This is a genomic window from Pseudoalteromonas sp. NS-SX12 (assembly GCF_057367955.1).
Map to the genome: position 1 here is coordinate 115,343 of NZ_CM170635.1, position 57,671 is coordinate 173,013.

The 57,671-nt window shown below is 39.3% G+C and carries 58 protein-coding genes (2 of these 58 running past the window's edge); 47 read left to right on the forward strand and 11 right to left on the reverse strand.

The features are described from left to right. Together AC2IOM_RS14715 and AC2IOM_RS14720 are read right to left on the reverse strand one after the other, a co-directional pair. Positions 1 to 358 carry the 5' end (the start) of an efflux RND transporter permease subunit gene (locus AC2IOM_RS14715; RefSeq protein ID WP_486360214.1) on the reverse strand. The gene continues 2,720 nt to the left of window position 1, outside the view, so the window shows 358 of its 3,078 coding nt (coding positions 1-358); the start codon lies at positions 356 to 358; its stop codon lies beyond the left edge, outside the window. 1 nt (position 359) lies between these two features. Continuing rightward, a complete protein-coding gene (locus tag AC2IOM_RS14720) occupies positions 360 to 1,418 on the reverse strand; it encodes an efflux RND transporter periplasmic adaptor subunit (RefSeq protein WP_100915157.1) in 1,059 nt (352 codons plus the stop codon). 103 nt (positions 1,419 to 1,521) lie between these two features. On the opposite strand from AC2IOM_RS14720, the gene AC2IOM_RS14725 reads away from it, so the two are divergent. The 5 genes from AC2IOM_RS14725 to tsaB all read left to right on the forward strand — a co-directional run bounded on the left by AC2IOM_RS14725 (position 1,522) and on the right by tsaB (position 6,611). Beyond that, positions 1,522 to 2,406, forward strand: a complete 885-nt coding sequence (locus AC2IOM_RS14725) for a LysR family transcriptional regulator (RefSeq protein WP_100915158.1) — start codon at positions 1,522 to 1,524, stop codon at positions 2,404 to 2,406. 14 nt (positions 2,407 to 2,420) lie between these two features. Beyond that, positions 2,421 to 2,732, forward strand: coding sequence for an MGMT family protein (locus tag AC2IOM_RS14730; protein ID WP_486360215.1), 312 nt, complete (start codon positions 2,421 to 2,423; stop codon positions 2,730 to 2,732). A gap of 89 nt (positions 2,733 to 2,821) precedes the next feature. Further along, the gene (locus tag AC2IOM_RS14735; RefSeq protein WP_486360216.1) at positions 2,822 to 3,910 is read left to right on the forward strand and encodes an HDOD domain-containing protein; all 1,089 of its coding nucleotides are present in this window, start codon (positions 2,822 to 2,824) and stop codon (positions 3,908 to 3,910) included. A gap of 103 nt (positions 3,911 to 4,013) precedes the next feature. Next, on the forward strand, positions 4,014 to 5,927 hold the full coding sequence (gene yoaA / locus AC2IOM_RS14740; RefSeq protein ID WP_475154479.1) for a DNA repair helicase YoaA: 1,914 nt from the start codon (positions 4,014 to 4,016) through the stop codon (positions 5,925 to 5,927). A gap of 3 nt (positions 5,928 to 5,930) precedes the next feature. After that, the gene (gene tsaB, locus AC2IOM_RS14745; protein WP_486360217.1) at positions 5,931 to 6,611 is read left to right on the forward strand and encodes a tRNA (adenosine(37)-N6)-threonylcarbamoyltransferase complex dimerization subunit type 1 TsaB; all 681 of its coding nucleotides are present in this window, start codon (positions 5,931 to 5,933) and stop codon (positions 6,609 to 6,611) included. A gap of 51 nt (positions 6,612 to 6,662) precedes the next feature. Here the strand turns inward: tsaB and AC2IOM_RS14750 are convergent, their stop codons facing one another. After that, positions 6,663 to 7,985 carry an alkaline phosphatase gene (locus AC2IOM_RS14750; protein WP_486360218.1) on the reverse strand — a complete coding sequence of 441 codons (1,323 nt, stop codon included), beginning with the start codon at positions 7,983 to 7,985 and terminating at the stop codon, positions 6,663 to 6,665. Positions 7,986 to 8,065: 80 nt separating this feature from the next. Here AC2IOM_RS14750 and AC2IOM_RS14755 point away from each other — a divergent pair, with 80 nt between their 5' ends. From AC2IOM_RS14755 to rnd, 3 genes are all read left to right on the forward strand, one after another. Then, a complete protein-coding gene (locus AC2IOM_RS14755; RefSeq protein ID WP_486360219.1) occupies positions 8,066 to 8,917 on the forward strand; it encodes an alpha/beta hydrolase in 852 nt (283 codons plus the stop codon). 137 nt (positions 8,918 to 9,054) lie between these two features. Beyond that, positions 9,055 to 10,716: a long-chain-fatty-acid--CoA ligase FadD gene (gene fadD / locus AC2IOM_RS14760; protein WP_054979813.1), complete on the forward strand. Its 1,662-nt coding sequence runs from the start codon at positions 9,055 to 9,057 to the stop codon at positions 10,714 to 10,716. 60 nt (positions 10,717 to 10,776) lie between these two features. Then, complete coding sequence (rnd, locus tag AC2IOM_RS14765; protein ID WP_486360220.1) at positions 10,777 to 11,904, forward strand: ribonuclease D; 1,128 nt, start codon at positions 10,777 to 10,779, stop codon at positions 11,902 to 11,904. A 42-nt stretch (positions 11,905 to 11,946) separates the two neighbouring features. Here rnd and minE read toward each other — a convergent pair whose 3' ends face one another. Genes minE through minC form a run of 3 tightly spaced genes read right to left on the reverse strand, consistent with a single transcriptional unit; the run spans position 11,947 to position 13,726 of the window. Next, positions 11,947 to 12,204 (reverse strand): cell division topological specificity factor MinE, encoded by a 258-nt coding sequence (gene minE, locus AC2IOM_RS14770; RefSeq protein WP_010559208.1) that lies wholly within the window; start codon positions 12,202 to 12,204, stop codon positions 11,947 to 11,949. Position 12,205: 1 nt separating this feature from the next. Further along, positions 12,206 to 13,015 (reverse strand): septum site-determining protein MinD, encoded by an 810-nt coding sequence (gene minD / locus AC2IOM_RS14775; RefSeq protein ID WP_010559207.1) that lies wholly within the window; start codon positions 13,013 to 13,015, stop codon positions 12,206 to 12,208. Between the two features lie 12 nt (positions 13,016 to 13,027). Continuing rightward, a complete protein-coding gene (gene minC / locus AC2IOM_RS14780; protein ID WP_486360221.1) occupies positions 13,028 to 13,726 on the reverse strand; it encodes a septum site-determining protein MinC in 699 nt (232 codons plus the stop codon). Between the two features lie 136 nt (positions 13,727 to 13,862). Here minC and AC2IOM_RS14785 point away from each other — a divergent pair, with 136 nt between their 5' ends. The 16 genes from AC2IOM_RS14785 to AC2IOM_RS14860 all read left to right on the forward strand — a co-directional run bounded on the left by AC2IOM_RS14785 (position 13,863) and on the right by AC2IOM_RS14860 (position 29,584). Beyond that, on the forward strand, positions 13,863 to 14,141 hold the full coding sequence (locus AC2IOM_RS14785; RefSeq protein WP_010559205.1) for a YcgL domain-containing protein: 279 nt from the start codon (positions 13,863 to 13,865) through the stop codon (positions 14,139 to 14,141). A gap of 35 nt (positions 14,142 to 14,176) precedes the next feature. Then, positions 14,177 to 15,157, forward strand: coding sequence for a lytic murein transglycosylase (locus tag AC2IOM_RS14790; protein WP_486360686.1), 981 nt, complete (start codon positions 14,177 to 14,179; stop codon positions 15,155 to 15,157). 101 nt (positions 15,158 to 15,258) lie between these two features. Beyond that, on the forward strand, positions 15,259 to 15,759 hold the full coding sequence (locus AC2IOM_RS14795) for a YcgN family cysteine cluster protein (protein ID WP_010559203.1): 501 nt from the start codon (positions 15,259 to 15,261) through the stop codon (positions 15,757 to 15,759). Then, a complete protein-coding gene (locus tag AC2IOM_RS14800) occupies positions 15,759 to 16,268 on the forward strand; it encodes an RNA methyltransferase (protein ID WP_486360222.1) in 510 nt (169 codons plus the stop codon). The genes AC2IOM_RS14795 and AC2IOM_RS14800 overlap by 1 nt, the downstream gene beginning before the upstream one ends. A 345-nt stretch (positions 16,269 to 16,613) precedes the next feature. Next, positions 16,614 to 17,375: a DUF3450 domain-containing protein gene (locus AC2IOM_RS14805; RefSeq protein ID WP_010559201.1), complete on the forward strand. Its 762-nt coding sequence runs from the start codon at positions 16,614 to 16,616 to the stop codon at positions 17,373 to 17,375. A gap of 12 nt (positions 17,376 to 17,387) precedes the next feature. Beyond that, a complete protein-coding gene (locus tag AC2IOM_RS14810) occupies positions 17,388 to 18,752 on the forward strand; it encodes a MotA/TolQ/ExbB proton channel family protein (protein ID WP_486360223.1) in 1,365 nt (454 codons plus the stop codon). A gap of 1 nt (position 18,753) precedes the next feature. Further along, positions 18,754 to 19,281, forward strand: a complete 528-nt coding sequence (locus AC2IOM_RS14815) for a MotA/TolQ/ExbB proton channel family protein (RefSeq protein ID WP_010559199.1) — start codon at positions 18,754 to 18,756, stop codon at positions 19,279 to 19,281. Positions 19,282 to 19,313: 32 nt separating this feature from the next. Continuing rightward, the gene (locus AC2IOM_RS14820) at positions 19,314 to 19,724 is read left to right on the forward strand and encodes an ExbD/TolR family protein (RefSeq protein WP_010559198.1); all 411 of its coding nucleotides are present in this window, start codon (positions 19,314 to 19,316) and stop codon (positions 19,722 to 19,724) included. A 2-nt stretch (positions 19,725 to 19,726) separates the two neighbouring features. Then, on the forward strand, positions 19,727 to 20,329 hold the full coding sequence (locus tag AC2IOM_RS14825) for an energy transducer TonB (protein ID WP_010559197.1): 603 nt from the start codon (positions 19,727 to 19,729) through the stop codon (positions 20,327 to 20,329). A gap of 52 nt (positions 20,330 to 20,381) precedes the next feature. Then, positions 20,382 to 21,680, forward strand: a complete 1,299-nt coding sequence (locus AC2IOM_RS14830; protein WP_486360224.1) for a tetratricopeptide repeat protein — start codon at positions 20,382 to 20,384, stop codon at positions 21,678 to 21,680. Between the two features lie 262 nt (positions 21,681 to 21,942). Next, the gene (locus AC2IOM_RS14835) at positions 21,943 to 23,544 is read left to right on the forward strand and encodes a hypothetical protein (protein WP_486360225.1); all 1,602 of its coding nucleotides are present in this window, start codon (positions 21,943 to 21,945) and stop codon (positions 23,542 to 23,544) included. 77 nt (positions 23,545 to 23,621) lie between these two features. Beyond that, positions 23,622 to 26,348 carry a TonB-dependent receptor domain-containing protein gene (locus AC2IOM_RS14840; RefSeq protein ID WP_486360226.1) on the forward strand — a complete coding sequence of 909 codons (2,727 nt, stop codon included), beginning with the start codon at positions 23,622 to 23,624 and terminating at the stop codon, positions 26,346 to 26,348. Between the two features lie 214 nt (positions 26,349 to 26,562). Further along, complete coding sequence (asd, locus tag AC2IOM_RS14845; RefSeq protein ID WP_486360227.1) at positions 26,563 to 27,669, forward strand: aspartate-semialdehyde dehydrogenase; 1,107 nt, start codon at positions 26,563 to 26,565, stop codon at positions 27,667 to 27,669. Between the two features lie 147 nt (positions 27,670 to 27,816). Beyond that, positions 27,817 to 28,275 carry a GNAT family N-acetyltransferase gene (locus tag AC2IOM_RS14850; RefSeq protein WP_486360228.1) on the forward strand — a complete coding sequence of 153 codons (459 nt, stop codon included), beginning with the start codon at positions 27,817 to 27,819 and terminating at the stop codon, positions 28,273 to 28,275. A gap of 135 nt (positions 28,276 to 28,410) precedes the next feature. Then, complete coding sequence (locus AC2IOM_RS14855) at positions 28,411 to 28,833, forward strand: hypothetical protein (protein ID WP_486360229.1); 423 nt, start codon at positions 28,411 to 28,413, stop codon at positions 28,831 to 28,833. Continuing rightward, positions 28,805 to 29,584, forward strand: a complete 780-nt coding sequence (locus AC2IOM_RS14860) for an MBL fold metallo-hydrolase (RefSeq protein WP_486360230.1) — start codon at positions 28,805 to 28,807, stop codon at positions 29,582 to 29,584. The genes AC2IOM_RS14855 and AC2IOM_RS14860 overlap by 29 nt, the downstream gene beginning before the upstream one ends. Positions 29,585 to 29,818: 234 nt before the next feature. Here AC2IOM_RS14860 and AC2IOM_RS14865 read toward each other — a convergent pair whose 3' ends face one another. Continuing rightward, the gene (locus tag AC2IOM_RS14865; RefSeq protein ID WP_486360231.1) at positions 29,819 to 30,178 is read right to left on the reverse strand and encodes a hypothetical protein; all 360 of its coding nucleotides are present in this window, start codon (positions 30,176 to 30,178) and stop codon (positions 29,819 to 29,821) included. Between the two features lie 138 nt (positions 30,179 to 30,316). On the opposite strand from AC2IOM_RS14865, the gene AC2IOM_RS14870 reads away from it, so the two are divergent. The 10 genes from AC2IOM_RS14870 to AC2IOM_RS14915 all read left to right on the forward strand — a co-directional run bounded on the left by AC2IOM_RS14870 (position 30,317) and on the right by AC2IOM_RS14915 (position 40,063). Then, positions 30,317 to 30,922 carry a 3'-5' exonuclease gene (locus AC2IOM_RS14870; RefSeq protein ID WP_486360232.1) on the forward strand — a complete coding sequence of 202 codons (606 nt, stop codon included), beginning with the start codon at positions 30,317 to 30,319 and terminating at the stop codon, positions 30,920 to 30,922. 4 nt (positions 30,923 to 30,926) lie between these two features. Continuing rightward, positions 30,927 to 31,202: a KOW domain-containing RNA-binding protein gene (locus AC2IOM_RS14875; RefSeq protein WP_486360233.1), complete on the forward strand. Its 276-nt coding sequence runs from the start codon at positions 30,927 to 30,929 to the stop codon at positions 31,200 to 31,202. Next, the gene (locus AC2IOM_RS14880) at positions 31,195 to 33,267 is read left to right on the forward strand and encodes a replication endonuclease (RefSeq protein WP_486360234.1); all 2,073 of its coding nucleotides are present in this window, start codon (positions 31,195 to 31,197) and stop codon (positions 33,265 to 33,267) included. Before AC2IOM_RS14875 ends, AC2IOM_RS14880 begins: the two co-directional genes overlap by 8 nt. Before the next feature lie 31 nt (positions 33,268 to 33,298). Continuing rightward, the gene (locus AC2IOM_RS14885) at positions 33,299 to 33,613 is read left to right on the forward strand and encodes a hypothetical protein (RefSeq protein ID WP_486360235.1); all 315 of its coding nucleotides are present in this window, start codon (positions 33,299 to 33,301) and stop codon (positions 33,611 to 33,613) included. A 379-nt stretch (positions 33,614 to 33,992) separates the two neighbouring features. After that, complete coding sequence (locus AC2IOM_RS14890; protein WP_486360236.1) at positions 33,993 to 34,271, forward strand: hypothetical protein; 279 nt, start codon at positions 33,993 to 33,995, stop codon at positions 34,269 to 34,271. A 67-nt stretch (positions 34,272 to 34,338) separates the two neighbouring features. Next, positions 34,339 to 35,787, forward strand: coding sequence for a hypothetical protein (locus AC2IOM_RS14895; RefSeq protein ID WP_486360237.1), 1,449 nt, complete (start codon positions 34,339 to 34,341; stop codon positions 35,785 to 35,787). Between the two features lie 10 nt (positions 35,788 to 35,797). Further along, entirely contained in the window at positions 35,798 to 36,118 is a 321-nt protein-coding gene (locus tag AC2IOM_RS14900) for a DUF5455 family protein (RefSeq protein ID WP_486360238.1), read from the forward strand. A 2-nt stretch (positions 36,119 to 36,120) separates the two neighbouring features. After that, positions 36,121 to 37,377 (forward strand): zonular occludens toxin domain-containing protein, encoded by a 1,257-nt coding sequence (locus AC2IOM_RS14905; protein WP_486360239.1) that lies wholly within the window; start codon positions 36,121 to 36,123, stop codon positions 37,375 to 37,377. 278 nt (positions 37,378 to 37,655) lie between these two features. Further along, entirely contained in the window at positions 37,656 to 38,072 is a 417-nt protein-coding gene (locus AC2IOM_RS14910) for a hypothetical protein (RefSeq protein WP_486360240.1), read from the forward strand. Positions 38,073 to 38,278: 206 nt separating this feature from the next. Next, positions 38,279 to 40,063 (forward strand): ATP-binding protein, encoded by a 1,785-nt coding sequence (locus AC2IOM_RS14915; RefSeq protein WP_486360241.1) that lies wholly within the window; start codon positions 38,279 to 38,281, stop codon positions 40,061 to 40,063. Here the strand turns inward: AC2IOM_RS14915 and AC2IOM_RS14920 are convergent. Then, positions 40,060 to 40,311, reverse strand: a complete 252-nt coding sequence (locus tag AC2IOM_RS14920) for a hypothetical protein (RefSeq protein ID WP_100915196.1) — start codon at positions 40,309 to 40,311, stop codon at positions 40,060 to 40,062. The genes AC2IOM_RS14915 and AC2IOM_RS14920 overlap by 4 nt on opposite strands. Before the next feature lie 484 nt (positions 40,312 to 40,795). Here AC2IOM_RS14920 and folE point away from each other — a divergent pair, with 484 nt between their 5' ends. Beyond that, positions 40,796 to 41,437, forward strand: coding sequence for a GTP cyclohydrolase I FolE (folE, locus tag AC2IOM_RS14925; RefSeq protein ID WP_054978838.1), 642 nt, complete (start codon positions 40,796 to 40,798; stop codon positions 41,435 to 41,437). 56 nt (positions 41,438 to 41,493) lie between these two features. Here folE and AC2IOM_RS14930 read toward each other — a convergent pair whose 3' ends face one another. Further along, positions 41,494 to 41,904 carry a hypothetical protein gene (locus AC2IOM_RS14930; protein ID WP_486360242.1) on the reverse strand — a complete coding sequence of 137 codons (411 nt, stop codon included), beginning with the start codon at positions 41,902 to 41,904 and terminating at the stop codon, positions 41,494 to 41,496. A gap of 179 nt (positions 41,905 to 42,083) precedes the next feature. Between AC2IOM_RS14930 and AC2IOM_RS14935 the strand changes: the two genes are divergently transcribed. From AC2IOM_RS14935 to AC2IOM_RS14965, 7 genes are all read left to right on the forward strand, one after another. After that, positions 42,084 to 42,932 carry an endonuclease/exonuclease/phosphatase family protein gene (locus AC2IOM_RS14935; protein ID WP_486360243.1) on the forward strand — a complete coding sequence of 283 codons (849 nt, stop codon included), beginning with the start codon at positions 42,084 to 42,086 and terminating at the stop codon, positions 42,930 to 42,932. Continuing rightward, positions 42,922 to 43,284 carry a DUF5329 family protein gene (locus AC2IOM_RS14940; protein ID WP_486360244.1) on the forward strand — a complete coding sequence of 121 codons (363 nt, stop codon included), beginning with the start codon at positions 42,922 to 42,924 and terminating at the stop codon, positions 43,282 to 43,284. Before AC2IOM_RS14935 ends, AC2IOM_RS14940 begins: the two co-directional genes overlap by 11 nt. Positions 43,285 to 43,536: 252 nt before the next feature. After that, complete coding sequence (locus AC2IOM_RS14945) at positions 43,537 to 45,339, forward strand: DEAD/DEAH box helicase (protein WP_100915200.1); 1,803 nt, start codon at positions 43,537 to 43,539, stop codon at positions 45,337 to 45,339. Between the two features lie 151 nt (positions 45,340 to 45,490). Beyond that, a complete protein-coding gene (locus AC2IOM_RS14950) occupies positions 45,491 to 46,900 on the forward strand; it encodes a COG3014 family protein (protein WP_486360245.1) in 1,410 nt (469 codons plus the stop codon). 9 nt (positions 46,901 to 46,909) lie between these two features. Further along, positions 46,910 to 47,338 carry a YcfL family putative periplasmic lipoprotein gene (locus tag AC2IOM_RS14955; protein WP_105172898.1) on the forward strand — a complete coding sequence of 143 codons (429 nt, stop codon included), beginning with the start codon at positions 46,910 to 46,912 and terminating at the stop codon, positions 47,336 to 47,338. A 37-nt stretch (positions 47,339 to 47,375) separates the two neighbouring features. Beyond that, positions 47,376 to 47,975: a penicillin-binding protein activator LpoB gene (gene lpoB, locus AC2IOM_RS14960; protein WP_010559160.1), complete on the forward strand. Its 600-nt coding sequence runs from the start codon at positions 47,376 to 47,378 to the stop codon at positions 47,973 to 47,975. A gap of 10 nt (positions 47,976 to 47,985) precedes the next feature. Then, a complete protein-coding gene (locus tag AC2IOM_RS14965) occupies positions 47,986 to 48,453 on the forward strand; it encodes an outer membrane lipoprotein (RefSeq protein WP_486360687.1) in 468 nt (155 codons plus the stop codon). Positions 48,454 to 48,731: 278 nt separating this feature from the next. Here AC2IOM_RS14965 and AC2IOM_RS14970 read toward each other — a convergent pair whose 3' ends face one another. Both AC2IOM_RS14970 and AC2IOM_RS14975 read right to left on the reverse strand, forming a co-directional pair. Beyond that, positions 48,732 to 49,781 (reverse strand): S1C family serine protease, encoded by a 1,050-nt coding sequence (locus AC2IOM_RS14970; RefSeq protein WP_486360246.1) that lies wholly within the window; start codon positions 49,779 to 49,781, stop codon positions 48,732 to 48,734. 184 nt (positions 49,782 to 49,965) lie between these two features. Further along, complete coding sequence (locus AC2IOM_RS14975) at positions 49,966 to 51,756, reverse strand: M61 family metallopeptidase (RefSeq protein ID WP_486360247.1); 1,791 nt, start codon at positions 51,754 to 51,756, stop codon at positions 49,966 to 49,968. 399 nt (positions 51,757 to 52,155) lie between these two features. On the opposite strand from AC2IOM_RS14975, the gene AC2IOM_RS14980 reads away from it, so the two are divergent. From AC2IOM_RS14980 to AC2IOM_RS15000, 5 genes are all read left to right on the forward strand, one after another. Then, positions 52,156 to 53,691, forward strand: a complete 1,536-nt coding sequence (locus AC2IOM_RS14980) for a GGDEF domain-containing protein (RefSeq protein WP_486360248.1) — start codon at positions 52,156 to 52,158, stop codon at positions 53,689 to 53,691. Positions 53,692 to 53,784: 93 nt separating this feature from the next. After that, positions 53,785 to 55,137 carry a nucleotide 5'-monophosphate nucleosidase PpnN gene (gene ppnN, locus AC2IOM_RS14985; protein WP_486360249.1) on the forward strand — a complete coding sequence of 451 codons (1,353 nt, stop codon included), beginning with the start codon at positions 53,785 to 53,787 and terminating at the stop codon, positions 55,135 to 55,137. Between the two features lie 107 nt (positions 55,138 to 55,244). After that, entirely contained in the window at positions 55,245 to 56,033 is a 789-nt protein-coding gene (gene xni / locus AC2IOM_RS14990; protein WP_486360250.1) for a flap endonuclease Xni, read from the forward strand. 1 nt (position 56,034) lies between these two features. Next, entirely contained in the window at positions 56,035 to 56,418 is a 384-nt protein-coding gene (locus AC2IOM_RS14995; RefSeq protein WP_010559153.1) for a DUF3192 domain-containing protein, read from the forward strand. A 52-nt stretch (positions 56,419 to 56,470) separates the two neighbouring features. After that, positions 56,471 to 57,671, forward strand: the 5' portion of a protein-coding gene (locus tag AC2IOM_RS15000; protein WP_486360251.1) for a hypothetical protein. It continues 401 nt past the right edge of the window; only the first 1,201 of its 1,602 coding nucleotides appear in the window; the start codon lies at positions 56,471 to 56,473; its stop codon lies off the right edge, out of view.

The window sequence follows — 57,671 nt, forward strand, 5'->3', positions numbered from 1 at the left end:
GTGATAAATCATTTATTTTACGGCGCAATTCATCCCAAATTTGCCTTAGTTCTTCTTTGCGATAGGTACTTTTCATCTCAACCGCAATTTGCGATAAACCGGGTGAAGAAATAGACGTAACATAATCAACATACGGCAGTTGTTGAATCACGTTTTCAATGGGATAGGTAACTTCCTGTTCAACTTGCTCTGGCGATGCACCTGGGTAGCGTGTTATCACCATGGCCTTCTTTAGGGTAAATTCAGGGTCTTCTAAACGACCAAGTTGCTGATAAGAAAACACACCGCCGAGTAATAAAATTAGCGTAAACAGCCAGCTTATGGTGCGTTTTTCAATTGACGTTTCAGCAATGCTCATATTATAAGCCTCGCTCTTTAGTCCATGGACGCACTAAGCTTTGTTCCGATAATTGGTGTACGCCTGCACTCACGATTTTGTCGCCCGGTTGTAGGCCGCTTTCAACTTCAATTCCACTTTTATGAATTTCACCTAAGATGATTTTAACTTTTTCTATTGAACCGTCGTTAAAACGCCAAACAAACGAGTTTTCACTGGCATCACTAAATACCGCAGTCGTTGGAATAGTGAATTTTTGTTGATCTGAACGGAACACTTTATTCAAATCAATTAGTACATTGCCCGTCATGCCTGCGAGCAGATTAAAATCGCTCGGTAGCGGTAAGGTAAATACCACTCGATAACTTAACGTTAACGGATCCGCTTGGGTATCCCATTCTTTAAGTGACAGTGAATACGCCTTATTTGGAAAGCTATCGAATACAACTTGTGGCTTATAATTCGTTTGTTTATCGACACGCGCTACCAATTTTTCCGGAATTTGAATGGTTACGTCCATCAAATCACGGGTTTCGATGCGCATAATATTTTGCTTCGCAACAACACTCTCAAAGTTCTTAATAAATACTTTACTAATGGTGCCGGAAAACGGTGCTCGTAAAACAGTATATTCTAAATCAGTTTGCGCTTTTTCTAATGCAGAGAGCGCAACTTGCATATTGGCCTTTGCTTGATCTAATTCCGCTTGTGATGCGATGCCTTTTTGTTTTAGCGTTTCGGTACGTTCGAGTTGATTTTTCGCAAGCTTGTAACGCGCTTCTCTGTCAGCGAGCTGTAGTTTAAAATCTTCAGGATCAAGCTTGGCAAGCACATCGCCTTTTTTGACTGCTTGGCCTGCGAGTGTAGGAAATTCAATTAGTTCGCCATTCACTCTAAACGATAAATAAGATCCTTGATTTGCCTCTACTTTAGCAGGGAAACGCCTGATGTTCGGGCTTCCTGAATCAGGTACGGTAAAAAGTTTAACAGGACGAGAAATGACAGATTCAGTTTTTTCTGGCGCTGCATCTTTGCAGGCAGTTAATAGCATTACTGGTAAACACAGTAAAAAGGCGCGCATCTTATTATCCTAAAAAGAAAAAGTTAATTAACTATAGCCAGAATAACGAAACACAATATAAAATAATATTTATAAAAAATTACTAACTATATAAGTTTTAATAATGAAGTTGAGTCAATTGAAGATTTTAGACGCAATTGTTAGTTCTCAAAGCTTAAAACAGGCAGCTGAAAAGTGTCATAAAACCCAGCCTGCACTGACCATGGCGATGCAAAAGTTAGAACAGGACATTGGTTTTACCTTAATTGACCGCAGTGGTTATCGTTTAAAATTAACGCCAGCTGGTGAGCGCTTTTATAAGCAAGCTAAGCGGGTGTTATCTGGCTGCGATGAGCTTGATAAAATTAGTTCAACATTAGCACTTGGTTATGAACCGAGTATCTGTATTGCGTATGAGCAATTGGCGGGAGACCAGCGTATAAGCCAACTCTTTGGTAAAATTATTCAACAATTTCCGCGTACGCAGTTCAAAATAGTCGGTGGTTCGCGGTTTCAAGCAGTTGAAAAACTCGCCAAAGGAGAGGTTGATATTGGCATTGGTCCTTGGTTTGATATTTTTCACGCGTCAGGGGATTTCCAAAGCGTTTTACTTAAACCGATCGACGTAATTTTAGTGGCGTCACCGAAAATCTTACCTGAAGGCCGAACAACTTTAGCAAGTGATGAACTTGATGCGATTCCATGTTTAACCTTAAAACCCACTGAATTGCCTTTTGACGATGAAAAATTGTCGTTTGCAAAAGGCTCGCAAGTGGTGATGGTGGAAGAGTTGGCAACATTGCGCTCTTTATTATTACAGGGCGTGGGTTGGGGGTTAGCTGCAAAACACGTGTGTAAAACTGAACTGGAAAATGGTGATTTAGTGCAAATAAGATTACGTGACGATGAAGACCAATTTCAATCTGAGTTACGTGCTTTTCGCAGTAATCGTAATTTTTACGGACCGGTTGCCAGTGCAATTTGGCAAGGGCTACAAGAACTTTACTAATTTTAGGTTTTAACATGACGCAAGAAGAAAAAGTACAAGCAATTTTACTGGTGGTCGGGTCCATTCCAAGCGGAAAGGTGTGTACCTATGGCAAAATAGCAGAAATGGCTTCACTAAAAGGGCATGCCCGTTTAGTGGGAACCGTGATGAAAAAACTGCCAACTGGCAGCCGTATTCCTTGGTTTAGAGTGATTAACTCACAAGGTAAAATTAGTTTCCCCGAAAACAGCGAAAAATATCAACAGCAGAAATCTCTGCTTGAACAAGAAGGAATTGTGTTTAAAGGAACAAAAGTAAACTTAAAAGTCTGTATGTGGCAGGTATAACGCGATAGCAAATTTAAATGCATTTGTCGTTTCGCATCTTAGACGTTACGGTTTACAATTAAGCATTATTTAACGTGAATCGCAGTAGTATGTTTAGACGGTTAATATCAAAGGTTTTTCCAACTTTAAAGCAAGAAGTTGAAGCGAATCATTACTTCTTTGAAGACACTAAAGATGTGCCTGAAAACCTAGATATTCAATATAATCAAAATACTGCTGATGTGTCTGATCTTACCTTTGAATTAAACAATACAGTTCATTATCAAGACCGCTTTTTTGAACTGTTATTTAATAGCGCAATCACCACATCTCAGTGCGACCCGATAAATGAATTTATTGAAAGTAAAATCCTACAGTTATTACGCCAGCCGCAATATATTTTGAAAGCGTTGCCACTTGTACCGAGTTCGTTAACCCAAGTTATGAATACGCTCAATCAGGCAGAATTTGATGTTGAAATACTTGTCAATCTGATTAGCGATGACCCTGTTATTGCGGCCAAAGTCATTGAACTTGCCAATTCTGCGTATTACAACCGCACAAACAAGCCGATTTCAGATATAAAAGCTGCATTTATGTTGCTCGGGCAAAAAGGGCTGTCTGAGGGGGTGATTAACGGCTTTGTGGCACAAATGGTACCCAAAGCACAAATCTATTTTAAAAACTATGGCAAGCATTTATGGTCGCATAGCCAAACTACAGGGCGCTTAAGTCAACAGTTAGCCATTAAATATAAAATTAACGCAGAACAAGCTTATTTAGTCGGTTTGCTCGTAAATTTGGGCAGTATGGTTATTTTTCAATTAATGATTGATGCGTTTTCAAGCGTCTGTCCTGATACTCAGCCAAATGCCCAAAATATTAAACGTTTAGTAACGGATTATGGTCAGCGTTTAACCCTTGATATCGCAAAACTTTGGAATTTTCCTCGTGAAATATTAGAAAGCTTAGCAGTACAAAATAAAATCAGCACAGAGCATGAGTTACTAAAATATTCCGAACGATATCCTATTGGTGGGTGTGTTTATCAAGCTAACCAACTTGCAATATTATCGCTGCTGGTAAAACACAACAAAATCGAATTAGAAGATTTCGATTTCAACAATGCAACGATAACGTTACTAACAAAAGAAGAAGCGAGTTTACTGATAAATCATAGCGCTAATGCCGTGATTTAAGTCATTAATGCTTGTTAGCTTGCTTATTTAAAACGGCCTTTTTCTTGTTGTCAGTATGCTTAATCGTTACACTTGCACTCCATTTTTAAAACACGTGCTTTAAATGAATAGTATCGACGATTTGTTTGGTAAATCAGGCCCGTTCGCCCTCGCGATTAAAGGGTATGCACCCAGGCAACCACAAATTGATATGGCCAAGTCGGTCGCTTTAGCAATTGCAAAAGACGAGCAGGCAATTGTTGAAGCAGGAACAGGGACCGGTAAAACATTTGCTTATTTGGTCCCTGCGTTACTATCAGATAAAAAAGTGATGGTGTCGACTGGCTCCAAAGCACTGCAAGAGCAATTATTCCATCGAGATTTACCTGCGTTAAAAAAGATCCTCGGAAAAGGCAAAAAAATTGCCCTGTTAAAAGGGCGTTCCAACTATTTATGTATTGAACGTTTAAATCAGCACGTTGCCCATGTACCAGTAGACGACCCCGATGTTATGCATCAACTTGCCATGGTGGCAAAATTTTCGGGCGAAACACGCTCAGGCGATATGGCCGATTGCAGCGGGATAGAAGAAGATGCCAAAGTTTTACCTTATGTGACATCTACGACGGATAATTGCCTTGGTAAAGAATGTCCATCATTTCAAGATTGTTTTGTTAGAAAAGCCCGCGTTAAAGCCATTGAATCAGACTTAGTGGTGGTTAATCACCATCTATTTTTGGCTGATGCAGTTGTTAAAGAATCTGGCTTCGGCGAGCTTATTCCAAATGTTAATTGTTATATTTTCGATGAAGCGCATCAGTTACCAAACATTGCATCAGACTATTTTGCCTCGCGCGTAAGCACACGTATGGTAATCGAGCTTGTTCGCGATATTCGCTTAGTGTATCGCGCTGAGCTCTTCGACATGATCCAGCTGGGTAAAACATTAGATAAACTTGAAACTGCGGTATTTGATTTACGCTTGCAATTTCCAAGTGACAGCCAACGTGGTGACTGGCAACAAATGATCAAACAAGCCAATGTGTATCGTGCGATTGAGCGGGTAATAAACGATATTAGCTTTTTATATCAAGTGCTTAAATTATGCCTTGAACGCAGTGACAAAATTGAAAAATTGTTTGAACGCACAGCCAGCCTAAAAGGCCAGTTAGAAACCATGTACGACGCACAAAAACCGGGATTTAGTTTTTGGTTTGAAACAACTAAGCGTCATTTAACGTTCAGTATTACGCCTCTTAATGTATCAGAACGATTTCGGGCACTTGTTGATAATGCAACGTCGAGCTGGGTTTTTACCTCGGCAACCCTTGCGGTAAATGGCGATTTAACCCACTTCGCAAAAGATTTAGGCTTAAATACCAAGATTATGGAAGTGTACGACAGCCCGTTTGACTACGAAAACCAAGCGTTATTGTGTATACCGCGTTACCTACCTGAGCCGAGTAAATCGGAAATGGGTTTTTCCATAGTTAGCATTGCAAAACAAATGATTAAAGCAGCAAAGGGGCGTTGTTTTATCTTGTTTACCAGTTATCGCATGCTTAACTTAGTGGCAGATGGCTTATCGCACAGCGTTGAATATCCGCTTTTAGTTCAAGGGCAAGCGTCAAAACGTATTTTGTTAGAGAAATTTGTGATGCATGGTAACTCTGTCTTGCTTGGTACAGCATCATTTTGGGAAGGGGTTGATGTGCGAGGTGATGCGCTGTCATGCGTGATTATTGACAAATTGCCGTTTGCAGCGCCCGATGATCCCTTATTACAGGCAAAGATGAAATCCCATAGCGGGCAGGGCAATGACCCGTTTTATTCACTGCAATTACCTGGGGCTGTTATTGCGTTAAAACAAGGCGTTGGCCGCCTAATTCGTGACCGAAAAGATAAAGGCGTGCTGGTGATCTGTGATAATCGCTTAGTGACTAGGGAATATGGTAGAATCTTTTTAGCAAGTTTACCCAATATGGCGCGCACTCGCGATCTCGCAAAAGCGTCTGCATTTTTAGAAAAAATTAAATAGATTATGTCAAATATACTTCTTATAGATGCTGCTACAGAAGCGTTGTCTGTAGCCGTTAGCTGTGATTTAGAAAACGCTCACTTTGAGGTGTGCCCTCAACAACATAGCCAAAAAATGTTGCCGCTGGTCGATAGTATTTTAAATAGCGCAAACACGAATCTAAAAGCACTGGATGCTATCGCGTTTGGCCGCGGTCCTGGCAGCTTTACCGGTGTGCGCGTTGGTGTTTCGGTTACGCAAGGGCTGGCATATGCCGCAAATTTACCTGTAATCGGTATATCAAACTTACAAATGATGGCACAACAGGCATTTGACACGACAGAAGCAGATTATGCAATCGCAACGATAGACGCGCGTATGGGCGAAATTTATTACGCAGAATTTAAGCGTGATGAAAATAATCTCGCAGCGTTTATGTCAAACGAAATGGTGATAAAGCCAGAAGAGTTAACCCTGCCAGAATACGATGCCGTAGTTGTGGGTACCGGTTGTCAAACGTATAAACCGCACTTTGAAGCAACAAATTTAACGATTTTAGATGAGATAACGCTACCAAATGCACGTTTTATGACGAAATTAGCAGAGCGTGAACTGGTCGCTGGCAATACGGTGGTTGCCGCAGATGCGCAGCCTGTTTATGTGCGAGACACGGTAACGTGGAAAAAATTACCGGGCCGAGAATAGGTTAAGTATAAAGACTGTGTCGATAACTATCGGCACAGTCTTTGTTTGGGTTTATCTTTGCTTAATGTAGTTAATTAACTGATTTGCGATTTCGGTATTGTCTAAGTGGCCTTTAAAGGCGTCGGCACCTTTGCCATACGCTAAAATTGGCACATCAATCGCGGTGTGACCGCCTGTAGTCCAACCTGTATTTGACGCATCACTAATTAGTTGTCGTACATGTTTTACCAATGCTTCTTTTTCTTTGTGCTCATCATCTTTTTCGCGCTTAGCACTGGCGGTAAGCATAGCCAGCTGCTCTGCTTGCGATTTATCTAACTTAATGCCAGTTTTGTCTGACCAAGTAGTTAAAAGGTGATCACTTTTCATCAGCGCTTTGGCAATTTTAGTAATACTCGCGTTAACGCCTTTTATTACATCTGTATGCCAAGAATAGTGGCCATTGGCACCAAGAGTTAACCCGCCGGTACTGTGATCTGCAGTAACCACAAGTAAGGTATCTGGATTTTGGTCTACGTATTGTTTTGCATGCTTAATTGCATTGGCAAAATCATCCATTTCAGCCATCGCGCAGGCAATATCGTTAGCGTGACCACACCAATCAATTTGTGAGCCCTCAAGCATTACAAAGAAACCATCTCGCTTATTGTTATCAAGTAATGACAGGGTTTTCTTTGCCATATCAGCAAGTCGTGTAGGGTTTTGGTCAATTGCATACGCAAATGCCACATCAGAAAATAAGCCAATTGCTGGTAGCGACTTAATCGATTCTAGTTTGTCAAAATCATCGACATATTGATAACCTGCTTGTTTGAATTCAGACACAAGATTTCGGTCATCACGAATAAAATATTTAGTACCGCCACCAAGCATTAAATCTACCGCTAGCTTTCCATCTACTTTAACATCAACGTAATCGTTAGCAATTTCGTCATAGTTACGGCGGCTTTCGTTATGCGCGGCGAAGCTTGCAGGCGTAGCATGGTTAATTTGTGATGTTGCAACTAACGCGGTAGTAAAGCCTTTTGATTTTGCGATTTGCAGCATCGTAGTTAACGGTTTTTTTGCGGAATCAACTGCAATTGCGCCATTGTAGCTTTTAGTAGCCGTTGAAAGTGCCGTTGCACCTGCAGCACTGTCTGTAACTACTGTATCGTCATCAGGGCTAGTGCTAGCAAGACCAACAAATAGCTCATCAAAGATTGTACGCTCTACGTATTTAGTACTTTTGTCATCTTTAAAGTAGCGATAACCAGTAGTGTAGGCGGGTCCCATGCCATCACCAATCATATAAATAATATTCTTCGGTGCTTCTGCATACGCTAAACTGCTGCTTGCCAATAATACTGTTGAGGCAATTAACGATTTTTTCATGTGTATTGTTTTTCTGTGTTATTTTGCGCTAAACATAACGTATTTATGCACTAAATTACATTTTTATCGGTGAAATTACATTGCAAGTTACAATAACAGAAACATCGTACGAAATTGATGAATTAAAAATCGCATGTCAGCGATTAGACAATAGCAATACAAAAATTATCGCACTGCATGGTTGGCAGGATAATAGTAATTCGTTTATACCCCTTATTAATCAAATGCCTCAATATGATTGGTATGCGATTGACTTCCCAGGCCACGGACTTTCAAGCTGGCGTAATAAACAAGCGCATTATTACTTTATTGATTATGTAGATGATGTTTATCGCGTGTTACAGCAAATCGCACCAAATGAAAAGGTGATTATTGTTGGTCACTCAATGGGGGCTATGGTTGCTAACCTATTTGCTGCCTGTTTTCCTGATAAAGTTAAGTGCGTTATTGCAATTGAGGGACTAGCGTGTATTACAACACCGGAAAGTGAAGTAACAGCACAATTAAAAAATGCCATTGAAAGCCGTGCTAAACCAAGTAGTAAGCGCGTGTTTAAATGCTTTGACCAAGTTGTTAATGCGCGACTTGCAGTAAGTGATTTAGATTACGACAATGCTGCACTTATTATGAAAAGAAACACACAGCAAGAAGAAGGTGGCATTAAACTTTTGACTGACCCTAAACTCAAACATCACTCTGGCTTTCGCTTTACTCCAAGCCAATGCCAAGCGATTTGTAAAGATACAACTGTACCAATGCTCCTAATAAAAGCGATAAATGGATTTAAAATGATATCGCAAGCGATTGAAAATTATGGACAACTCTATACAAATTTAGGTGTAATAGAGGTCCCTGGTGGGCATCATTGTCATATGGAATATGCGCAAGTGATTGCGAAAGAGGTTGACGTTTACGTAAACGGTGTAAACTAAAGTTTGTATAACGTGCCTAAATATGTGAATATTAGCCCTTTAGAGTAATTACTCAATTGTTAAATTGCCTTACATGAATTAAGGTTTAAGTTGAACACAAAAACACAAACAATAAATATAATTTATAGGAGCCTATCGTGGAAAAGATTTGGTTGAAGCGTTACCCAGCAGGTGTTCCTGCTGAGATAGATCCACAGCACTATGACTCCCTGCTTGAACTATTTGAAAAAAGCTTTCAAGACTATGCAGATCTTCCTGCCTTTGAAAATATGGGTAAGGTATATACATACCAACAGATGGATGACGCAACTAAACGATTTGCTTCATATCTTCAAAATCAACTGGGCGTTAAGAAAGGTGATAAAGTTGCGGTGATGATGCCGAACTTATTGCAAACGCCAATAGCAATTCTTGGTACACTGCGTGCGGGCGCGACTGTTGTAAATGTAAACCCGCTTTACACTACGCGTGAGCTTGAGCATCAATTAAACGATTCAGAAACAAGCACTATTATTATTCTTGCTAACTTTGCTCGTACACTTGAAGAAGCATTACCAAAGACGAATGTTAAAAACATCGTAGTTACTGAAATCGGCGATATGTTAGGTGGTGTTAAAAAGCACTTAGTTAACTTTGTTGTAAAACACCTTAAGAAAATGGTGCCAAGCTATAGCTTACCAAACATTATCGATTTCACAGATGTGATGAAATCTGGTGATGTATCTAAATATACGCGCCCACATTTAACGCAAGATTGTTTAGCATTCTTACAGTATACCGGTGGTACTACCGGTGTATCTAAAGGTGCCATGCTTACACATGGCAATATGGTAGCAAACCTTGAGCAAGTAACGGGTTGTTTAGACCCACTACTTAATAAAGGTAAAGAAATGGTAGTAACAGCGCTACCGCTTTATCATATTTTTGCCTTAACCGCGAACTGCCTAACCTTTATGAAGTACGGTGGTCATAACCTTTTAATCACTAATCCGCGTGATATGAAAGGGTTTATTAAAGAGCTTCAGGGCAAAAAGTTTACCGTAATGACAGGTGTAAATACCTTGTTTAACGGTCTGTTAAACACGCCTGGATTCTCAGAAATTGATTTTTCATCACTTAAAATATCGCTTGGTGGCGGTATGGCAGTACAACGCCCAGTTGCTGAAAAATGGCAAACGGTTACTGATTCTCGCTTAGTTGAAGGTTATGGATTAACGGAATGTGCGCCACTTGTTACTGTTAGCCCGTATGACCTTGCAGCATTTAATGGCTCAATTGGTTTACCAGCACCAAGCACAGAACTTAAAATCGTAAAAGAAGATGGTACTGAAGCAGAACTGGGTGAAGCAGGGGAGCTTTGGGTTAAAGGTCCTCAGGTAATGAAAGGTTATTACAATCGTCCAGAAGCTAGCGCAGAATGTTTAAAAGACGGCTGGTTTGCAACGGGTGACGTTGCTAAATACGATGAAGAAGGCTTCTTCTATATTGTTGACCGTAAAAAAGACATGATTATTGTATCTGGCTTTAACGTATTCCCAAATGAAGTGGAAGAAGTGGTAGCAATGCATGAAGGTGTGCTTGAAGTTGCGGCTGTCGGTGTACCACATGAAGTAAGTGGTGAACAAGTTAAGATTTTTGTCGTGAAAAAAGACCAAAGTCTGACAGAAAAAGATATAATCAAGCACTGTCGTGAAAACTTGACCAATTATAAAGTGCCAAAGTTTGTGGAATTCCGCGAAGATTTACCAAAAACAAATGTTGGTAAAATTTTAAGACGCGCACTTAAAGAAGCAAGTTAAATAGGGAATACCCTAAAAAGAAAAACCGGCAATCTGCCGGTTTTTTTATGAGGAAAAGTAGTGCAATACTCATTTATTACAGAACAACAAGAATTAGATTCAGCGGTCGCTAACTATAAAAACAAATCGGTACTCGCGGTAGATACCGAGTTTATGCGACGTCGCACCCTTTACCCAGAGCTTGCATTATTGCAAATTTACGACGGCGATCGTATTTGCCTTATTGATCCAACGTTAGATCTAGATTTGTCATCATTTTGGCAGCTAATGGAAAATCCGAATATTATTAAAGTGTTGCATTCGCCATCTGAGGATCTTGAAGTATTTGCACGACACGGTAATTGTACTCCAGCGCCCTTGTTTGATACTCAGTTTGCATTAAGTTTATTAGGCGAGCGCAACTGTGTTGGTTTTGCCAATATGGTTGAAATGTTACTTGAAGAGCAAATCGACAAAAGTGAATCACGCACTAATTGGTTGCAACGCCCCTTAACGAAAGCCCAGTTAGATTATGCAGCTGCCGATGTATTTTATTTAATGCCTTGTTTTAACATCATTAGAGAAAAGCTAAATGATGATAAGCAAGCGATTGTGTTTGGTGAAAGTGCGGTTATTGCTAATAAACGCAAATATGAAACGCCATTAGAACTTGCCTATCTAGATATTAAAAACGCGTGGCAACTTAACCCGAAACAATTAGCTGTGCTGCAGCAGTTAGCAGCTTGGCGCTTAAATCGCGCCCGTGAGAAAAACTTAGCACTTAACTTTATCGTTAAAGAACACATTTTATTCGAGATAGCTAAAACGCAGCCAACTCATTTTGGTGCATTAAAACGTTTATGTGAAGGCGACCAAGGCTTACTTAATCGTTATGGTAAAACCTTGTTAAATCTTGTGAAAATCGGTTTAGATAAAGACGAAGCCGAGCATCCAGAAAAAATCCAACGCTTAATAGACTTTCATGGCTATAAAAAAACGTTAAAAGAGCTACGTGCTGAGCTTGAAAAAATAGCCAAAGACAATGAGATTCCACTTGATGTGCTAGCAAGTAAAAAGCAGATGAATCAATTGATCAGCTGGAAGTGGAAAGGCCAGTCTAAGTTTGATGAAGGTGCGCTCTTAAAACCCGATTTAATGACGAGTTGGCGTGGTGAAATGGTTAAGCATTCACTAAAAGATTGGTTTTAAACTGACATTAAAAAAGCCTGCTTCACGCAGGCTTTTTTATGTTTACTTATCGTCAGGCAAAGTGACATTGAGTTCGAGTACAGCCAAGTCATCTTCGTTTTGCTCAAGCTGAACTTGAACCTGATCTTGCTCGATATTTACGTATTTACGGATCACTTCAAGAATATCTTGTTTAAGCTGTGGTAAATAATCAGGCGTACCACGACTTGAGCGCTCATGCGCTACGATGATCTGTAATCGTTCTTTAGCTAAACTTGCTGTTGTTTTCTTTTGTGAGCGAAAGTAATCAAGTAATGACACATTAACCTCCAAATATCCGTTTAAGTAGGCCCTTCTTCTCAGCTTCTAAAAAGCGAAAATCAACTTTTTCACCTAATAAACGGTCAATCGCATCAGAATACGCTTTACCCGCATCAGAGTCTGAATCAAGAATTACAGGCTGACCCGAGTTAGACGCATTAAGTACTGCTTTTGACTCAGGAATAACGCCCAATAAATCGATTGCTAGAATATCTTGAACATCTTCTACCGACAGCATTTCACCCGTTGCAACACGCTCTGCATTATAACGTGTTAATAGCAGGTGTTCTTTTACGTTTTCAAGCCCTTCTTCAGCGCGTTTTGACTTACTTTGTAAAATACCCAAAATACGATCTGAGTCGCGCACCGATGAAACTTCAGGGTTGGTCGTAACAATTGCTTCGTCTGCGAAGTAAAGTGCCATCATTGCACCGGCTTCAATACCTGCTGGTGAGTCACAAATGATAAAGTCGAAATCTTTCTTAAGCTCGTTTAATACCAGCTCAACGCCTTCTTTGGTCAACGCGTCTTTATCGCGCGTTTGCGAAGCAGGTAAAATAAACAATTTTTCTACACGTTTATCTTTGATCAATGCTTGGTTTAAGTTTGCTTCATTGTTGATTACATTAACGAAATCATAAACAACACGGCGCTCACAACCCATAATCAAATCAAGGTTACGTAAACCAATATCAAAGTCGATAATAACGGTTTTGTATCCTTTTAACGCAAGCCCAGTGCCAATCGCTGCACTTGATGTTGTTTTACCAACACCGCCTTTACCTGATGTGACAACAATAACTTTTGCCATGAAATCTATCCTTTAAACCAAAGCTGAAATTTTTAATGATTCGTTTTCAAGTGAAACACATGCAGCATTGCCCCATGATTCACCTTGCAGTGAGTCGCTCAGCCAGTAGTTTCCGTTAATTGAAACTAACTCAGCATTAAGCTTTTGGCAGAATATAACGGATTCTTGCCCTTTTGCGCCAGCGATAGCGCGGCCACGTAATGTGCCATAAACATGAATATTGCCATCGGCAATCACTTCAGCGCCTGGACTTACTGAGCCTGTAATAATGAGATCGCGGTTCTTCGCATAAACTTGCTGACCACCACGCACATTGCCACTAATAATTTGTGCTGGAACAAATACTTCTTTTTCAACAATTGATGTATTTGCAGCTGATTGTGGCTTTGCTTTAGGTGTTTGGTCTTTACTGTAATTTAGTATTGATAGTTTGTGCAGTTTAGCGGCAGTGTTTTGCTCGTCCGTACCGTTACACACACCTACAGGGTTAAGCTGTAAGTCAATTAAAGCTTGTTTTAACTTTGCAAAGTCAATGTGTTCGTTTGGTACAGACTGAAGGTTTACGACAATTGGCGCACCGAAGAAAAACTTGGGTACTTGAGCAATTTTTTCGTCAAGTTGACTAATCAAACTATCTAGATCGTTTTTAAAAAGATGCAATACAGATAGTGTAAAAAGGTTCCCTTTTAGTTCAAAAATTTGTTCCGACATAATCTCAATTATTATTATAAAAATCACAGGCTGATTTTTTAGAAGAATCCAGCCATTAAGCGCAATTTATCTCACTTTTAGTGTATGCCATGGTATAGTGTGACGCAGTGTTACGCAAGAAGTAAAAGGTGTTTGAATGCTCAGCGCAGTGTATAAAAGTAAAAAAAAGGCAGATACCTATCTGTACGTTGAAAAAAGAGATGATTTTTCAAAAGTTCCGGAACCTTTAATGGCAACTTTTGGTCAACCAAGTTTTGTAATGCTAATTAATTTAGCAAAACGTGAACAACTTGGTACGGCTGACCTTGAAAAAGTGAAGCAAGAATTAGCTGAAAAAGGATTTTATTTACAGCTACCGCCAAAACAAGAAAGTTTATTAGATGAATTTAGAAAACAAAATGGAGTCACTGACTAGTGTTTAAAAAACTCGCCCTAATCACAGCAAGCCTTATTTCGGTCTCTACCTTTGCAGATGAAGAGCAAGCAAAATTTAACCAGTACGTTGCAGATTTAAAAGTGGAGGCAATTGAAAAAGGGTTTTCACAAAAAATCGTTGATAACGCCTTTGCAACCGTTAAGTTTAAGAAAAAAGTCATTAAAGCGGATAAAAATCAGCCTGAAGTAAAAGAAACTTTAGAAACTTATCTGCCAAAGCGTGTACCTAAGTGGAAGATAGATAGGGCACGTAAACTGTATAAAGAAAATCAAACAGAGCTTGAAAAAATTGCCGCTAAGTATGGCGTACAAGCGCGTTTTATCGTCGCGCTTTGGGGCCTTGAAAGTAACTTTGGGAAAATCCAAGGCTCACATCCGGTTATCTCTTCAGTGGTAACGTTAGCGTACGACGGACGTCGCGAGGCGCTGTATAAACGCCAACTTTGGGCTGCGTTAACGATTCTAGAAGAAGGTCATATTGATCTTGACCACTTTAAAGGTTCGTGGGCAGGCGCAATGGGTCAAACACAATTTATGCCAACGTCGTTTAATGCTTACGCGGTTGATTACGACGGTGACGGTAAAAAAGACATTTGGCAAAACAAGCTTGATGCCTTCGCATCTATTGCAAACTATTTGAAAAAAGCGGGCTGGAATGACTCACTAACATGGGGCCGTCAGGTGGTGTTGCCTGAGGGGTTCAATAGTGAACATATTTTGCAGCGCGGCACGCGTACTCGCAAACAATGGCTCGAGAATTGGAATAAATCAGAACGTGGTCTTGCCGATTGGCAGGCACTTGGTCTTCGCCGTACTGATGGCACTGATTTACCAAATGTTGGAATTTCCGCAGCGCTCGTAATGCCAGACGATGAAAATGGCCGTATGTATTTGGCATATGACAATTACAAGGCGCTAATGCACTGGAACCGCTCTTATTATTTTGCGACTTCAGTTGGCTATTTATCAGACCGTATCGGCTACCCTAAAATCTAATCACCTATTTATTGGTGCCAGTCGTTTTATCTGGCACCTTTTTCTTTTCGCTTTTCTCACACAACTAGCTTAAAATGTCGCCCTGTAATTTAGGGGCACATATGTTAGAAGATAAATTTTGGCTTAAAAAGTCGTTGGCAGAGATGAACAACGATGAATGGGAAGCCATTTGTGATGGCTGCGGTAAATGTTGTTTACACACATTTATTGATAGCGATGAACAAGAAGAAAGTTTTGAAAGTACCGATGTACTGCGCGAAGGCGAAGAGATTATCTATACTGCGATTGTGTGTCGCTATCTCGATACTAAAAAGTGTTTTTGTACAGAATATGAAAACCGCACATCTTTAGTGCCTAGCTGTGTAAAACTGACCAAAGATAACATCGATAATATCTTTTTTATGCCACCAAGTTGTAGCTACCGTCGTTTACATGAAGGGCGTGGCCTTGCGTCTTGGCATCCACTTTTAAATAACGGCAGTAAAGCGGTAATGCATCGTATGGGGATTAGCGTTAAAGGCCGTGTAATGAAAGATAACCAAATCGATATGGATTTGTTTGAAGATTACATTGCAGATTGGCCTAAAGAGGACCACGACTAATGAGCAAGGTACAAGTGGTACTGATTAACCCTAAAAGCGCAACAAATGTGGGTGGCGTAATGCGTGCCGCAGGGTGCTATGGCGTTGAAAAGGTTCATCACACAGGTAATCGTTATGGTTTTGCGCAAAAATTTGCAACCGACACAAAACAGCGTATCGATGAAATACCACTGTGCGCACTTGAAAATATTGAAACACTTGTTAAGTCCGATACTAAAATAATCGCTGTTGAATTAATTGATGGGGCAACACCGTTACCGCATTTCGAGCACCCAGAAAATGCCATTTATGTATTAGGACCTGAAGATGGGTCAATTCGTAAAGACGTACTGAAGCACTGCGATGATGTTGTTTATGTACCGACAGTTGGCTGTATGAATCTTGCAGCAACGGTAAATGTGGTTTTATACGACAGACTTGCAAAGGCTACTAACACTGACTACTCAAGAGAGTTTTTGTTGCAAAATCGCGATAACAATAATCGCGTTAAGTTTAAAAAGAAAAACTAGCAATCTCATTTTCACATGCGGCATTAATTCGTATTTTTGCCGCATAGCCAATTCTTACCAATCAACTTCATGCCAACTTTGCCGTATCTGTTTTGCTAAGAGTCATCCAAGAAATATGACAACGCGCACGATTTTTTGTCATGTCAATGAAAAATCACGGTTACATATTCGTTAACAGAATCCCTGTCCGAGATAAAATAAAAATCATTAACTATTGATTTATATCGTAAAAATATCTATAGATTTCAAATTTACTGCCATGTAATGTAAATGACATGTTTATGAAACCCTTGTGTCATTTTGTGCCTCTAGACTATGCGCAATCATTTAATAGGGTTACATAAAATGTTTACAACTAAGTTTAGTAGAAAGATATTGGTAACAGCGCTAGTTGGATGTTCGCTAACTGCCGTTGCTAATGATCAACTTAAGCCTGTGATCGACAGCGCAGATAAAATTAATAAATCAGCACAAAAGTCGCAAGCAAAAATAGATAAAATTGCTGACACCATGCAAGGTCGCCTACAGCAATTTAAAACTGTTAATAAAGAGATTGATGGTTTAACGATTTATAACAAGCAACTAGAAAAACAAATCGCAAATCAATTAACAGAAATGGACAACATTAACGTATCAATTGACCAAGTATCGGTCATTGAGCGCCAAATTACACCATTAATGCTTAAGATGATCACCTCACTTGAGCAGTTTGTAGCATTAGATGTGCCTTTCTTACCAAACGAGCGCGCAGAACGCTTAGCCACATTAAAGCAGTTAATGGACCGCGCAGATGTAGCATCAAGTGAAAAATTCCGCCGCGTATTAGAAGCTTACCAAATCGAAGTTGACTATGGCCGTACCATTGAAGCGTACACTGGTCTTATCGATGTTGATGGTCAAGAGCGTGAAGTGGACTTTTTACGTATTGGCCGCCTTGATCTTATTTACCTAACGAAAGATGGCAAAAAAGCGGGTGTATGGAATACCGACGCTAAGGCGTTTGAGCGCTTACCAGATAGCAATATTTCACAAATCAATAAAGCAATTCGCATAGCTAAAAAGCAACTTGCACCAGACATGTTAACGCTACCTGTTAAAGCAGTTTAATTAGAGGCCATTATGTTAGTTAAGAAATTCGTAAAATCTGTTATTACTGCAAGCACGCTATTCACAGCAAGTGCAGTTGTAGCACAGCCAGTAGATCTTGATTCACTGTTAAAAACACTTGAGCAGGGTAACTACCAACAATCACAAGATAACCAACGCCGCGAAGCTGAGTTTGCTAAAGCAAATAATCAACAAGCTGCGATGTTACGTTCGCGTATTAATGAACGTGATGGATTAATTTCTACGTCGACGCGTCTTGAAACTCAGTTTGAAGAAAATGAAATCAAACTAGCGAATATGAGCGAAACGCTAAACAAACGTATGGGTTCATTAAAAGAGTTATTTGGTGTGTTACAGCAGGTAGCGGGCGATACACAAAGTAAATTTATTACGTCAAACGTATCTGCTGAATTGCCAGGTCGTGGTGCTTTCTTAAGCGAACTTGCGCAAAAAATGGGTTCGAGTTCTAAACTTGCGTCAATCGAAGATATAGAAAAAGTATGGTTCGAATTACAACGTGAAATGACTGAGCAAGGTAAAGTATCGCGCTTTAACCGTGATGTGATTGTTGCAGGCGGCGAAAAAGTAAATAAAGAAGTGGTACGTGTTGGTTCATTCAACCTAATTGCGGATGGCAAATACCTTACGTACAACGAAACCACTAACACATTATCAGAATTGACGCGTCAACCAGCTTCACGTTTCCAGTCAAGTGCGGCTGATTTACAAGCAGCAAATTCAGGTTTTGTTGATTTTGCCCTAGACCCAACAGGTGGTTCAATTCTTGGTTTGTTAGTTCAAGCACCAAGTACTGAAGAGCAAGTACACCAAGGTGGAGCGGTAGGCTACGTTATTTTAGCGGTAGGTTTAATCGGTTTATTAATTGCCTTAGAACGCTTTGTTTCTCTAATGATTATGGGTGGCAAAATCAAACGTCAGCTTAAAACTGACGTTGCATCAGATGACAACCCACTTGGTCGTGTAATGAAGGTGAAAGATCAATACCCAGATGTAACCTACGACACGCTAGAACTCAAATTATCAGAAGCAATTTTACGTGAAATGCCGCGTATTACACGTAACTTAACGCTGATTAAAATCATTTCTGTGGTTGCGCCGTTACTGGGTCTACTCGGAACTGTAACCGGTATGATTAATACCTTCCAAGCAATTACCTTATTCGGTACTGGTGACCCGAAACTAATGGCTGGCGGTATTTCAACAGCGCTTGTGACCACAGTGTTAGGCCTGGTTGTGGCAATTCCTACGGTATTTATTTACACACTACTTAATACCCGCTCTAAAAGCCTACTGGTAATTTTACAAGAGCAAAGCGCAGGCATCATTGCTGAGCGCAGTGAGAAAGGTGCGCAGTAAGATGGTTATCTTTGCGGACTTCATCAACGCGATACGCGATTTTCTAGACACCGGCGGCTCTGTGCTGCTGGTGATCGGAGTCCTGATTTGCGCAATGTGGTTATTGGTTATTGAGCGTTTTATGTTTTTGTTTACAACATACCGTTCAAGTAAAAAATCAGTGATCACCAACTGGTTCGCACGCGAAGAGCGCAATAGCTGGGAAGCGGAGCAAATCAAACAAGCAAATATTTCGCGTATTAGCTTAAAGCTAAATCACAATTTACCCATGATCAATATGTTAGTAGCACTGTGTCCATTACTTGGTTTACTTGGCACGGTTACCGGCATGATTGAGGTGTTTAATGTGATGGCAATTACCGGTACGGGTAGCGCACGCTCAATGGCATCGGGCGTATCAAAAGCCACTATTCCAACAATGGCAGGTATGGTAGGTGCGTTATCAGGGGTATTTGCCTCAACGTATTTACAGCGTAAAGCAAAGCGCGAAGTAGCGCTACTTGACGATAAATTGGTCTTAGACCACTAACACCAATTTTAAACGAATTTTAGGAGCTAGTAATGAGAGCACCATTAGCAAATGTATTTCAAGAAGAAGAAAACGAAGAAATCAATATGACGCCAATGCTTGACGTTGTATTTATCATGCTGATTTTCTTCATTGTAACGGCCACTTTTGTAAAAGAAGCGGGTATCGATGTAAACCGACCTGAAGCGGCGACAGCAGTACAAAAAGAACGTGCCAATATCCTTGTCGCAATATCAGATAAAGGCGAAATTTGGATTAACAAACGCCAAGTAGATGTACGTGCGGTTCAAGCTAATATCGAACGTTTACACGCAGAAAACCCGCAGGGCAGCGTGGTTATTCAAGCTGATAAAAAAGCCACTACTGATACCTTAATTAAGGTTATGGATGCGGCGCGTTCGGCAGGTGTATTTGACGTATCAATTGCGGCGCAGGAAGCGTAACAATGCGTTATTTAATTTCCACTTTAATCGCGATTGTTGTAACTGCGTTGTTGTTTTTCGGCATGCAGGCGCTAATTCAAAGTGGTGATGGTGTGGCAAGTGAACCGGTAAAAGGCAATGTTCTTGATTTTGTGCGTCTTAAACAAGAAGAGACTGTGCAAAAGAAAGAACGAAAGCCGCAAAAGCCGCCAAAGCCAAAAGAGCCACCACCGCCAATGGCGCCACAAGCGAGTAGCAGCGAAAGCACGGATACTGCGAGTAATTTTGATTTTTCTGCCAATGTTGACACCAATGTTGATTTAGCTGCAGGGCTTGCGCTTGATTCGGGTGATGGTGAATACCTACCGATTGTTAAGGTATCACCTGTTTATCCTCGTCGAGCGTTAAGTCGCGGTATTGAGGGTTACGTTATTGTTGAATTTACCGTAACTAAATCAGGCACAGTAAGTGAACCACGTGTAATACAAGCTGAGCCAGAAGAAATCTTTAACCGTGCCGCTATGGATGCCGCGCTTAAGTTTAAATACAAACCGCGCGTTGTTAACGGTGAAGCCGTTGAAGTAGCGGGTGTACAAAACAAAATTACATTCCAAATTAATGGGTAGCCTGTTAGCGGGAATGTCCCGCTAACACTTTAAATAGTTAGGTTGAATTACAATGTTGAAAAGAAATTTAATTAGTATTGCATTAGTTGGTTGTGTATTTGGCGCGCCAATGAGCGATGCGATGTTCCACACACAGTTTGCATCAGTATCTGCTGAAGAAGTTAAAACCAAACGTGTCCCGGCACTTCGCAATAAAGTGTATACGCAACTAGCGCGTGCACAAAAACTGGCTGACGACGGCGATGTAGCAGCAGGTCTTGAGGCACTGGATATTGTCCAAAAGAAATCTTCAAGCATGAACAGTTATGAAGTAGCCATGATGTACAACTTTTACGGTTTTATTTATTACAACGAAAACCGTGTTAGTGAGGCTATGGCTGCATTTGAAAATGTTGTAAAGCAAGACCCGATCCCAGAAAGCTTAAAGCTCAATACCATTTTCTCGTTAGCGCAATTAGCAATGGCTGAAGGCCAATTCGATAAAGTGCTGAGTTATCTTGATAGTTGGGAGTCGCTCAATACCAAACCGCCACAGGCAAACTATTATGAGCTTAAAGCCAACGCTAGTTATCAAGCGAAGGATTACCAAAGCGCAATTAAATACATTAATACCGCGATTAACCTTAACAAAGTTGATAATAAAGACGTAAAAGAAAACTGGTTTATCTTACTGCGGGCGTCTCACTATTCGCTAAACCAACCAAAAGAAGTGGTACGTGTACTAGAAGAAATGGTGCTACGTTTTGACAAACCTGAATACTGGGTACAGCTGGCTGGCATGTACGGCGAAGTAGGCCAGGACGATAAGCAACTAGCACTGATTGAAACAGCAAAACAACGTGGCTTTTTGGACGAAGCAACTAAGCTTAAAAATCTGGCACAAATATACATGTATTCAGGTCTTGCTTACAAAGCAGCAAACGCGATGGAGCTTGGGTTTGAAAAAGGCAATATCGAAAAATCAGCAAAGAACCTTATCTTTGTAGCAGAAGCCTACATGCAAGCGCGAGAAGATAAAAAAGCGGTGCCGTATTTTATTGCGGCTGCAAAACAAACTGATACTGGTGAATATGACCGCCGTTTAGCAGAAGTATATTTAAACTTAGAATTATTTGATGAAGCGGCTGATTCTGCACGTGCTGCGTTAAATAAAGGCAGTTTAAAGCAAGAATCAAACGCCTATATTGCGCTTGGAATGGCGCAATACAATCTCGAAAACTTCGATGCAGCTATCCTTGCATTTGAGCAAGCTAAAAAATACAAAAAGTCAGAACGCTTAGCGGCCCAGTGGCTGCAATATGTGAAACGTGAAAAACTTGATAAAGACACGTTAGCCAAGGCTTATTTGTAACATACCTATCAAAATAAATTTGTAATCAACCCTAAGGGACCTTCATGGTCCCTTATTTCTTTGTATTTCAAACACTTTTAAAACAACTCATGTATACGTGTAAGTTCGTAGTGTTTAAGAAATCTGACAAGAAACTGTCACGCACATGTTAAGTAAGTGTAACCCATTTGACACATAAACCCTCTAACTTAGAGCCAGTTCTAAATTAGTGCACACGCACATAAAAAGCGAAAAAGCTTAAAAACTATCAACGGAGAAAACAATGAAACTTTCTGGTTTATTTAAAGTGAGCATGGTTGCATCAGCACTTACTCTTGCAGGTTGTGGCGGCGATATCAATATTACACCAACTACAGTCGATAACAGCGTAGACAACTCTGTAACAAACCCAGGTGGTTCAAATCCAGACCCAATTTCATGTGCAACGTATACGCTTGACGGTGCATCGTTCACAGGTGAAGCAGACGGCGTAAACTGTGTTTACAGCCAAGCATTTGCAAGTAACGCAAAAGACATCACAAGCTCTTTCGTAATCCCAGCGCTTGAAGATAACGGCGCACATATTTTCGAAGGCGCGTTATTTATTGGTAAAGACATTGATACGTCAACGGGCGCAACCATTGACGATAATGGTCCAACACTGTCAATTGAAGCGGGCGCAACTATCGCGTTCACTAAGCCAGAAAGCTTTATCCGTATTGCACGTGGCGCAAATATCGAAGCAATTGGTGAAGTAGACAAGCCAATCGTATTTACCTCTATTTCAGAGATTGATGGCGATGATTCAACAACAGCACAAATTGGTGACTGGGGTGGTATTCAAGTAAATGGTCGCGGTCATTCAATTCGTTGTACTGCAGACGCAGCAGCGCAAGACCTATGTAACCACGCAGCTGAAGGTATTGTTTCATACTACGGTGGTAACGATCCGCAAGATAACAGCGGTATCTTAAAGCATATTGTTATCAAATACGCAGGTTTTGGTGTTGAAGGTGATGAACTTAACGGTTTAACGCTTAATGCGGTAGGTTCAGGCACTACTATCGATTACGTTCACGTACATAACGGTTTCGATGACGGTATCGAGCTATTTGGTGGTTCAGTGAACCTTAAGCACATTGTTGTAACAGAAACTGGCGATGACGGCATCGACTGGGATGAGGGTTGGAAAGGTATGGGTCAATACATCCTTGTTCACTCAAAAGAATACGGTAACCATGGCTTTGAAACTGACGGTGCGAAAAAAGATCCGCTTTCTGATGACGGCCAAGGCTTAGTAACAACAGTATCAAACCCAATCATTTCAAACGCAACAGTAATCGGTACAGGTTCAGCAGGTGCTGAAGGTCGCCGTACTGGTGCAGGTATGGAAATGAAAGAATGGGGTAAAGCAACAATGGCTAATATCCTATTCGCAAACTCGTCTACAGAAGCAGGCGCTGGTTGTTTTGACCTTTACAACGAAAAAGATAAGTCAGGTGCAGCGGGTGTACATGCCAATGCGAAAAATGGCGATATTTCATTTGAGAGCGCAATTTTTGCATGTGGTCTTAACTTTGAAGACGTTAACACAGCACTTGAAGGCGATTTAGCTGGTTTTGATATCGCAGCATGGTTTGCGGCAGGTAACAACAACCAAACAATTGGTTTTGCCAACTTTGAAAACATCTTTGCAGCAGATGGCGTATCAGCGAAAACAGCAATGATGGATAAAGACGGCAACGCAGTAACTGTCGTTGCAAAAGACATGAGCGAAGTGAACTCATTCTTTGACAACGCCGGTTTCGTTGGTGCAATTCAAGAAGGTGCAACAGGCGATTGGGCAGAGTTTGTTAAAGCGTCGCTAGAGCGCGCTGGTCACTAATCTAAGCCAAGTAGTGAGTTTAGGTGTGGCGTTAGCCACACCTCTTTATAAAAACTATAGGTTTAGAGGATTATATAATGAAACCAAAAAAGCAGTTTAAAGCTAATTTAGTTACGCTTTCAGTGCTTTGTGCGTTTTCGTCATTTTCCTCTGTAGCAGATGAGAATGAACAAGCACAAGTACAAAAGGAAATTGAAGAAGTTGTTGCAACCGCAAGCCGTTTAAAAGGCAGTGCAAGCGCAGTAATTGAAGAGCGTAAAAACCAAGCTTTCGTTGCCGACATTATGGGTGCTGAGCAAATTTCACGTACCGGTGACTCAGATGCTGCATCTGCGCTTCGTCGTGTAACAGGTTTAAGCTTAGTAAACGATAAATTTATTTATGTACGTGGTTTAGGTGAGCGTTACTCAAGCGTTCGATTAAATGGCGCATCTGTACCGAGCCCGGATTTAACGCGTAGCGTTATTCCACTTGATATCTTCCCATCAAGCATTATCGAATCACTTTCAGTACAAAAAGCCTATTCACCAAATATGCCAGCGGCGTTCGGTGGTGGCGACGTAAATATTCGTACTAAAAGCATTCCTGATGATCGCGTGTTTAAAGTGGATATCGGCGCAAGCTATAAAGACACCAATGATGAAGGTTACACCTATGAAGGTGGCAGCGATGATTGGTTAGGTACCGACGACGGCACACGAGCTATGCCTGGTACCGTGCGTGCTGCACTTAATCGTTATGTTAACGGTTTATCGGATATTTCTATTCGAAACATTCGTGATATTGAGTCAAAAGCGCTTGGTGAAGATATCGGTCAAGACGCTGCGATTGCGTTAAACAAAGATCTGATTAAAGCACTGCCACGTGATTATGGATTAGAAGAAGAAAGCTTAAATCCAGATTTTGGTATTAAAGCAGTTTATGGTGACCGTTTTGACGATGTATTGGGTTTTGGCGGGTCGCTTGGGTTTTTGGCAAGCGTTGCATATGACAATGAGTGGTCTAATTCAAATGAGTTTGGTGCCGTATTATCGTCAGCCGATGCAGCCAAGGCTGCGCAGTGTTCAACAAAAACTTTTGCCTGTTATTCGGCTAAAAATGAAAAACAAACGACCAAAAATAATATCAAGCTAAATACCTCTTTAAATTTAGGTTATAAACTTGATGGCCATGAATTAACGGCAACATACATGAAACTTCGTGATACCGAAGACGAAGCGTCAGTTGCTATTTATCAAGAGCCATCAAAATCATTAAGTATTGATGATGGTCAAGTTCAGCGCAGTCATACAACGTCATTTGAAGAGCGTGAATTAGATATTCTTCAAGTTCGCGGTCAGCATAATTTAACGTGGAGTGTATTAGATGGCGTTGGTGTAGATTGGCATTATACCGATTCAACGGCGACGACAGAAATTCCAGGTGAACTTGAAATCACAGTGCGCGATGAGTATCAAGACGGTCAATACCAACGTACCTTCTATAATGGCTCACTCGGTGGCAACCCGTATTTATATCGCTTTGTTGATATGGAAGATCAGGTTGAAAACTGGGGCGTAAATGTAAACAAGGTATTTTACTTTGATGGTTCTGACATTGAGCTTTCAGGTGGTGGTTACTTTATAGAAAAAGCGCGTGATTATCGCACTGACTTCTTTAACTACCGCTTTGCACAAACTCAGCAAGTAGAACTGGCTCAAAGTGAAGATGATGCATTAAACATTGGCAGTTTCTTCAGTAACGACAGCACAGTAGATAACACAGATGTTGAGCTATTATTCCAAGAGCCAACAGCAGATGACTACTTAGCAGCGCAAATGATTGACGCATATTTTGGTGCATTCGATTACACCATTAATAACAACTGGCGTTTAAGCGGTGGTGTGCGTTATGAAGATTTCCGTCAAGTTGCGTTAGCGTTTTCACGAAGTGCATTTGATCCTGCATTACTTGAAGATAAGCTAAGCAGCGAAGCCATTGAGCAAGCGACAGTAATGGAAGACGACTACTTTGGCTCACTTTCTATGACGTACAGTCAAGATAGCTACCAAGTACGTTTTGGTTACGGCAACACGGTTGTTCGCCCAGATCTACGTGAACTTACGCCTGTTCAATATCAAGACCCACTAACTGATTATCGTACCCTTGGTAATCCGTACTTAGAGTCAAGTTACCTTGATAACTTTGACACACGTGTGGAGTTTTACCTAGACAACGGTGATAACTACTCAATTGGTGCATTCTATAAAGATATTGATAGCCCAATTGAAGCGTTACTTACTGAAAGTGATGGTCGTTTTACACTGCAATTTGATAACGCAGACAACGCAGTTGTTTACGGTATTGAAGCGGAGTGGATGACAGAACTAAGTGCCGATATGTTAGGCGGTGCGTTCTTTACATCAGGTAACTTAACGGTAAGTGATTCAGAAGTTACAATTTTAGAGAGTCAGCGCGGCGATTTAACAAATCTTAAACGTCGAATGACAGGTCACTCTAAGTACGTTGCAAACGTTCAGCTTAACTATGATTCTCACAATGGTAATCATCAAGCGTCCGTTATCTACAATGTATTTGGCGACCGTATTCTTGCGGCTGGTGTTAATAACTTTGACGATGCATACGAGCAACCAATTAACTCGTTAGACCTTGTATATAGTTATTATCCAAACTTTAACTCAACGATTACGTTCAAAGTTAAAAACCTACTAGGTCAAGACTTTGAAGTTGAGCAAAATGACGTATTAATTCGTCAAAAAGAAATGCCAACGGAAATCAGCTTAGACTTCTCATACGAGTTCTAACAACATAGACTTTCAACTAAACCTAGCGTATTAATTTACCTAGCCAAAAAGCTCAACTTCGGTTGGGCTTTTTTTTTATGATTTTTATTCAACAAAGCCTTTTATACGGTAGATTTCTAGAAGTCTAAATGATAGATTCAAATTTCTGCACTTTGCAGAACATTAATAACTCTCACGCATCAAAGTTATTACATTTTATTTAGGAATTAGAATTATGTTAAAAGTTGGTTTAGTCGGTTGGCGTGGTATGGTTGGCTCCGTATTAATGGAGCGTATGCAACAAGAAGGTGATTTTACGAAAATTGATGCGACCTTTTTCACCACCTCACAAACCGGCCAACTTGGACCTGATATCGCAGGTGACGCAAAACCACTATTAGACGCAAATGACATCACTGAGCTGGCTAAAATGGACGTGGTGCTCACGTGTCAGGGCGGCGATTATACCAAAGCTGTGTACCCAGCATTACGTGAAACTGGTTGGAATGGTTACTGGATTGATGCTGCATCTGCACTACGTATGGCTGATGACAGTATTATTGTATTAGATCCTGTAAACCTTGATGTAATTAGACAAGGGTTAGAGCAGGGGGTTAAAACCTTTGTTGGCGGTAACTGTACTGTTTCACTTATGCTTCTTGCTTTAGGTGGCTTGTTTGAGCAAGACCTTATTGAGTGGGTAAGCCCAATGACTTACCAAGCCGCATCGGGCGCAGGCGCACGTAATATGAAAGAACTCATTGCGCAAATGGGTGAAATTCATCACGAAGTGGCCGACAAACTTGATCCTGCATCGGCTATTTTAGAAGTGGATAAACTCGTTTCTGAAAAAATTAAATCAGACACTTTGCCAACCGACCAATTTGGTGTGCCGTTAGCAGGTAGCTTAATCCCATGGATTGATGTGCCAATGCCTTCAGGTCAAAGTAAAGAAGAATGGAAAGCGGAAGTTGAAGCAAACAAGATTTTAGGTAGCAATAAGCAGCCTATTCCAGTTGATGGATTATGCGTGAGAATTGGCGCTATGCGCTGTCATTCACAGGCGATGACAATTAAATTGAAAAAAGACATTTCGGTGGAAGAAGTTGAATCAATTTTAGCGTCACATAATCAGTGGGTAAAAGTTGTACCTAATGAACGTGAAGTAACAAGTAAAGAACTAACGCCAGTTAATGTAACCGGAACCCTATCTATTCCTGTTGGTCGTATTCGTAAATTATCGATGGGCCCAGAATATATAAGTGCGTTTACGGTTGGTGATCAGCTGCTTTGGGGTGCAGCGGAGCCACTGCGTAGAATGTTACGTATCATTACTGATTAATATTATTCAGCTATTGTCTAAAGCCACCTGCGGGTGGCTTTTTTGTATTTTAAATTTAAAAAGTACATATCTAAACGTATAAATTACTTTCTAAGTACTTGTTTATATGTAAAATAAATCTTTACCTATTCTAAATTAAAGACTCGTATGTTGGTAAGACAGGCAACGCTTGAAGATTCAGTTGCGATAAGTGAACTGATAAGCAGATTAACGGTAAAGTACGTATTACCATCATGTGAAAGTAAGGTTCACCACATACTACTGAACTCAATGAGTTCTAAGCAGGTAAGCAACAACCTACAAAATGGCTACTATTACTTGCTTGCAGAAAACGCCAACAAACAGCTTATCGGTGTTGCGGGGTTAAAAGATAATAGCCATCTTTATCATTTATTTGTCTGTGATAATCACCAAGGGCGGGGCATTGCTAAAACCTTGTGGCAAACCATCAAGCGTGACGCAGAGCGTATCAATAATACCAAGCAGTTCACGGTTAATTCTGCAATAACAGCTGAAAGTGTTTATTTATCTTTTGGTTTTAAACGACTATCAGGCATACGCAATAGAGACGGTATGGTAGATATACCAATGACCCTTACCCTATAACTCCATATCGCAGTTAATCCGTTAACACATTAAGACTAGCTCATTAGTGATTTAATTATTTTAAAAGCTGTGCAATAGTAAGGTGCTAATAACAATAAACTCGCAACTATGCATGTAAAAAAAACGGAATTTACTTTGAAATCCTACCTAACTATTTTTGCTTCAGCGTTACTATTATTTAATTTTTCACAGGTAGCATATGCAAATCATGCTACTGAGTTTGTAAAGGAATTAAAAAAGCATTACCAAAGTACTCGTTCAATTAAAGCATTTTCTTTAACACACAGTTATTTAGGGCAAAGTAACCCGTATCAGTCATGGGACTTTAAGGTTCCGACTCGCTATAAGGCGTTTAAAGTAACCGACATTGATATGACAAACGAGCATTATTATCAAAATGTTGTGCATCATTACACTGGAGGTTTGTATTTTGATAAGGTGCATTTTCAAAATGATAGACACAGCTTACGCTACGAAAGAAACGGTATTTCATTAGGTAAACGCGCAGCGACGCAGAATATGAAAAGTTATGAGCGTTATAAAAACCTTACTTTATAACGGCGACACGTTACCGAGCTTTATTACACGAATTGAAGCGTTTAATACGATAGATAGAATAGAGCCTGAAAAACTCGTTTTACCACAAGGGTTTTACCTTAAACAAAGCCCAAACAATAGGGCGCTTAAAGTAACTTCCATTGCTAACAAGCTTTATTTAATTACTGATGACAGCAATCATTACAATACATTATTTTACGTAAATAATAATGATATTACTGTTTTAGGTGTACCTAGAAATGCCAATATGGCGGTTGATATTATTGAAAAAATAAAACAAGTTCAGCCAAATAAAACCATTACAGGCGTATATGTAACACACCCATATAGCGATCATATTGCGGGCTTATTGCCATTTGTAGACAATGGCGCAACAGTTTATGCCGATAACTACACCATAAGTGCCATTAAGCAGTATGTGAAATTTAAAAATGATATTTCACGTTTTAAGTTTTCACCAATTACACATGGTCAGAAAATGTATGACATACAGTTTTTTGTGTTAGAAAACGCACGCGCAAAAAGGCAAAGCTTTGCGTACTTTAAAAATGAAGGCATTATTTTCCAAACCGATTTTTTAGAAGTTGCTAACGACAACACCATAGCAAAATTGCTACCAAGCTATAGCCATCGATTTATTCAATTTGTTTTAAAAGAAAAACTCAATGTAAAGCGCATCGTTGGCTACCACAGAAACAACAACATCACTAAAGACGTAATGGAAAAATCACTTAAAGCAAATACATTATAATGTGAGTATGTGTTTAAGAGTTCGTTAGGTAATTTACAACGTTACAGTGATTGCTCGTTGTAAATATCATTTATAGACTCGTTAGCTGTAATAAAGGAATCAAATGCAACACGTAAAATTTTAAGCAGGCTAACTTGTTTGCAAAGACGTCGTAACTTAAAGCTAAGTAGAAGTGAAAAAGTAAGGGCAATATATTACTATAGATATAAAACATCTAATTTAACATAACGTACATTAGAGGCTGTAACGTCTGCGCCCAATAGCGCCCTTAGTTGGAGTTTCTGCAGCTAATCCAAGACATAACGTTAATGCAATACAAGCTGCACTAATCTTTTTTATAACATCAGTCCAAACGTCTGATTCTTCTTTGGATTTTGATTTTTCTAATGCTAGTTGTAACAAGGCTTCCTTAACGTCCATCCCAATAGATTCCGCCAAGTAAATTGTCTGATTTGCTGTTAGGTGACGTTCACCTCTTTTGATTTGACTCAGACTGCCTTTGTTCATTTTTTCTAGGTCAGAAATAACTTGTTTATCCTGAGAATAGCCTTTGAAATTTTTATATTTTTCAACAAGTTCATAACTAAAGTTCATAGCTCTAGTACCTCCTTTGAGTATTTTAGTATGCATTTTTGCAAAATGACAACTTGACAGTTTGCAATTCTGCACTCTATCATAAAAAGCAAGTTTGCAATTATGCATACCGAAGACGGATTTGATAAGGAAATAATTATGAATTTAGCAGCTACGCCTAAAGAATTTGATTTATATCGTTCTGATATTGTTGTACTCGACACAGAAACCACAGGCTTAGACGAATATGCCCGTGTATGTGAGATCTCAATTATTGATGGTTCTGGTAATACGCTACTAGACACTCTTGTCAATCCAGAAATCGAAATCCCTCAAGATGCTATCGATATTCATGGCATAACAAATCAAATGGTTGCTGATGCACCAACAATTATTGATGTAGGTCTTAAAATCCAAGAGGCGCTATCAGGCAAAACACTTTGTATTTATAACTCGGGCTATGATGTTCGCCTGCTTAATCAATCATTTAATGTTCATTTAGATTTTCAGAAACACGTTTGGAATACAGCATTTGATATTCGCTGCATCATGCAAACCTACGCTGAATTTTACGGTGAATTAAAGCCTAACTTTGGTGAGCTTAAAGAGTTATATCCAACTCATTCATATCGCTGGCAAAAACTAGTAAACGCTTGTGCTCAACAAAATATCGATACTACTAATTTCACTGCTCACCGCGCACTTGGTGATTGCCAGATGACCTTAGCTCTTATGAATGAATTTATGAATATTCACGAGGGCTAATAAAGTGATGAAATTATTCCCAGTCTTTTTTGTTTATTTAGGTTTTTTAATTGGTTTAATTACTTCTGTAATTCGGGGTGAATATACTTCATTCAATACTTATTTAGGCTTTTTAATATTTGTTAGTTTTGTAATTTTTTTAGTTATAGATCCTACTTTTTTAACTTCAGATGAAGATGATTTAAATAAGTTAAAGCGCGCTCGTAATTTAGCGAAACACAAAGAATATGAAGCATTAGATAAACTTCTAAACATTGATAGAGGTGATTCTAATGCTTAACCAAGTTTTAGACCCAGCTTACAATGCAAAACAATCGTTAAACGGTTTAGGTGTAGTTACTAATTCCCATAAAGCGGTTTACCCAAATGCAAATAATATTGATGTTTACCGTGGTTATAGCTGCGACTTTCAAGAGCTTGAAGATTCTGGTGTTAATACTTCTAGAATGCATTTCACTCGTAAACCTGTTTATTTGCGTGATAATGATTGCGAAACATATCGTAACCGCATTTTAGAAACACATGCCAGTATTTCAGTTATGCTGGCTAACGGCTATAAGCAAATTGAACGAGCTTATGATTACCGCGAAGCTAATATTCGTTTAGGCCGCGCTGATAAACTGCTTACTGTTAAAGATATTAAGTTATCAATGTCAGACGATGAACTGATTGAAATTGCAGAATCTAAAGCACGCAATCAAGAATTAGTTATTCAGTCGAAAGGTCATACATTTAAAACATACTTGCAACTAAGTAATTATGTAACCGGTTATCAATTAACACCCCCTACTCTTAACTCCCTTGGCTATTACTCAGTTGACGCAAACCTACGCCACCGTTTTTCTAATGTTGACCATGATGAATTGATTGGGGCGATTAATCGCATGGCGTGTCCACTTTGGTGGCGTAGGAACTTGCGCGTTTTACAAGTTCAAGTTATCGAAAACTTAGCCCGTGATTTAAGAACAGTACACAAAAAAGCAAGTCCATACGTTTCTGATTTTACGGTTTACAACAAACGTAATCGTAAAGAAAAAACCGATGAAATGTTAAAAGACTTATTTGTTGTTTATGACGATCAAAATATTTGGTCTGAATTTGAAAGTCTAAAAGACATTTCTGATAAGTCTCACACATCAGGAACGCAACAGGCCGCTGAGCTAATGACCAGAATTAGAGGTTTTGAGGAATTAGCAAAACAATATGGTCATACAGCTGAATTTTACACGTTAACAGCCCCTAGCCGTTTTCATTCTGTTTTGGCTTCTGGTCATGCAAATAAAAAATACGATGGTTCAAATCCGCAAGACGCGCAGGCCTATTTCAACGACATTTGGAAGAAAGCCCGCGCTCTTTTTGCGAAGCAAAATATTAGACCGTATGGCTTTAGGGTTGTTGAACCTCACCATGACGGATGCCCTCACTGGCATATGCTTTTATTCATGCAAAAGCGAGAGTCAATTAAGGTAAGAAAAATCTTAAGAAAGCTGTGTACTCAAGATTCACCTAATGAATTTAAAACAGCTTCTACACGTTTTAAAGCGGTATATATCAACCCAGCTAAAGGCTCTGCTGCTGGCTACATTGCTAAATACATTACCAAATCTATTGATGGTTCAAGTATTAAACATGCTGAATGTCCAAAGGCAGGAAAAATTAACAAATCCCCTATCGAAGTTGCTGAACGTGTTAAAGCATGGGCAAGCGCTAACAACATTCGCCAGTTCCAACAGATAGGTGGTCCATCAGTAACGGTTTGGCGGGAAATGAGAAAGCTAGGCCAAGGCGCAACTGGTCAATGTGAGATTGCAAATGCTATGAACCAAGAATTCAATGAAGAACTATTGCAATCATATGCAATTGAAAAAGTAAGACAGGCGGCTGATTCTAGTGATTGGGCTGCGTTCTGTATCGCAATGGGTGGTATTCAAGTTAAACGCGAAGATCAAACATGCCGCATTCATTACCAAATTCCAGACATTATCGACACCATAACAGGTGAAATATCACGTTCTCAAACAAAGTACGGTGATAAAGCAGTAAACCGCCCCGTTGGTGTTATGTGGGATGCTTTAGTTGTAATTACTCGTAAAGGTTCACCAACCATTGCAAGTAAAAAGCTAATAGAAACACAACGTAAATTAATGATTAACGCTGTTCAATGGATTGATGAAGCCTATGAAATGGATCTGCTATTTAGACCATCACAGGAAGAACTCGACTTTATCGAATCATGCGTTCGTCAAGATGAACAATATCAATGTTTATTTGCAGATTATGACGCGCTATCAAGTTGTATTCCTTACATCGAGGGCGATAGCCCGAGCTTGGACTTGTGTCATTAACTGTAACCAATAATTTTAAAGGAGTATAAAAATGCAAATCGAAGGTGCAATTACAGATTTAGAAGTAGTTAACAATACAGACCGTGAAAACCGTCCGTTACCACCTAGTGCGAAGTTTAAGTTTCACACTAAAAACCCAGCTCAAATTATTGACGTCAAGGTCACACCTGAGCAATACGCGGGTGAGGAATATAAGCAGCTTCAAAAACTTGAATCCGACCCAAATGGGTGGGGTTTAAAGCCTGCATTACTTAACCTCGAATATTACGAGGGTTCAAACGTAGTTAATCAAATGGCTTGGAAAGGCTTCCGTCTACATTCAGTTAGCACTGATTTAAAAGGTTAGAGCTTTAATTATGACTAATCTAAAAGATATATTTGATTCAATCTCTCTTTTCTTGGGGGTTGAGCCAATTACTCTAGCTTGTATTTTAGTCATTATCCTTTTCCCATTGTTAACTCTATTTCTACGAACTGAGTTATCTAAGGAAAATTCTCAATGACCGACACATTGCTAGTTATCGCCATTTTTCTTTTCAGTTTTTACACAGGCTTTAAAACAGGAAGTAATGATGATTGAACCTATTTACATACAAATCATAGGCGGTGCTGTTCTGTGTTGGTTAACAGGTTTTGGGTCGGGCAAGTTGTATAGTTTTGTTCAATCCATCTTTAAACGAGCTTCAGGCTCACGATTTTAAACAACCATCCATAAGGATATTTTTATGAAAACTCAATTAGTCGCTGCGACAGCCACTATCTCAAAGCGCAAATCACGCGCAAAAATTGCGGCATCAACTTTAATTGCTACGGGCGCTGCTTTTGCTGGTAACGCTCACGCTGCTTTAGATGCTGCCGCTGTAACTGCTCTACAAACTGAAATTCTTGCAGACGTTTCAACCGCTGTTGGTGCTGGTTTTGCGATTATGACAGTTGTGCTAGCGTCATCTGTTGGTATGAGCTTACTTGGTCGTTTCGCTTCTAAAGGCGCAAGCGGTGGTTAATTACTGATTTTTAGTAACACCAAGACGGGGCTTTATTTTGCCCCGTTTCCGATCTTAAGGACTCATTATGCACAAGCTCATTCTATTAACACTCTTATTTTTTAGCTCACTAAGTTATGCCAATACTGCCGAAATACTAGATACACTTGGTAGTAGTCGCAAATATCAGTCACAACATAGGTTTCCTATTAAGGCGCGTTTCGCATCAAACGACCCGTCTTTCGCAGTTGGTAAAGTAAGAAATCCTCGTGCATTGGGTATGGGGATGAAAGCATTGAAATTTCTTAAAGGTAAACACCCATTATTTACCGCTGCCGCTTTGGCCGCTGGCTATCTTTACAATGATGAATCTGGCGATTTTGAAAAGGATGAAAATGGCTCTACAAATATTAAGGTCTGCATAACAAATACAACTACATGCGAAGTTGGACCAATTACTGACTTTGGCGATTTAACCGGTAAACAAGTTGAAGCTCACGCAGCGCAACAAGCAATAACTTTCCCATTCAACGGTTATAAACCAGAAACAGTCCAAACAACGTCAATTAGTATTGGTGGAGATGACTTACCACCACCTAATAACCGCGTGCCTTTCCATGCAAACGGAACTGCCACCTTTTGGCATGGTGTTAATCGAGAATGGGGAACATACGATATTTTTGCGAAACTTTACGTTGATAATATTGGCTACGTTCCTGAGACAAGACCATTAAATGAAAGTGACGGTGAAGACATTAATTTTAATTTACAAAATACTGAATCGTTACCTGCAAATTACACAAAGCTAAATGACTCTGTTGATATGGGCATATTTGAAAGTGTTGATACATACCCTGATTTGCATCCTGTAACCTCGCAACAATTAGAATGGTTAGCAAGAGGTGTTGCTCAAACGTCAGACCCAAACGCAGATTATTACATTAATCCAGATATATACCCTCAGATACAAAGCGCTTTAAACAGTGCTTTGCATGGTCAACCACTCTACGACCCGAATTCAGATACTGCTGTTGAATCTGTCCCTGTTCAAAATACTGGTACAACAACTAACCCAAACATCGACCCTAATAATACCCCCGTGCAAGTTCAAGTCGAATTCCCTCCGTTTGAGGGTTTGACCCAAGCTGAGTATGAGCAATCTAATGCCAAATTCCATGAGCAATTCAATAACGAGGCTCAGATACAACTTAATGAGTTGCTTGGCATACAAAACGAGATTGATGATGCTTATGCCGCATACGATGACTTTGTAGCTACTGGTATAGCCGACGATACTATGAACCCTGATTTTTTTGATGTAGCTAGCATCTGGACTCCAGTTGCAACAGGTGTTTGTGTAGGGTTTAACAGGCATGTTTCCATTGGCGGCGCTCCCAAAACAATGATTTTTGATAAACATTGCCCGCCATATAACGAATACATAAAACCGCTTTTAACTTGGGTCTTATACGTAGTTACAGGTATTTACCTGCTTAGGTTGTTCAGTTCAGCAATCATGATTACATCTGCTAGTTAAGGAGAAATTTATGGGTGTTATTGCTTCTTTTTTTGGTGCTATTGTCGCTTGGTTTGGTCGTTTAATTGGTGTTGCAGTTGGTCGCAAGCTTACATTAGCAACTATTTATATAGGTCTTTACGTGGCACTAGTTGCTGGTTTAACTCTTGGCCTTAATGGTGTTTTACATGGCATCGCGGTTAGTGCGCCAGCAAACGCAATGATTAACGCTGGCTTGTCACTGTTACCACCAAATACAACACAATGCATTACGGCCATTGCAACAGCGCATGGAATTGTATGGATTTTCGCATTTAAAAATAAATTACTTAATATCAAAATTAAGGCGTAATTATGGCACGATTTATTGAGGGTTATCGTGGCTCTGGTAAGACAAAACTTGCTGTATCTCTTATCCAAAGTCATTTGAGAGCAGGGCGTAAAGTCGCCACTAATTTAGATATTAACTTAGACAAATTGGTGCCTGAGCTTCCTAACGCGACCTACACACGTATTCCTGACTTTCCACGTTCTGTTGATTTATACGGTCTTGGTAATGCATATCCAGAGTTGGATAGTGAAGACGCTTCAACGTATGACGAAAATAAGTTTGGTATCGTTGTGGTTGATGAAATGCTAACTAGTTTCAATAGTCGAAATTGGAATGAACCCGACAGGCCAGAGGTCGTCAATTGGTCTGTTCAGTCTCGCAAGTTCGGTTGGCATCCATGCTATTTAGGCCAAGACATAGACGCAGTTGACAAACAGATTAGGGAAACAATTATTTCCGAGCTTTGGTCGTGTCGTTCTTCTGATAATTTGTTCCCTGGTCTTTTTTTTAAAGCCTTTATTAAGCCTTGGTTTAGCAAGTTGGTTAATCGTTTCCATTTGGTTAGTAAGTACGACGGTAAGAAAAAAGATAAAGCTCATTTTAACGGCACTGATTACTACCGAAAGAATTATTTGCACGACTGTTACAATACAGCGCAACAGTTTAAAAAAGATGTTCAGTTAATACCTAACGGTACTAAAAAGCCTATTGAACGAGATTTAAGAGCGACTTACACTGTATTAAGTCCTAATTATTTTAAGGCTAAATATCAAGAGGGTAATTCAAGGGTCGAAAAGGATGATTCAAAACCTAATACAGCAGTACAATCAACTAAGCCACCTTTACCCATTAAGCAGATGGTTTTTTTGGCTATTTGTTTTATCGGTTGGTTTATATATTACAAAACGGGTGAGACACAAGTATCGTCTGAACAAGATAGCCAAACGCAGGCCAGCCAAGTTCAATCAACCAAGAAAGAATCTAGCACCGGTAATAAAAATTCGCAGACTGAAACAGCACAAGCGAGGTATTTTATAACCTGCGCGGTCGGTAGAACTGGAGGACACATCACATATTGTTTTGAATTGGATGGTCATCCATTCGACCCATTTTCAGTTGGTGCAGCCATTCAGCAGTTAAAACCGTGTCTGGCCTATTTGCATTTTCCTGATGAACCTAAGCAAAAAGTAACATGCAATCCAGTTACACAGCAGACTTATACCGCAGCTTACGACAACACAGACACATTAGAGCAACTAGATGAATCGGCTATCTTATAGCGTTGTGGCTGCGCTTGTCGTAGTCCAATGCTATGAGATAGCGGGATTATTAAGGGGCTTGCCCCTTGATGCTAAACTATTACACAACCTAACCCGTTCACCAAAATTAAACGGGCAAAATCAGCGACACTTGTATAAATGTGGTTGGTTCGCCCCCTGCTAAACCAACAAAATGTATAAATTAAAAAACGTTGTCATACAGTATTTGAATTTAATTGCATACAATCTTGTTGCGCCAATAATTCAGCCCTTAACCACTGAAATATAAGGAGTTAATAATGGTTAAGGTAGACTTTGAAAGTCAATTCTATTCACTATTCGGCACTGATTATGAGTTAGCAGCTATAAAGCTCGGTAAATCTTCGAGGCAAATAAGGCGTTATATCGAATCTGGTCGTGTATGCCCTACTATAAAAATTCTTGTTGATATTATGTATCGAGGTTATTTACCAAACACTAATGGTTGGCAAGATTCTTATATCGATATTAATGGGGTTATGTGCTCACCATATGGCAAAGTTACATCTGGTGATTTGGCTTATGTTCACAACTACAAATGGGCAGCACATAGGTCTACTGAACAGCTCAAAAAAGCAAGAAAAAGGATCGCTGAATTAGAGCAGTTATCAAATAGTGATGATATACAAGATGCGTTACTCGACATCGTTGCTAGATTGGCTAAAAAAGCGGTTTAACTTGACAAAACGTCATTTTGGTATCTATCTATAACTTATTAAAATATAAAGGGAATATTGCTATTCCCTTTTTTATACATACCGTACATTATGGGCTTTTAGGTGTGACGCCATTGCTTATCAACCTATACCAATTCTTTAGTGCAATTTTCGAATTATGTTCTTAACTATATAAAGAATAAATTATTTTATAAATTACGTTTTACATGAGTGACATAAAAAAACAACGTCAATTACTCAGCATATACACAATTGCGGTTATTGTAACTGCTATCGCGCTTACATTCGTCTCACTGTATTTTTATAGTCAGGTTGATAAGCAATGGCGTTTGTATTCAACTGATGCACAGCAAGTATACTCATTACATGACAAGCTTATGCAAAAAATGGGATACGGCGGATTCATTCATAATTTTAAAAATTTAGTATTACGTAAAGACGTTGATCGTTACCTGCCATTACTTAATCAAAACCTACAAGACATAAAGTCTACTTTAGAAAGGCTTAAGCAGTTTAATCAGTATACACCTGAGTCAATTAATATCATTAGCAAAACGGTTAATGCCTACGAACAAAAGCTAAATGTCGTTTTAGTTATGGTTAGCCAAGGTAAAACCAGTGAACAAATTGATGCGGTTGTTAAAGTTGATGATTTACCCGCACTTAAAGCGCTTGCACAGTTTGATAGTGAACTTAAATCTCGTTTAACAAAGGAAGGAAAATTAATTAACAACCACTTTTCTTTGGCCTATAGCGTTCATATTGCCAGTATTGTGATTTTTCTTTGTTTGTTCGCTATTTATTTTATTAAATTAATATCGGCAAATAATAAAGAACACGAACTAACAAACAAAGCTTTGGAGGGCGCGCGCGTTAAATCCGATTTTCTTGCAAATATGAGTCATGAAATTAGAACACCGTTGAATGGCATTATGGGAGCATTGCAATTACTACAAGGGAATTTAAAACAAGGTAAAAACATCGACTTAGCTTCAAAGGCGTTGTTTTCTTGTAGAGCTTTATTGACCATTATTAATGATATTTTGGATTTTTCTAAAATTGAAGCCAAACGGATCAATATTGAACAGGTTGATTTTTCTTTGGTTGACGTTTTGGAAAGTTTGTCGTCTAACGTTTTACCGTTAGCGACCGAAAAACGCATTTCATTTACCATAGAAAAAGATAAAAACATCAGCGATTTATGGATTGGCGATCCGGTTCGTGTCGGTCAAATCTTACTTAATTTAACGTCAAACGCAGTGAAATTTACTGAAACCGGTGGTGTTACGGTGTCTGTTTGCCGCAAACAATTACATAACATTAACGGCGTGAGTTTTGTGGTAACCGATACAGGGATAGGCATGAGTGAAGACGCTTTATTTCAACTTTTTGAACGATTTACCCAAGCCGATTCGAGTATTACCCGCAAGTTTGGTGGCACCGGTTTAGGAATGGCAATTACAAAAAGCCTTGTTACTATAATGGGAGGGGAAATCAGCGCAACAAGCACCATTAACCAAGGTACGCAGATATCTGTGTTTTTACCATTAGCGCAAAGCAAAAAAAATACGCTGGTGAGTGAAGAGCAAACAATTACCCCACCCGATTTAAAGCATCTATCAATTTTAATCGCGGAAGATAACGCACTTAACACCGTTATTATCAAAGCTATGATGGAGGCAACTAATGCAACACTTCACTTTGTCACTAACGGCGCTGATGCAGTAGAACAATTTACAGCGTTATCACCCGATTTAATTTTAATGGATATTCAAATGCCAAAAATGGATGGCATGGAAGCGTGTCGTCGTATAAAAAGCGAAAATGCCGATGTTCCAATCATTGCGATAACGGCAAATGTGATGAAAAACGATGTATTGAACTATCACCGCATCGGCTTCAATAGCCACATCGCTAAGCCAATTGATAAAAACGTGTTGTATAAAACGTTAAAAAGCTTTGTTGATAATTCAAATGTACTGGATGACTAAGAGTCGTAAGTTTCTTGTATCGCTTTGATATGCTTAATGTGTTGTTCAGACGCAGCATCAATATTGTTGAATTGGCTTTCTAACATGCCGGTGCTTACGCCTACTGCGATAATAAGTGCTGATGCTAAGGTAACGGATACCTTGGTGGTACGAGAGGTATTAGTAAAGAAATAATAAACGAGCCAAAGCAGAAATAAGTAAACAACAATCTGCCAAGCATAATTAAAAAGGGACTGAACTAAATCCATAGTATGTACTTCTTTACTAATCGTGAAGTTATTCTACCAAGAAGCGAATTTAAATTCCTATTTATTTTTGCCCGCTTTCTTAGCTAAGAATTTTCCAAAGAGATTGAGTAACAAAACAAACAGAATTACTACAGAGAGTAACGCAAGTAATTTCATAATAAGCACTGACTATTTATTCATAGATTCTACAAAACTACCCTACTTATTTTCACTTTACTAGTTTTAGCGTTAAATACATTTGTGTGTGTAAATTAGATATAGGTATTAGAAAATAAACTATTTATGAAGTGTTAATAGCGTATTGCCAAATAAGTGGCAGTGTATAAATTAAGCAAAGTGGTTGTTTTGAAATATAGAATTCATTTTTATGATTGTGAATTTTGGCAAAATCTCTACAATATACCCCTTTAAATGCGTCGTTAATCATCTCAATTACTATTGATTGAGGTCACTGGCTATCGTTCAGCCATATTTAGGAAGTAACATGATTTCCAAAGAAGCCACTCTTGTAAAAGAAGCGCTTATTGCTAAGGGGTTAGAAACACCTCTCAAAGACGTAGGCCTTAGTTCAGAACAAAAATATGACAAACTAAAAGGCTTATTTACAGAAGTTGTTGATACACTTGGGCTTGATCTTAATGATGATAGCCTAGCCGAAACGCCACATCGCATTGCAAAAATGTATGTGCATGAGATTTTTTCGGGGCTTGATTACGAAACCTTTCCAAAAATTGCGTTAATTGAAAATAAAATGCAAGTAGATGAAATGGTTAAAGTGAATAACATTTCACTAACGAGTACCTGCGAGCATCATTTTGTTACCATCGATGGTTACGCCAAGGTCGCTTATATTCCAAATGAAAAGATCATCGGTCTGTCTAAAATCAATCGTATTGTGCGCTTTTTTGCTAAGCGCCCTCAAGTACAAGAGCGATTAACACAGCAAATACTCATTGCTTTACAAGCTCTGCTTGAAACTGACAATGTCGCAGTATCAATTAACGCAACTCACTATTGTGTTAAAAGCCGTGGTGTAATGGATGCCACGTCTGAAACATCAACCACTGCATTAGGTGGCGATTTCAAAACCAATAGCAATACTCGCGCTGAGTTCTTAGCGAATTAATACAAAAAAAGGTGTGATTAAAAATCACACCTTTTTTAATTAAATACAATTTTACTTTAGCTTGCAGTATTAATGCTTTTCACAAACTCAGTGACTGGCATGCCATTACACGTAAGTGCTTTAACATTCTTGCTTCGCTTCGCAACCGCTTTAACACCAAGCTTAGCCGCTTTTGCACATAATTGCGTCGCGTCACTATCATCTACTAAATTAAACTCTTGCGTTGAGTTTTGATTTTCTTTTTGCGTTTTAGCAAAGGTTTTAAGTGAAACGCCATTACACGCAATATCTGAATAATGTTCACTGATAAATACGCCCTGCTCTTTTGCAAATGCTTTAGCAGCTTGAAATCCATTCGTTTTGGCTACATTACATACAGAAGTATAGAATGTATCTTTAGACACATCGTTGCTTGCAAAGGCAAATGACGACATAGTGAGAGTAAGTACTGAAATGAACTTAAGCATAATATAGCTCCTAAATGAATTTTGAGCGAATTATATACACTAAATTTAGTTTAACAATGGAAAATATAGCTAAAACCAAACTGTCTACAAATTAAACTAACTCAGTGATCATTAAGCTCACATCATTAACAAGCTGTTTTCATATTAACGATGAAATTAGCAAGCTAAAGGTGACCAATTTGCAAAAAGTATTTAAGTTAACCATTTTGATGATAAGCGTCTGGTGTTTAAATGTTGCAGCCAGTAGTTATTGTGATAACACTCGCTCTGCCTCACATACTCAGAAAAATACAGTTACGGTAATGAGCGCCAACATCGCCCACGGGCGCGGTACTAATTTCTCTCAGATAACCAGTTCAATTGAGCAGATTAAAACAAATTTAAACGCGATTGCGACAAAGGTGAATCAAATTAATCCCGATATTGTTGCGTTTCAAGAAATAGACAAAGCCTCTTGGTGGAGTGGTCAATTTAGTCATGTGGATTACTTATTAAAACGAACAAATTTTCAAAATTACGTTTCTACGAGTCATGTAAAAGCCTGGTGGGGAGACTATGGAACCGCGCTTTTTTCTAAACTTCAGCTTATAAATTGTGATGGCATTACGTTTGCCCCAAGTTGGCCTACAACTAATAAGGGCTTTAGTTACGCTAAGGTTAATTTAAATAAGCAAACTCAAGATATCATTCTGGTTTCTTTGCATTTAGATTTCTCGAGAGCATCAGTACGTAATAAGCAAATTAAGGAACTTCTAACCACACTTAAAAATTTGGACGCCCCAATTATAATTATGGGCGACTTTAATACCGATTGGCGTTGGCAAAATTCAATCGTTAAAACCTTATCAGATAACTATGGCTTACGTATTTATAACGCACAGTCAAATAAACTAAATACCTTTGGCTCAAAAAGACTGGATTGGATAATGGTATCTAAACACTTTAATATTAAGTCATATTACAATGTTGAAGACACTTTATCGGATCATGCCTTTGTTGTTGCGGAGCTTGAATTCAATGACCTATAAAATAAACATTAAACTAAGTACATTACTATTATGTTTATCTTCGTTTGCCCACGGAGCAATGCCGCTTGAGGTGAAATTTTTAATAAACGAGATAAAACAAAGCGATTGTTTGTTTATACGTAACGGCGTTTCCCATTCTGCGAAACGTGCCGCTGAGCACCTAACATTAAAATATAATAATGGAAAATCATACGCACAAAACGGGAAATCCTTTATTAAAAATCTCGCAACTAAAAGCGCGTGGACGGGTATAGCCTATAAGATAAAATGTCCTAATAAAGAAGCTGTTAACAGTAATGAGTGGTTAAATAATGAACTGATCAATTTTAAAAAATCAACGCGAAACCGCTAAATTACTTGCATTGGCAGTATATTACTGTATAGTGCACCAACTCCGGCAAGCGCTGTGTTTTGGGACTTTATCAGCCAATCGTCGGAATGAACGCTAAATTACGCGTTAACTGTGTGACGAGGTAAAGACCAAACATAACTAAAATAGCTAACGCTATTTGGGTGCTATATGCTGCCATGTATATTTCTACATTTTGGCCTCTACCTCCGTGTATCTTATTTAGGCGAAAGCCGCAAAAAAGTTGAGTAGTAGATGTCAAACGACAAAATTTTATTCGAAGAACTAAACCTTCCTACCCCTATTCTAAGTGCAATTACAGAACTCGGTTTTGTAGAGCCAACTCCAATCCAACAACAGTCAATTCCGGCATTATTAGCAGGTAAAGATGTACTAGGTGAAGCGCAAACAGGTACAGGTAAAACTGCAGCATTTGGTTTACCACTACTAGCACGCCTAGATGCAAACCTAAACGCACCACAAATGTTAGTGGTATGTCCTACACGTGAGCTTGCTATTCAGGTAGCAGAAGCAATTACAGATTTCGCTAAAAACATTCGCGGCTTAAATATTGCGACTGTTTACGGTGGCCAATCTTATACTATCCAAAACCGCGATCTAAAACGTGGCCCACAAATTGTTGTAGGTACACCAGGTCGTATGATGGACCACATTGAAAAAGGTCGTTTAAACCTAGACAACCTAAAAGCATGTGTATTAGATGAAGCAGACGAAATGCTTAACATGGGTTTCTTAGACGATATCGAATGGATCTTAGACCATGTACCAGAAGATACGCAGATGGCGTTCTTCTCTGCAACTATGCCAGCACCTATTAAAAAAATTACGTCTCAGTTCTTAACTGATCCTGTTCACGTTAAAATTGCTGTTGAAAAACAAGCAAAAGCTAACATCACCCAACGTGCATGGCGTGTAGGTGCTATTGGTAAAACAGCAGGTCTTGAGCGTATTGCAGAAGTTGTTGATTACGACGCAATGATTGTTTTCGTACGTACTCGTAACGACACCTTGACGCTAGCCGAGCACCTTGTAAACAAAGGCTTCAAGGCAGCAGCACTAAATGGTGATATGCAGCAGCAAGACCGTGAACGCATCGTTGACCAACTTAAAAATGGTCGTATTCACATTCTAATTGCAACCGATGTTGTAGCGCGTGGTCTTGACGTACCACGTATCAGCCACGTAATTAACTACGACTTACCATTTGATAGTGAATCATATGTTCACCGTATCGGTCGTACTGGTCGTGCCGGTCGTGAAGGTGAAGCGATTTTATTTGCATCACACCGTGAAATGCGCCTTCTTAACCGTCTAGAACGTGCAACTGAAGGTCAGATCACGCCATTCGAAATGCCCGATGCAAGCCAATTAAGCAAGCACCGCATTGAAAAAACAAAAGAAAAGCTACTAAGCGTTGCAGCAAGCCCGAACCTTGAAAAATACACTGAGGTACTTGCAAAGTTCACTGAAGAAAGTGAAATTACAACGGAACAATTAGCAGCTGCAATGTTGTATCAACTACAGCAAAAACTACCACTATTCCCACAAGCGGATCCGGTAGATAAGCGTGGCGCACGTGATGGTCGTCGTGAAGGTGGCCGTGAGCGCGGTGGCAGAGATGGTCGTCGTGAAGGCGGTCGTGAACGTCGTAATCCAGGTGATTTCGCTACCTATAAATTTGCAGTTGGTCGTGCACAAGGTGTTAAACCAAGTGACATCGTTGGCGCAATTGCTAATGAAGTACGTATTAATTCTCGTGAAATCGGTAATATCAAACTGTTTGATAACCACTGCCACGTTGAATTACCAAAAACGTTGCCTAGCCAAGGTTTTGAAAAATTAAAGAACGTGACAATTCGTCGTCATAAAATTAACCCAAGCATTGTTGAAGGTGCAACGGGTCAATACGATTCTGAAAATCGTGGTAAGCGTCCACCTCGTAAACGTGAGCGTAGCAACGACGATCGTTCTATTAAAACATTTAAAAAGAAAAGCAGACCAAGAAGAGATGAGCGTTCAATGCCGACGTTTAACTAATTAAGGTTAGCTCCACAAAAAGCCATGCATTGCATGGCTTTTTTGTTATTAATCACTTACAAATTTCAACAACATAAAACGTGAAATAAACTATTTAGACGCTCATACTGTATATGAATTTAATTTAATGAATATGGCTGTTAGGTGAAATTTGCGTTTAGTATTTCATGCTTCAATTATTACATGTGCACTGGTGTTTTTGTCTGCTTGTAGCAGCATAACCAGCGGACAGCTATTTTCCAACTACACTGAACAACTCACCCCTGCGCGTAACGCATTACAGAGCGCAAACATGCAACAAGCCGCAAGTTTGCTACCAACACATTCAGCAAATAACGTATCTAATACGCTAGGTCAGCTTGAAAATGCAAGGGTGTCACAACTCTCTGAAAATTACACAGACAGCAAAGTTGCATTCGAAAACGCCCTGCATCAGATTGATAAACAAAATTTTGCAGCAAATATTGAAATCAGTGAAGGATTGCAAACAACGGCGTCGTTTTTAACTAATGACAATGTAAGAGACTACCGGGTTCCCTACTTTGAACAAACTATGGTGCACACGCTGCAATCGCTTAACTATGTCGCTTTAAAAAATATAGAAGGTGCGTTAGTTGAAGTTAGACGCGCTAATTTAGTACAGCAACAGGCACTTAAAAAAAATCAAAACGAATTAGAAAAAGCAGCAGCAAAAACATCGTTAGATTTAAACGACCTATACAGCCGCTATCCAACTATGGACGATATGATTGGCTCGGTTAAAAATGGCTTTCAAAATGCGTTTACGTTTTATTTGTCAGGGTTTTTATACGAAGCTACGGGTGAATACAATGCCGCTTATATCGATTACAAACGTGCAATCGATATATATTCTGAAAACACCTATTTACAGCAAGATATTTTGCGTTTAGCTAAGTACCTTGGCTTTGATGACGAATATAACTATTTCAAATCGCGATTTAATGCTGATTTTCCCCAAACGAAGAATAACCAAGTGCCAGTGCTTGTGTTAATAGAGCAAGGCTTAATTCCTGAAAAAACAGAAGCACGTATCGATTTGCCAATATTTACATCCCGCGATGATATTCGTTTTTATAGTGTTGCATTACCAAGTTATGCAAATAACCATGAATACGCAGCACCTCTATCTATTAATATTGGCGAACAAACATTACAAAGCGAAACAATCGTTAAATTGTCAGCCCTTGCGGCAAAAGATTTAAAGGAGCGTATGCCCGGAATCGTTGCAAGGCAAATAACACGGCTAATCGCAAAAGAGCAATTTAGAAAAAGCGCCGCGCGCAACGGCGGTGATGTTGGCAATATAATCGCAACACTTTACAACCTTGCTAGCGAGCGTGCAGATACTCGCTCGTGGTTAACGCTTGCGAATAATTATCAAATTGTAAAAACGTATCTTACAAGCGGTGAGCATACGCTTTCGATAAATTTAAATGGGATAACACATCCCGTTTCGTTTTCAACAGATGGTAACAAATCCGTTTTGATTAAGGTCGTTAATCTAGGTTCGACATTAAATACAACGGTTTATACGATATAGGTGATGAATATGAAAAACATAATTGGCATTTTAATTTTCTTTGCGTTGTTACAAGGTTGTGCCGGCAAGCCCGTCACATCTGGAACAGGAACCGAACAGATCACAGCAAACGATAATTGGCAGGCGCATTTAAAAGTTGATAATCCAACACTTGCAAAACGATTAGTCATTTCAAATGTACTCACGCGTACAACTAATGGCCTGCTTGACGTAAATTTAGAATTAACCAGCAGCTATAAAAAAACGCAAAACCTGCAGTACCATTTTAATTGGTTTGATAAAGACGGCTTTGTAATTGAGCAAGGTAAAGAGCCGTGGAAGTCATTGCCACTTCACGGTCATCAAGTTGTAAATTTAGGTGCAATTGCACCAACAAAAGACGTTGTGAAATTTCGTTTGTATGTACGCGAAATCAACGAAACAATTTATCGCTTTTAGTACATAACCTCTGTGCGAAAAATATTAAGGAATTACTATGAAAAACAGTTTACTTACATTAAGCCTATTAACCACGTTAGCGATTAGTGGGTGTGCAAACCGAGAAGTGGTGACATATGGCGATGCAACAGAAGTAGAAACAGTCGACATTGGTTTTGGTTCAACCGACTTACAAAAAGTTGCGGCTGAAATGACGGATTCGCTATTGGTTTCTGCTGCAATGAAAGAGTTTAGTCAAAATGGCAGACCTATCTTTTTCGTTGAACGTATCAAGAACAAAACCAGCGAACACATAGATACAGAATCAATTACAGACTCTATCTCAACTAAACTATTACGCTCTGGAAGCGTGCGTTTTGTTGATATGGCACGTGTTGAAGCAGCCCGTGAGCAATTGACGTTTCAGCAAGATGGAGGCATGGTGGATCAAAGTAAGGCGATTGCTTTTGGCCAGCATGTTGGCGCTGAATATATGTTATATGGCAATCTTTCAAGCATTGTAAAATTCAACAAAGACAAACAAGATGTTTATTATAAATTCACCATGCGATTAATGGACCTTAAAACTGGCTTAGTTGAATGGGCTGATGAAACAGAGATCCGTAAAAATCGTGAGAAAAAACGTGTAGGTTGGTAATGCTATGAATATGCGCATTTTTGTCATAATTTCGACACTCGTTTTAGCTATAGTAAGTTTTCAAACCCTTGGTTATGAGCGTAACAAAGCGGTTCCCGTAGAAAAAGTGGTTTATGGCAAAGTAGAGACTGTTCGCCATATTACTGATACTGAATTGATACGCGATAAATCAGCTGGTTGGAAACACTTTGGTGGAGCACTTATCGGCGGTGTTATTGGTAATCAATTTGGTGATGGCAGCGGTCAAGTTGCCGCAACCATACTGGGCTCAATCATTGGCGCGTCGATTGCTAAAAATAATGTTCCGAATTACCGACAGCGCACTGTAAAGTTGATTGAAATGATGATTTTAACTGAAGATAAACAACGCGTTATGGTAATACAAGATTACGACAGCCACATGCAATTTAGCAAAGGGTCAACGGTAAGAATCGTTTATCTACAGTCAAATACCGTGCGTGTTGATACCGCTTACTAAATAAATTGAAAATATAAGATTGGAATTGCGGCGATTGCCAGTACAAGAATAAAGTACAATATGATGTCTTTATGAACAGATCCTTTGCCTTGTGATTTTGCCATTATTAAACTCCTTTTAATGTGACGTTATCATAAGTATAAGCTACCTGAAAAGAAAGGGTTAAATATTCTTTTTTATTTGTAGCGCGTTCGATATCAACTTGTTAATTAAGGTAATAATTAGCACCTTTACGATACTAAGGTGCTAATTTTATTTTTAACTTTGAGCTTAATGTTTTACATAAGTTTAATTTTTAAATTTGGTAATGCTGCTTCAAGTTCTATTTCATGACCTAAGCGCAACACTTTAAACGTTACTTTATCGCCACCTTTCAGTGAACGCATATAATTTAGAATATTAAGATAATTTTGTTCTTCACCCGTTAATATATGCGGGCCAATCGACAAAACAACATCACCCCCTAAGATAATTGGGTTGTTATCGATAATGGCTGGCACTATTCCGCCTTTAAGCCCGAGTTTTTCCGCAAAACTTTGCGTAGTTACTTTTTCAACTAATAACCCTGCTCGTTGCGGAATATTTAATGCAGCCGCCATTACCGGTGTTAAAAATGTGTATTCAAAACCAAACCACACCATAGGTTGCGCGATTAAAATATCTTTAACCATTGCAGTGCTTGCTGCAAAACCGAGACCTTCGTTACCGCCAGAATGAGATTGGATATAGCTGACAACACCAATTAATTCACCATTTTCTAAAAATAACGGGCCACCGGAATTACCTTGGTTTATTGCAGCGTCTGTTTGAATAAACTCAATCTTATTAAATCCAGGGCGCTGATAAATGCGTTTACCACTGAAGTGCCCTACTGTTAATGTGTGTTCTAACCCATAAGGCGTGCCAATAACAAACACCTCATTACCAATTTCAGCTTTATTTGAATCCCCCAGTTTTACAAACGGAAAATCAGTTTCGTTGCTGATCAATTTAATTAATGCAATATCCGCAGCTTCAAAACTAGCCAATACTTTTGCTTTGTAAGTACCGCGTTCTTTTACCGTAACCGTAAGTTCATCTGCACTATTTACTACGTGCGCCGCGGTTAATATTAAACCTTGTTGATTTATCAGCGTGCCTGAGCCCAAGCTGCTCGCAGTTTTGGTCACTAACTTGTCGTCTTCAGCTCTTACTTCTTGGCTGTCTGAATAAATAATAACGACAGATTTATCGAGCTTTTTATAAAGGCTACTATAATCCTTTGAAAAAGCAGAAACACTAACAAATACCATCAATAAAAGCGCTGGCTTAAGTATATTTTTAAACACGACTATTCCTTAGGGTGTAATTGAGTCGTGTTATTTTTGAGTGTAATGTTGTCAAAGTAAACAACAATTTTTCAATGCGTTATTGACTAAGCGCGTTTAGTGGAAATGAATAATAACAGGAATGGTTTATTAAAGATTAAAGTGGCGCGCTCAACACTGGTTGAGCGCGCCATTTTATCGTAAGTTATAAGCTCTTAGGGTAATCGACACCTAACCACGCTTTAAACAATGCTTTTTGTTTGCGAGACGGTTTTTTAACTAAACTAATAACCTTAGGGCTACTCGCTTTTTCACTCAGTAATAATTTAGTTGAATGTAAGGTGTCACGTCTAAAATAACTGATATCAATTGATTGTCCTGGCTTAAAGCGTTTCAGGTACTTATCAAATGGTTCGCTAATTCGCTGACCGTTAATCGCAACAATAATATCGCTAGTAGTTAATCCTGCTTTCCATGCGCTTCCTTCGCGCTTAACTTTATTTATAAATACTTGGCCATCTTTATAATCACCATTTAAATCAGCACTTGCAGCAAAGCTTACACTTTTTGGATAATCAAACTTAAGGCCAACTGTGTTTAGCATGTCATCAAAATTAAGCATTGCGGGGCTATCAATATTTTGTTGCCACCACGCAGTGTAATCGTTGCCCGATACCGCCTTTAAAATCGCTTTTACATCGCCGCTAGTGAATCCTTTTGGCAAGGCAAAATCTTTATAAAGCGTGCGATGTACATCGCGATAACTGACTTTACCATTACTATCTGAAATAAGTTTTACATCTAGCGCCCACGATAACAACGCACCTTCACTGTAAATATTGGTCGAAAAGTTAGTATCATGGTCGCCCCCTTGATTTATCCATTTATCAAAGCTGGTTTCAGATGCCGATTGGATTTCACGACCAGGGCGCGCAAGGTGTTTATTAATGTTTTTAGACAAACCCTTAAAGTATTCTTTCAACGTAATAATATCACCACGAATTAACAATAAGTCGTCAAAATAGCTGGTTGAGCCTTCCGCTACCCAGAGTAAATCTGTGTAATTATGGTCTGTATAGTTGTAAGGCGTTAAGCCTTGTGGGCGATACCCTTTTACATTCCAAGTGTGAACAAATTCGTGAGAAGCGGTGGTAATAAATCCTATGTAATCATCTCTTTCACGAAAAGAATCACGCTGACGTTGGATGATGGTTGAGTTGAGATGTTCTGTCGCACCTCTTGCACCACTGGTCGCATGTACCATAAAAACGTAACGTTTATATGGGTAGGCGTGCCAAATATCTGAACCTGTTTTAACTAACTTTTTAAGGTCAGTAATCATTTTATCAGTGTCGTAGTTACCCTCACCCCATACAACAAGCTCATAGTCGCGACCATCTACTTGCCATTTGAATAGCTTGTTAATACCGGTTTCAATGGGGGAATCAACAAGAATATCGTAATTATCGGCGACGAATTGATGTGCGTGCTCACCATTATCCATGCCAGATACACTGCGCCAATCAGATGGTACGTTTAAGTCCACAGTCACCTTTTGGTTACGATAGGCTTCTGAAAACATAAAAAAGCCTGATGCATCGATAAATGCATGGCTATCATCGATATGACGTGAACGCATGCCTAACTCGTTTGCGTAAACTTGATAGCTGATTTTTACTTTTTGATTAGGGGTGGTGCTAATCTGCCAAGAGTTAGAATCAATTTTTTGCCAATTTAACGCTTTTCCACTTTCGTCTTGTGCGCTGAATAAACGAATGCCATTCGCCATATCCAGTAATTCATAACGGCCAGTACGCCACGAAGGTAATTTTACGATTAATTGTTCTGAACCACTCGGAAACTCGGCGCTGACATTACCTAAATGATGTTCACCTTGTGCAATCGTTAGTTGATAATCAACCTTGGCAAATACCGGACTTGTATAAAATAATGACGCCGCAATAAACGGAAGAAAAGCAGGAATAAAACGTTTCATAATACCATTAAGCAAAGTAGAAAATTACGTAACCCTAGCAATTTTAACTTTTTAATACCAGCATCTGAGGTAGCCGTCTACTGTTTATATTCTATATGTAACGTTATGAATAATTGAGTAACCATGATGTAACAAAATGATTATAACCGCTTAGTGTGATTATCATTAAATTAACAACAATCAACTTGCAACAAAATCGCTATACCTTAGAAGATTCAAAACCTTAATCCAAATCATCACAACAATAGCTCAGCTAACTATTTAAATTTTATGTATTTAATCGAATAAGAACTAATTCTTAAAAAGCAACTATGCTTTAGTATAAGCATATTTTGACTCGAAATTGACAGCGCATTGAGATAAACTTCAACTGCTCAAAAGAAATAGGTAAAAATTACGGTGTCTCAGCAAGTTAGTATTCTACGCACAAAGTTAGACTCAGCAATCAAAGGGCGTAAACAACTCGAACATGCTTATAAAGTACAAGTTGACTATTTAACTCAATTCATCGCCAAACTATCGTTAGTTTGCAAAGGTTTAGACCTTGAATTAGATAATCGCTTAGCAAAGTATCGCAGTACGATTCAAAAAGGTGTTGATTACGAACAGTTAGTCCCGCTACTTGAAGAGATCTCGAAACTATTTAAAGAGCAAGCCACTCGCGCAGAAACCAATCTAAAGGCGTTACACCAAAGCGTCGACTCCGCTGGCAGAAAGCTTCAGCGCCAAAAAGGATTGCCTGACGACTTACGTCGCAATCTTCGCATTTTACTGACAAGTGATTTAGAAAATGTAAAAGCAACCACCGAGTTTATTCCAGTATTAACGCGCCTTGTAGAAATTTATCATGCGGTGTTAGAGAAAAAACACCAAGCAGACGGTAGCGACGCCATCGTAGAATCTGCAGAGCTTGCGCAAGAGTTACAAAATTTACTCAGTGAATTAGCGTTTGAAGGCGAAAGTGGTAAACGCATTGATTCAATAAAACAAAAAGTGTCACAGGAATTTAGTTTACCTGTACTACTGGATTGTTGCGTCGAAATTATTCGAATTATTGTTGAAACAATTTCTCAAGAACGTGCGTCTGCACAGAAGTTCTTATTTGCAATCAATGAAACGCTAAGTTTATTGCAAGCGAGTTTAATGGAGTCAGTAAAACGCTCTAGCCAAATAAACTCGCAAATGGAAGATTTAAACGCGCAAATTCAGCACAAAATGCACACCATTAGCCAAGATGTTGATGAAGCGCAAAATATTACCACGCTAAAACAGCTTATTTCCGAAAAAATGGAATCGTTAACGGTTGATCTCGCTAATAAAGAGAAGCTAGAACAACAAGAACGAGAAGAGCTGGTCGCTACGTTAAAAGAAATGGGTGAGCGTGTTAATAAACTCGAGAAAGAAACCGAGCAATATCAAGAGCGTCTAGCCGAGCAACGTTTCAAGAGTTTACAAGATAGCCTGACGCAACTGCCAAATCGTGCCGCGTTTGATGAACGCTTTGCTCTTGAGTACAACACTTTTAAGCGCGACCACCACGACCTGTGTATTGTGGTTGCAGATATCGATCATTTTAAAGCAATTAATGATAATTACGGTCATAGCGCTGGTGATAAAACCTTGCAAGTAGTGGCTAAAGCACTCAAAAAAGCCATTCGTGTTACCGACTTTATCGCTCGCTTTGGTGGTGAAGAATTTGTACTTATTATGCCCCATAGCAAGTTAGAACAAATTTCGGTACCGCTCGAAAAACTAAGGCGTTCCGTTAAGGCAATTCCATTTAAATTTAAACAAAAAGCAGTAACGATTACTATCTCGTTTGGTGCAACACAGTTAAAAGAAGGCGATTCAATGCAAGGAGCCTTTGACCGTGCAGACGAAGCTTTGTACCAAGCGAAAAACTCAGGACGTGACCGCATTGTTCTAAAAAATTAGCTTGCTTAGTGATGATAAAAAACTATATTTAAATTAAGTGCTTATTATAATTTACATAATTTAAATATAGTTTAGACGTACAAGGAGTCGCCTATGCAAGTACAGATCAATCCAACAGGCGCGTTAGATTTACTTTCACAATTAGAAGTTGAAGCGCTTAAACGCTCATCAACTAGCGAGCTTTATCGTTTATTCCGCAATTGTTCGCTCGCGGTTCTTAATGTCGGTAGCCATACTGATTCTAGTGTTGAAATTTACGACAAATACCAAGACTTTGATATTAACTTACTGTGTCGTGAGCGCGGTATCAAAGTGGAACTTATTAACCCCCCTGAGCATGCATTTGTCGACGGTAAAATTATTACCGGTATTAACGAACATTTACTCGCAGTTATTCGCGACATTGTGTTTATTAAAGACAAATATCAAGATGGCAAAATAAACCTTACGAGCTCATCGCACATTACCCATGTTGTATTCGATATGCTGCGTAATGCTCGAGTATTAAAGCCAAGCGAAGATCCCAACATGATCGTGTGTTGGGGCGGACATTCTATAAAAGAAGTTGAATATAAGTACACCAAAGAAGTTGGTTATCAACTAGGCTTACGTAATTTAAATATATGCACTGGTTGTGGACCAGGTGCAATGAAAGGCCCGATGAAAGGGGCCACAATTGGACATGCAAAACAACGTTTTACGCAAAACCGTTACTTAGGATTAACTGAACCAAGTATTATTGCGGCCGAGCCCCCTAACCCAATTGTTAATCAGCTGGTAATTTTACCTGATATCGAAAAGCGCTTAGAGGCATTTATTCGAACTGCGCATGGTATAATTATTTTTCCGGGCGGTGCAGGTACAGCCGAAGAATTACTTTATTTATTGGGTATTTTGCTTCACCCTGATAACGCAAAACAAGCACTGCCGGTGGTGTTAACAGGCCCTGAATCGTCACGTGCTTATTTTGATGAGCTGGTTAACTTTGTAAAAGAGACCCTCGGCGACGAAGCGCTTTCTAAATTTAAAGTGATCATTGATGACCCTGAAGCGGTTGGTAAGTATTTTAGTCAGAATATGGCAAACGTTAGAGAGTACCGTAAAGAACGAGGCGATGCATACCATTATAACTGGTCTTTGAAAATTGAACCTGAATTTCAATTACCGTTCGAGCCAACACATAATAATATGGCAAACCTTAATTTAAACTTGAACCAACCGAAAGAGCAATTAGCCGCTAATTTAAGGCGTGCGTTTTCTGGCATTGTTGCCGGTAACGTTAAAGATGAAGGCATTAAAGCGATTAAGCGCCATGGTGTGTTTGCACTTTCGGGCGACAAAGAATTAATGACTAAAATGGATAAGCTGCTCGCTGCATTTGTAGCACAAGGAAGAATGAAACTACCTGGTGCGGTTTATACCCCCTGCTATCGTATAGAAACTTAATATTCTGAATAAAAACAGGTAAAATGGCGCTTCATTAGCGCCTTTTTTATGTTCATAATTAAGTTCATTTACAACGCGTATTAGTTTTTCTTAACGTTAAGGTATTCATGGCAACTCATTTACTACTTATTGATGCGCTTAATTTAATAAGGCGAATTTATGCTGTTGATAGTCAGCAAGCAGGAAATGATGCAAGTTTGGCTGCCAAAAACACTTATTTTAGGGTCGTTAATGCGGCGCGAAAACTGTTAAAAAATACGAACGCTACACATGCTATTGCCGTGTTTGATGGTGATACGAGCTGGCGCTATCACTATTATGCAGATTACAAACAATCACGAAAGCCAATGCCTAATGAGTTAGCCGATGCACTGCCTAAACTTTACCAAGCATTTTCTGAACTTGGCATAACGGTTTATGTACCTGAGCACGATGAAGCAGACGACGTAATCGCAACACTGGCAAGTAAAGCGTCTACCAATAAAGTAACGTCAACAATAGTCTCTACCGACAAAGGTTTTTTGCCTTTACTTGGCGACTACATTCATGTGTATGACTACTTTAAAAGCGAATATATTTCGATTCAGTCTGTAATTGATAAATTTTCGTTAGCCCCTTCACAACTCACCGATTTTTGGGCGCTCAACGGCGATAAAACGAATGATATTCCGGGGGTAAGTGGAATTGGCAAGCAAGGCGCAGTCAATTTATTAACGCAATTCCCGTCAGTTGAAGACGCCCTTTTAGCGACTGACTATCCAGATGAGTTAAAACGTGTTTTCAACAAGTTAAACGACAATCATGATGCCTATATTCGTGCTAAGCTATTGGTAAGTTTGCGCCAAGATATTCATCTTGGTTTCAGTTTGAAGGCACTACGTTTACCGAGTTCTTAGTATGAATAATAAAATTCTGAAATACATTGTCTTAGGGTTAGGGATTTATGCGATTGCCGCGGGCCTTATTATTAACTTTTATAAAGACGACCCACAAGGCATGTATTGGCAAGATAGGGAATCTTTCAATAAACGGTATCTTAGTAAATTAAAGGCCGACTCTCCTGTATTTTTAGATCAAGTATTCAACAATTTAGGTTCGCCTGACTTAACGTTTGCAAAGCGCAAAGGTGACGACGTATTTCAAATTATCTATTACCGCACGCAGCATGAACATTCTGATGGTATTACTACCAAAGATGAATGCACGGGGATGTTTTTCAAAAATGAACAACTCGTTGCGTGGGGTCCTGGCGCAGAAATTGCGTATGATAGAGTTAATTAACGAATAATAAGTGAACATTTGAGTGGATTTAGCCCAGCAATTAATGGAGAGCGTGGATAGTTTAGACAAACTATTTAACGTTTATAATGACAAAACCCAATGGCGTTCAGCCTACCCATTACTTGTTGATGCCGCGACACGCATTGAAGAAACATTTCACGCTAATCAACACGTTTCGATAGCAACCCTTGCTGTTTATAACGCAAAGTACAATTACGCAACTAATTTGATTAGTCGCCAATGTATTTTAATTTGTATTTTTGCAAAGATAAGCGGTTTAAATCGAATCGCGTGCGTAAAACTACTGCAAAGTGCGATATCACATTGTGTATCCATATCTAACGAGCTTAATTGTGTTGCTGCAAAAACATTGTTAAATGCAAAACAACATGAGCGCTACAAAAACCGTTATCGCTACACCTATCAGTTTGTTAAACCACATTTAAGCAAATTGCCGTTATTGCAAACGGATCTTGTCGCTAAAATAAAACAGCAACCGCACTATTCTATCGATAACCGAATTGTGCGTTTAAGTTACGTACTGGCTAAAGCGATTACCTGTGTTGATGATATGCCAGCGCGCACCTTACGTGACGCAATACACACTGTTTATTTAAAGACAACACGTACTGAAGATAAGTCACTTTTAACTGAACTTGGCCAACTATTTAATAACCCATTACCCGGAGAGACGGTTCGAAACGAAGGACTCGAATTACGTGTATTGGGACAAGTATCAAACAATAAATTACTGTGTTACCACACCGATAGTAAGTCATATAAAGAAGTAAAAACCAGTGCACGTGTAGTCAAGCATCGCGTTGCCGCGACGAATCAAATTGAATCGCTTATTGGTTTGTGGCAAAAATTGCCGGAGTTAGTGAAGTTCGTCAACGCACCTCATATTAATGAATACTTTACTACTCATGATTTACATGTAATTCGAAAAGCGGCGCATTTTAGTATTGGAAAATTACTTGGCGAGCTTGCAAAAAATCCAAATGCCAACACGTTAGTGCTTAATTTAGCACAGCGATTTTCACACAATCCCATATCAGATATTAGGCACGCCATTGCACTGGTAGGCATTGAGCAATTACCTGACTTATTAGAAAATCAGCAGTTATTGCAACGTTTACGTAGTTTAGGAAAGCTCAATTGGCATTACGTAGAAAACCGCGTTTCGTTGTTGATTTCGTTTATTGAAAGCTACAAAATTATCGACCCGCATTTTCCATGTCAAAAAGTCATCA

Bases quoted from the DNA above. Each gene is read 5' to 3' on its own strand.
- AC2IOM_RS14720 (WP_100915157.1), bottom strand. From the start codon at position 1,418: ATGCGCGCCTTTTTACTGTGTTTACCAGTAATGCTATTAACTGCCTGC.
- AC2IOM_RS14725 (WP_100915158.1), top strand. From the start codon at position 1,522: ATGAAGTTGAGTCAATTGAAGATTTTAGACGCAATTGTTAGTTCTCAA.
- AC2IOM_RS14730 (WP_486360215.1), top strand. From the start codon at position 2,421: ATGACGCAAGAAGAAAAAGTACAAGCAATTTTACTGGTGGTCGGGTCC.
- AC2IOM_RS14735 (WP_486360216.1), top strand. From the start codon at position 2,822: ATGTTTAGACGGTTAATATCAAAGGTTTTTCCAACTTTAAAGCAAGAA.
- yoaA (WP_475154479.1), top strand. From the start codon at position 4,014: ATGAATAGTATCGACGATTTGTTTGGTAAATCAGGCCCGTTCGCCCTC.
- tsaB (WP_486360217.1), top strand. From the start codon at position 5,931: ATGTCAAATATACTTCTTATAGATGCTGCTACAGAAGCGTTGTCTGTA.
- AC2IOM_RS14750 (WP_486360218.1), bottom strand. From the start codon at position 7,985: ATGAAAAAATCGTTAATTGCCTCAACAGTATTATTGGCAAGCAGCAGT.
- minD (WP_010559207.1), bottom strand. From the start codon at position 13,015: ATGGCAAAAGTTATTGTTGTCACATCAGGTAAAGGCGGTGTTGGTAAA.
- minC (WP_486360221.1), bottom strand. From the start codon at position 13,726: ATGTCGGAACAAATTTTTGAACTAAAAGGGAACCTTTTTACACTATCT.
- AC2IOM_RS14785 (WP_010559205.1), top strand. From the start codon at position 13,863: ATGCTCAGCGCAGTGTATAAAAGTAAAAAAAAGGCAGATACCTATCTG.
- AC2IOM_RS14795 (WP_010559203.1), top strand. From the start codon at position 15,259: ATGTTAGAAGATAAATTTTGGCTTAAAAAGTCGTTGGCAGAGATGAAC.
- AC2IOM_RS14800 (WP_486360222.1), top strand. From the start codon at position 15,759: ATGAGCAAGGTACAAGTGGTACTGATTAACCCTAAAAGCGCAACAAAT.
- AC2IOM_RS14805 (WP_010559201.1), top strand. From the start codon at position 16,614: ATGTTTACAACTAAGTTTAGTAGAAAGATATTGGTAACAGCGCTAGTT.
- AC2IOM_RS14810 (WP_486360223.1), top strand. From the start codon at position 17,388: ATGTTAGTTAAGAAATTCGTAAAATCTGTTATTACTGCAAGCACGCTA.
- AC2IOM_RS14815 (WP_010559199.1), top strand. From the start codon at position 18,754: ATGGTTATCTTTGCGGACTTCATCAACGCGATACGCGATTTTCTAGAC.
- AC2IOM_RS14820 (WP_010559198.1), top strand. From the start codon at position 19,314: ATGAGAGCACCATTAGCAAATGTATTTCAAGAAGAAGAAAACGAAGAA.
- AC2IOM_RS14825 (WP_010559197.1), top strand. From the start codon at position 19,727: ATGCGTTATTTAATTTCCACTTTAATCGCGATTGTTGTAACTGCGTTG.
- AC2IOM_RS14830 (WP_486360224.1), top strand. From the start codon at position 20,382: ATGTTGAAAAGAAATTTAATTAGTATTGCATTAGTTGGTTGTGTATTT.
- AC2IOM_RS14835 (WP_486360225.1), top strand. From the start codon at position 21,943: ATGAAACTTTCTGGTTTATTTAAAGTGAGCATGGTTGCATCAGCACTT.
- AC2IOM_RS14840 (WP_486360226.1), top strand. From the start codon at position 23,622: ATGAAACCAAAAAAGCAGTTTAAAGCTAATTTAGTTACGCTTTCAGTG.
- asd (WP_486360227.1), top strand. From the start codon at position 26,563: ATGTTAAAAGTTGGTTTAGTCGGTTGGCGTGGTATGGTTGGCTCCGTA.
- AC2IOM_RS14850 (WP_486360228.1), top strand. From the start codon at position 27,817: ATGTTGGTAAGACAGGCAACGCTTGAAGATTCAGTTGCGATAAGTGAA.
- AC2IOM_RS14860 (WP_486360230.1), top strand. From the start codon at position 28,805: ATGAGCGTTATAAAAACCTTACTTTATAACGGCGACACGTTACCGAGC.
- AC2IOM_RS14865 (WP_486360231.1), bottom strand. From the start codon at position 30,178: ATGAACTTTAGTTATGAACTTGTTGAAAAATATAAAAATTTCAAAGGC.
- AC2IOM_RS14870 (WP_486360232.1), top strand. From the start codon at position 30,317: ATGAATTTAGCAGCTACGCCTAAAGAATTTGATTTATATCGTTCTGAT.
- AC2IOM_RS14880 (WP_486360234.1), top strand. From the start codon at position 31,195: ATGCTTAACCAAGTTTTAGACCCAGCTTACAATGCAAAACAATCGTTA.
- AC2IOM_RS14885 (WP_486360235.1), top strand. From the start codon at position 33,299: ATGCAAATCGAAGGTGCAATTACAGATTTAGAAGTAGTTAACAATACA.
- AC2IOM_RS14890 (WP_486360236.1), top strand. From the start codon at position 33,993: ATGAAAACTCAATTAGTCGCTGCGACAGCCACTATCTCAAAGCGCAAA.
- AC2IOM_RS14895 (WP_486360237.1), top strand. From the start codon at position 34,339: ATGCACAAGCTCATTCTATTAACACTCTTATTTTTTAGCTCACTAAGT.
- AC2IOM_RS14900 (WP_486360238.1), top strand. From the start codon at position 35,798: ATGGGTGTTATTGCTTCTTTTTTTGGTGCTATTGTCGCTTGGTTTGGT.
- AC2IOM_RS14905 (WP_486360239.1), top strand. From the start codon at position 36,121: ATGGCACGATTTATTGAGGGTTATCGTGGCTCTGGTAAGACAAAACTT.
- AC2IOM_RS14910 (WP_486360240.1), top strand. From the start codon at position 37,656: ATGGTTAAGGTAGACTTTGAAAGTCAATTCTATTCACTATTCGGCACT.
- AC2IOM_RS14915 (WP_486360241.1), top strand. From the start codon at position 38,279: ATGAGTGACATAAAAAAACAACGTCAATTACTCAGCATATACACAATT.
- AC2IOM_RS14920 (WP_100915196.1), bottom strand. From the start codon at position 40,311: ATGGATTTAGTTCAGTCCCTTTTTAATTATGCTTGGCAGATTGTTGTT.
- folE (WP_054978838.1), top strand. From the start codon at position 40,796: ATGATTTCCAAAGAAGCCACTCTTGTAAAAGAAGCGCTTATTGCTAAG.
- AC2IOM_RS14930 (WP_486360242.1), bottom strand. From the start codon at position 41,904: ATGCTTAAGTTCATTTCAGTACTTACTCTCACTATGTCGTCATTTGCC.
- AC2IOM_RS14940 (WP_486360244.1), top strand. From the start codon at position 42,922: ATGACCTATAAAATAAACATTAAACTAAGTACATTACTATTATGTTTA.
- AC2IOM_RS14945 (WP_100915200.1), top strand. From the start codon at position 43,537: ATGTCAAACGACAAAATTTTATTCGAAGAACTAAACCTTCCTACCCCT.
- AC2IOM_RS14955 (WP_105172898.1), top strand. From the start codon at position 46,910: ATGAAAAACATAATTGGCATTTTAATTTTCTTTGCGTTGTTACAAGGT.
- lpoB (WP_010559160.1), top strand. From the start codon at position 47,376: ATGAAAAACAGTTTACTTACATTAAGCCTATTAACCACGTTAGCGATT.
- AC2IOM_RS14965 (WP_486360687.1), top strand. From the start codon at position 47,986: ATGCGCATTTTTGTCATAATTTCGACACTCGTTTTAGCTATAGTAAGT.
- AC2IOM_RS14975 (WP_486360247.1), bottom strand. From the start codon at position 51,756: ATGAAACGTTTTATTCCTGCTTTTCTTCCGTTTATTGCGGCGTCATTA.
- ppnN (WP_486360249.1), top strand. From the start codon at position 53,785: ATGCAAGTACAGATCAATCCAACAGGCGCGTTAGATTTACTTTCACAA.
- xni (WP_486360250.1), top strand. From the start codon at position 55,245: ATGGCAACTCATTTACTACTTATTGATGCGCTTAATTTAATAAGGCGA.
- AC2IOM_RS14995 (WP_010559153.1), top strand. From the start codon at position 56,035: ATGAATAATAAAATTCTGAAATACATTGTCTTAGGGTTAGGGATTTAT.